The organism is Arthrobacter sp. 2762, assembly GCF_040548745.1.
In the GTDB taxonomy this organism is placed as follows: Bacteria; Actinomycetota; Actinomycetes; order Actinomycetales; family Micrococcaceae; genus Arthrobacter.
In genome coordinates this window covers 1-57,671 of sequence record NZ_JBEPSI010000007.1, presented here as the reverse complement: position 1 = coordinate 57,671, position 57,671 = coordinate 1, and the positions used below count along the sequence as shown (strand labels likewise).

Here is a 57,671-nt window from a genome sequence, read left to right as displayed (position 1 = left end):
CGGCAGCAAGCTTCTTGAAGAAGTCAATGGTGTCCACCTGCCCACCTACCGAGTAGTCAAACCACCCCTGGGCGATCGTCCAGTCGTCCTTCCATGTGGCATAGAACGGCGTCACCCCAGCGGCTTTCAGTGCTTCACACGCCGCGATCATCTCGCTCCAGGTCTTGGGCACGGCGATGTTGTGCGCAGCGAAGATCTCCTTGTTGTAGATCACCGAGGACGCCATGACTGAGTAGGGCAGGGCACTGGTCCGGTCCGGATAGGAACCGTACTGATCCATCAGTGGTTGGAGGTCCTCGCGGACGCGGGAGGCGGCTTGCGTGCCGGACAAGTCGCTCAACGCTCCGCGCTGGACAAAGCGGGACGTCTCCATGTTGTAGTTTGCAAGCGCGATGTCCGGTGGATTGCCTCGTACGAAGCTTGCGGACACGACGTCGACGCCCGAAGTGTCCAGCACCACCTCGGTTTCGTTCTGGGAAGCGTTGTAGTCGGCGACCAGCTTGGTCATGAAGCCGATGGCCTCCCGCTTGCTGAAGGTGAAGCGGATGGTCTCTTTGCCCGGTTCCCCGGCGCAGCCCGAGAGAAGGCCGGCCAGCAGAGCCAGACCCAGGCCCATCGCTGCCATGCGTTTCTTGCGCGTAGCTTTCACAGACTCCATAGTCCTTTCGTCTTGCGGACCCCCAGTGGCCGCTGTGCCTTGGGGGAGGTGGTCGCGTTCAACCTCAAACGGATTTAGATAGGAGGTAAATTTATGACCTATCGCTAGTATTTAGTGAGGAGCGCCACACCGTCAAGCTTTTGGGGAAATGCGTCGTCATCTAAATTTATGTACTAAATTTAGAGAGACCGCTCTATCACTCCGGTAGGCGGCTGAAAAAGTGGGAGCGCCGAATGCTGATCGGGACTGCGCCGTCAACACAGCTGGTTCGCAGGGTCAATGCCGGCGCGATGCTCAAAGCCATGCGTGGCGCCGGTGTGGTAACAGGCACCGAACTCATGGCTTCCACCGGGCTCTCCCGCGCAACGGTCATTTCCATCTGCGACGAACTTGTCCGGCTCGGCTGGCTCCAGGAGCTGGAAAACCAGCGAGGGGCCGGAGACTACATTAAGGGCAGGCCGGCACGCCGCTTTGTTTTCGACGACAGCGCGGCCAGCGTGCTCGGAATCGACATCGGCGCCAATAAGATCACCGCCATAGTGGCTGACATGGCCGGAACACCTTTATCCCAGGTCACGATGCCCTTCCGCACATACAACGTCTCTGCCAATGAGCGCGCAGATGTGCTGGACCGGATCGCAGCAGACGTCCTGAAAAAGGCCGGCGTATCTGCAGACTCTATTCTTGCCGTGTCTGTGGGAGTGGCAGCCCCGGTCAGCCGCGACGGTGAGGTCCTCACCGTCCAGGAATTCTGGAAATCCTTCGATGTCCGCGGGATTGTTTCAGAGCGGCATGGCTGGCAGGTACTCCTGGAAAACGACGCCAACCTCGCAGCCCTCGCGGAACGGTGGCAGGGCACCGCGCAGGGAGTCGACAACCTCGTTGTCATGCTCGCCGGCGACCGCCTGGGTTCCGGAATCCTCGAATCCGGCCGTTTGCTCCACGGGCAGCTTGGTGGCTTTGGGGAGCTGGGATATCTGGACACCGTCGACGGAGTGGGCGACACCTACGGCATCGCCCACTACGCTGCGCTGTGGGGGCGGGAAGCCCTTGACGATACCCCCAGCACGAAGCTGCGGGAGCTTTGCGGTGATGATCCTGCAGCGCTGACAGCAGAGATGGTTTTCAAGGCAGCCGCGGACGGCGACAACGCCGCCCGTCACGCCCTGGACCGCGTGGCGCATCGCATGGCCCGGGCCATCGGCTCGATCAGTACGTTGGTCAACCCTGAACTGGTGGTTATTGCTGGAGCCGTTGCAGCTTCTGCCCATGCCCTGATCCCGGCCATTGAAAAGCAGCTGCCTGACTTCACCTTCACTCCCCCGCGGCTGGCAACCTCCACCCTGGGCGACGGCATTGTGTCCCTCGGCGCGATCCGCCACGCCCTGGACTACGTCGAGGAGCACGCGCTGGATCTCTCCCCCTCGTCATTACCGAAACGCGCGGACGCTTCCTGATCCTGTCCAACGCTGCAACCCGGGCTACGCGCTATTCCGGCATTGACATGGTGCGCAAGTCCAGCTGCCTCAAAACGCGGTCTGCAACTTCAGGATCAGTCCCAGGCTCGTTGCGCGCCGCCACCACTTCTTGTCGGGCGGCATCCAGCGCGATCGTCTGCACGGCAATGGCAAGTTCACGCCCCCGCTTACGTTTCTCCGCCGCCGACTCGTTGCGCAACGTCCCATCCAGCAGCTCTGCATGGAGCCGGCGCATCTTTTCCTTGACCAGTGCCACTTTGTCCGCGGGGAGTTCCTTCATGAGCTCGTGGTCCTTCAGCGCCGACACCGCTGCCGACTGGGCACGTTTGGCCAGAACACGTGCCGCGTCCTTTTCATGGGAACCGTCCTCCTTGGCTTTGAGGACCCGCATCAGCCACGGAAGTGTCAGGCCCGGCAGCACCAACGTGGCCAGAAGCACGGCGCAGGCGATGACCAGGATTTCGTGCCGTGCAGGAAAGTCACTCCCGTCAGGCAAGGTCACCGGCAGCGCCAAAGCGAGAGCCAGTGTAGCCAGCCCACGCATTCCGCACCATGTCAGGATGAGTACTTCCTTGGGCGAGGTTGGCTGCAGCAGATTCCGCCGCTGGTGGGCGGTCAGCGCAAGCAGCCCGAGCCATAGGCAGCGAACAACGAACACCAGGATACAAATCACCACAGCAACGCCGATCATCCCGAAAATCGCCGTCCCCTCGTCACGGATGACGTGACGGATCTCCAAGCCCACCAGGCCGAAGGCCAGTCCTGTCGCCAGCAGTTCCACCACGTCCCAGAAGGCTGTCCGCGTGATGCGCTCAGCAGCGTCCTGAGGCCGCGCGTGGCGTTGCAGTTCCAAGGCGGTCACGACGACGGCCACCACACCTGAAGCGTGCAGTTCTTCCGCCAGGATGTACGCAGCGAACGGAACCACAAGCGTGACCGCACTGCGTGCCACCATGGACGTCACAAGCTTGGTGATGAACTTGGTCAGCCAGCCCATGGCGATGCCGATGACCACTGCCAAGGCCGCACCCACCACGAACTGCAGGATGACATTGGGCCCCACCTCGCTACCGGAGACCGTGGCGGCAACCGCTGCCTGGAAGATCACAATGGCGGCCGCGTCATTGAAAAGGCCCTCGCTCTGCAGAACAGTAATGAGCCGCCGCGGCATGTGAACACGGCCAGCCACGGACTCGACTGCGACCGGATCCGGCGGCGCAACCATTGCCCCCAAAGCAATCGCTGCCGGAATCCCGATGCCAGGAATCATGAGCCACGCAGCACCAGCCACCACCGCGGTGGAAACCACCACCAAGGCGACAGCCATGAGGAGCAGCGTCCGCCACCGGACGCGGAATACGGCCCAGGAACTCTTCTGCGCAGTGGCAAAGAGCAACGGCGGGAGGAAGATCGGCAGGATCAGCTCCGGCGAAATCTCAAACTCAGGAAAGCCGGGAATGAACGTCAGCGCAACAGCCAGGAGCAGCATCAGGACCGGATAAGGAAGCCGAAGCCTGTCCCCCAAGCCGACGGCCAGCACCGTGGCAAGCAGCAATCCGATAATGAGTGCCAGCTGATCCATGTTCCCGCTTCCCCAGAAGTTGTACGGGCTTCCCGCAGGCCTGGCCCAGGAAGCTACCTACCAACCTATCCCGGGGTCCACGGATCCCGTGCCACGTCAATCCGCGGTCAGAGCATCCACCACGTCAACTGTTCCATCCTTGAAAGTGATGGTCCGGTGGATAGTGTCGGGAAGTTCCAGGACGGCAGCGGCCACCAGGGCAACGTTCGCACGGGAGGTCGCGGTGCCGTTGCCAGAGTTTGCCGGGTTGACCTCGATCAACCCGGACGCCGGCTCCTCCGTCAAGGTTCCTGGTGCCAGCACCGTCCACTCCAGGCCGCTACTGCGCAGGTAGTCATCAGCCGCTGCTTTGGACTCGGCATAGGGGAAGAAAGGGTGGTCCTGGGGAATGCCGTGATCCTTTGCACTGCCTATATAGGACACCATCACGTACCGCTTTACGCCGGCTTCCTTTGCTGCGTCCATGGATCGGATGGCGGCGTCCCGGTCCACGGCATACGTCCTGGCCGGGTTGCCCCCACCGGCCCCTGCCGACCAGACCACGGCGTCGTGGCCCTTCAGCGCCTGGGCGAGTTCCGCCGCCGTCGAGTTTTCGACGTCCAGCACCTGCGCAACGGCTCCCGTCCCCGTGACATCTGCCACATGATCGGGATTTCGAATGAACGACGTGACATCGTGACCTTCGCCACTAAGAATCCGGGATAAATGAAGGGCCACCTTGCCGTGGCCGCCAATGATTGCGATTCGGCTCATGCACCCATTCTGTCCCACATGCGGAGTGGTGCGGGCGGGCAAATGAAAAGACCCCGCAGATGATACCTGCGGGGTCTTGCTCTGTAGCGGTGGGGAGGCTCGATCTCCCGACCTCACGATTATGAGTCGTGCGCTCTAACCAACTGAGCTACACCGCCACGAATGAGAAAAACCTGTGTCAAGCCGGTCAAAACCGCCTTGACACAGGCCCTCATTCAGAGCCCCCCACCGGAATCGATCCGGTGACCTCGTTCTTACCAAGAACGCGCTCTACCACTGAGCTAGGGGGGCAACGAGTAAATACTCTACCGGACGTTTTCAGAAGCTACAAATCGGCGAAAATCCGGGGGAAAACGGCGTCGACACAATTTGCGCAGACGCCATTTTCCTGATCCAGATACCGCCCAGATCAGGGCAGTCGGAGCACCTGTCCGGGGTAGATGAGATCCGGGTTGGGCACGGTGTCAGCATTGGTTGCGATCAGGGCTCCGAGGTCCACCCCGAACTGCGCAGCGATGCCGCTCATGGTATCGCCCGGCTCCACCACAACCTCCGTGACGCGTGGGGCGACTGGACCACGCTGCCCTGCCTCCGCAGCGGCCTCCGCGGCCGCCTGCTGGGCCATCGGCTGGACCTCCGGGGCTTCGGGCTCCAAGCCCGCCTGCTCGGCGATCTGAGCGCCTGCAGCGTTTGCTGCCGCCTGCTGCTCGGCCGCCTGGGCTGCAGCAGCTTCTGCGGCGGCCTTGCTCGAAGCAGAAGCATCGACGGCGGCAGCATCCTCCGCGGCCTGCGTTACGGCCGTCTGGTCTTCCTGGCCATCGCCCTTTCCGCCCATTCCCAGGTTCTTCTTCAAGTTCTCGAGCAATCCCATGGGGAAACCCTCCTGCATTCAGCGTGCGACCATCAGGCTCTTCGCAACTACGCGGCTCGTAGCACTTTGATCGTACGGCGGCCCGTAGGTGGCATGGAACCCGCAGGTGGCACGGAACCCGGTCTTGTTCGAAATCCCCGCCGTACAAGGGTTCGGATATCCAACAACCCCGGGAGTTGCCCCACCCGCACCACTTACGGCCCTTAAACACGTCAGGGGGCCGGCCCGAAAGCTGACCCCCTGACGGGAACTACTTAGTGTTTACCACTTGCCCTTGCGGTTGAAGTCGCGGTGTCCGCCTTCGCCACCGCTGCGGGGCTTGCGGGCGCCGTCGCCGTGTCCGCCAAAGCGGGAACCGCTGGACTGGCCACGGTCACGATCGCCGAAGCTGCCTGCAGTGCGCTCGGAGCGGTCGCTGTACGTGCGGCCGCCACGATCGGCAGAGGAGCGCTCGCCACCTTCAGACTTGCGGAAGTCCTTCTTGAACCCACCACTGCCCTTGAAGTTGCCGCCACCACGGTTGTCGCGGTCGCCATAGCCACCACGGCCACCACCGGAGTAGCTGCCACGGTCGCCGCTGGGCTTGCGTCCGTTATCCAGCTCGAGGTTGATCAGCTCGCCACCAATGCGGGTGCGGGACAGTGCGCGCAGCTGCTCGGGGCTCAGGTCAGCCGGAAGCTCCACCAGGGAGTGGTCCGAGCGGATGTCGATGCCACCGATTTGTGCGGAGGAGATGCCACCTTCGTTGGCAATGGCGCCCACGATAGAGCCCGGCATGACGCGCTGACGGCGTCCTACGGCGATCCGGTAGGTGGCGTTGCCTTCGGTAAGTGCACGGGTCGGGCCACGGGAGCCGAAGCCGTCCTTGGAGCGTTCGCGCTTCTGGTACTCAGGAGCTGCAGGCAGTTCCTTGACCAGCAGCGGCTGTCCGCCCTGTGCCATGACGGCGAGTGCAGCGGCGATCTCCGAGGCCGGTACGTTGTGCTCTTCCTCGTAGGAGGAGATGAGGTCGCGGAATGCTGCAACATCCTCGGACTCAAGGGTCTCGGTGATGCGCTCAGCGAACTTGCCCAGGCGCAGCGTGTTCACGGTCTCGGCCGTGGGCAGGTGCATCTGCTCCACCGGCTGGCGCGTAGCCTTCTCGATGGAACGCAGCAGGTACTTCTCCCGCGGCGTCATGAACAGGATCGCGTCACCGGAACGGCCTGCACGGCCGGTGCGGCCGATGCGGTGGACGTAGGACTCGGTGTCGTGGGGGATGTCGTAGTTGATGACGTGGCTGATGCGCTCAACGTCAAGACCACGGGCTGCGACGTCGGTAGCAACCAGGATGTCGATGCGGCCTTCCTTCAGCGCGTCAACAGTGCGTTCGCGCTGCTGCTGCGGGATGTCGCCATTGATGGCGGCAGCCTGGAAACCGCGGGCCTTCAGCTTGTCAGCGAGGTCCTCGGTTGCCATCTTGGTGCGCACGAAGGCGATAACGCCGTCGAACTCTTCAACTTCGAGGATGCGGGTCAGGGCGTCCAGCTTGTGCGGGCCCATAACCTGAAGGTAACGCTGCTTGGTGTTGGCACCGGTGGTGGTCTTGGACTTCACCGAGATTTCAGCAGGGTTGTTCAAGTACTGCTTGGACATGCGGCGGATCTGGCCCGGCATTGTGGCAGAGAACAGCGCAACCTGGCGGGTTTCGGGAGTCTGCTGGAAGATCTGCTCTACGTCATCGGCAAAGCCCATGCGCAGCATCTCGTCAGCTTCATCCAGCACCAGGTACTGGAGTTCGGAGAGGTCCAGGGAGCCCTTGGCAATGTGGTCGATCACACGGCCGGGGGTACCGACAACAACCTGTGCACCGCGGCGAAGGCCGGCCAGCTGGGGACCGTAAGCGGAGCCACCGTAAACGGGGAGCACGGTGAAGTCGTCAATGTGCTTGGCGTAGGAAGTGAACGCTTCAGCAACCTGCAGGGCGAGTTCACGCGTCGGCGCCAGGACCAGCGCCTGGGTCTTGCGGGACGGGCCGTTGAGGTCGTGCAGCTCAGCCAGGCGGGACAGGGCAGGGACAGCGAAGGCTGCAGTCTTGCCGGTACCGGTCTGGGCCAGGCCGACGACGTCGCGGCCTTCGAGGAGCAGCGGGATGGTGGCTGCCTGGATGGGTGACGGCTTTTCGTACCCGACATCCTGCAGTGCGGCCAGAACGCGGCCATCGATGCCAAGATCGACGAAGCGGACGCCTTCTTCTTCCTCGTCTTCTGCCTTGGGGGCAGGAGCTTCGGTGAAGGCGGGGGCTGCAGACTCGGGTGCAGCGTTCTCGACGGGGGCCGGTGCTTCTACTACGGTGCCTTCAGCGGCGGTCTCTGCTACATCAGCAGACTCAGCGGTGGTGGCGTCGAAGTTTTCGTTGAGATTTTCGGTCATAGGGGGAAATTCCTCATCCATAGGGCAGTCGGCGCGGCCCGGTTGGGCTTGGCCGCATTACTCGTCGCGAAGAGCCAGGCAAAGGTGCCCTGCTTTCGCAAGAAGTCCGGCGCTATCGCAATCCCATGGCAGGACTTCCCGCTGCATCTCTTGGCTGCTATCCCAGCAGTCTGTACAGCGTTTTCTTTAGCCGGCTCTCCCTATGAAAATGCCCGCACACATTTGCGGGCCCCAACACTTACCAGTCCTGCCTCAAGAATTGGGCAGGATAAAGGGATTTCCGGAGTGGGGGATATTTCAAGTGTAGGGCACAGGGCGCCCTCAACGCGAGTTGAGTCCTGATGAAGACCGGGTGAGCTTGAGCACACCCGGACTCTTCGGCACCATCCGGCAGCCCTCAAGGCAGCCCTGCAGCTCGTTCAAGCAGGCTTACAACCCGTTACGCCGCAGGACTTTCTCGAACTTCTCATGGTATTCGTCCTGAAGCCGGATCTCCCCGTCCGCCTCGGCATCGAGCAGGGTCTGCACCATGTCCGGCGTGGGTTCGCTGAACCACTGGCCAACAGTTATGCCGTGCTTCGGTACGAACAGCCGGTGAATATGGTCTCCCGCGGAGACCGTCCCCGTCCTGATCACACGAAGGTAGGTTCCTACCCGCCCGGCCTGGGTGAAGCGCTTCACCCATTGCGGCTCGTCCAGCAAGCGCTGGAAGGTGGCGCACGGGACGCGCGGTGACGTTACTTCCACTTCCACATCCAGCCCGATCTTCCAACGTTCACCAATCACTGCTCCCGTGGTCTCGATTCCGTCCACCCGCAGGTTCTCCCCGAAGACGCCGGCTGGAAGCTCACGATCCAGTGCGGCTGACCAGTAATCGGCGTCTGCCTGGGAATAGGCATACAGAGCCTGGTCTTCACCGCCGTGATCGAACCTGTTGGCTTGGACGTCGCCGTGGACGCCGAGCTTGTGGATCTTGACGGGGCCTTCCACAGCACGCTTATCTATCGCGGTGACGCCAACGCTTCCTTCCGGGTCCGGCAACAACTGGTGGACACGGCAGACAGCGAGGAGGGATGCGGTGTTCATGGACAACAGTTTACGGACGGGAAGCCGGATTTAAGGATCGAACCGGTAACCCATTCCCGCTTCAGTGTGCAGGTGCCGCGGCGCGGCCGGGTCCCGCTCCAGCTTTCGCCGCAACTGGGCAATATAGACCCGCAGGTATTGCGTCTCCTTCGCATAGGCCTGTCCCCAGACCTGAGTCAGGATCTGCTGCTGGCTCACCAGCTTTCCCTTGTTCCGGACCAGCAACTCCAGGATGCTCCACTCAGTAGGGGTCAGCCGCACCTCTGAACCATCCTTCACGATCTTCTTGCCCGCCAGGTCCACCATGAAGTCCGACGTCGCCAACGTAGGTTCCTCCCGATCGGTGAGGACCCGGCGCGAGGCAACCCGAAGCCGCGCAAGCAGCTCATCCAGTCCGAAGGGCTTCGTCACGTAGTCGTCCGCACCGGCGTCGAGCGCTTCCACTTTGTCCTCCGAGGCATGCCGGGCGGACAGCACGATGATGGGCATGCTGCTCCACCCGCGGATCCGGCGGATGATCTCCACTCCGTCCATGTCCGGCAATCCAAGATCCAGCACAACAATGTTCACGCTTCGTTTCGCCACGGCGTTCAGGGCATCGGCGCCGTTTCCAACGGTCATTGCCTGGTACCCGTGGGCCTGCAGGGTGACCTGCATTGCCCGCGCGATCTGGGCTTCGTCCTCAACTATCAGCACACGGGTCATGCCCTGCCTCCCCCGTGACCGGTCCACAGCGGCAACGTAACCACCATGGTCAAGCCTCCACCGGGCGTCGGCTCCGCCATGAGCGTGCCGCCCATGGCTTCAGTGAAGCCTTTGGCCACCGCAAGTCCCAACCCGATTCCGCCGCCCGCGCCACCTGCCGGGGCGGGCGAATCGCCAAGCCGCTGGAAGGGCTGGAACATCTCAAGCACTTCGTTGTGTCCCACCCCGCTGCCGTGGTCCACGATCCTCAGTTCGCTGGCAGGCTTGTCCCACACTGTGATCCCGGCACCGGCACGCGCAGTCAGGATGACGTCCGAACCAGGTGCGTACTTCACTGCGTTTTCAACGATGTTTGCCACCACGCTCTCCAACATGCCGGCGTCGGCTGTTACGGGCGGCAGGTTGGGTTGCAGCTCACTGCGTATCCGATCCTTCGGAATACCGCGAAGTGCTTCAGGCAATATTTCGGTCCAGGTGGTGCCCGCGAGCAAAGGGTTCACGGCATCGGCGGTAATCCGGGACATATCCAGCAGGTTGTCCACCAAATGGTCCAGGCGGTCAGCATAATTCTCGATCGTCTCCAACAACTCCTTCTCCACGTCTGGAGGGAACTGGACCTCTTCCTGCCGCAGGCTGCTGACAGCCAGTTTGATTCCGGCCAAAGGCGTCCTCAAATCGTGGGAAACGGCGCGAAGGATGGACGTCCGCATCTTGTTTCCCTCGGCCAGGCGAAGGTTGTCCCGCCGGCTCTTGACCAGCTGCTGCCGCTCACGCACAGCCACCACAAACGCTCCGAAAGCCGCCAGCAGCCGCTGGTGTTGGGAGGATAGGGCACCACCGCGCAACAACAGCGTGTAATGGGGATCGACGACGGCGGCATGGTCCGCGGCAGCATGGGTCACCGGCGGATTGGGGCCGGCGCTCGCAAGAATCCGCCACTGCGGCGGTGCTCCCGGCACTGTGACGCTGTCCGGTCCCGGGGAGCCCAAGAGTGTCACAGCCTCCATGCCGAGATTTCCGCGGACCTTCTCAAGGAAGGATTCAAGGCTGCCGTCCGAGCTGAGGATGCGCAGGGCCAACTCGCTCAGGGCCGTGGCTTCGGCCTCGGACCTCGCAGCCTCCTGGGCCCTGCGGCTGGCCAGTCCCACCGCGAGCGCCACGCCGCAGGCCACCGCCAGAAAAACCACCAGGGTAAACAGGGTGGTTGGGTCAGCGATGGACAGGGAACCTACGGGTTCGGCGGAGAAGTAGTTCAGCAGGAAACTACCCAGCACCGCCGCGACCACGGCGGGCCACAGGCCTCCGATGGCGGCAACGGCCACGGCCGCTGCCAGCTGAAGGAGCATGATCATGGCGAAGTTGCGGAAGCCCAGCACAGTGACCATGACTTCGACGCCGGGCGGCAACAGCAGGGCAAGGACAAGACCAGTCACGACGCGTCCACGGCCGATGCCCCGAACAGCGGGAAGGCGCAGCAGAACGGCGTCTGAATCGCTGCTTTGTGCTTCAGGACCTGGCATGGCTACATCCTTCCACGGTTGGCAGGGTGGGCAGTTCTACCCACCCTGCTGTTCCACGAGTGCCCGCGGTCCAGTCAAGGACTAGGCTTGCTTTCAGCATCTGGTCCGGCATGGCGCCGGACACTCCAACGGTCTATCCAGGGGGATATACATGGACCCGAACGAAGGCGCCGCAGGCAGCGGTGCTTCAGGAAACGGCGCTTCAGGCAACGGCCCGTCAGGCAGCGGCGCTGCCGGGGGCGGCCAGGGCCCGGACGCGGGCAAGAATCCGCCCAAGCCACCACCGTGGCAGGTGCCCAAACCCGAGCTCCATCCTGAGCTGATCCCCCCTGCCAATGACAGGGACGAAGCTCCTAACGGACAGAAGCCAGGCGCTTCCAAGCCCGGCGCCTCCCAGCCCGAGCCCGGCAAGCCGCTCCCCATCATTGACCCGTTCGCCAAAGAACGTGAACGCGAATCGGCCCAGGCAGAGGCCCGGAAGAAGCGCTCCCGGCGCCGCACCGTCGTCGTGGGTTTGGGTGTTACCGCCCTTCTCGCCGGAACCATCACCGCAGTAGTTGCCAGCAGCGAGCAAGAGGCGGACTACGCACAGGTCTGTTTCAACGATGAAACCGGCGAGCGCGTGGACGATACCCAGTGCAACAACAGCAGCTCGGATGGCCGCGGTTCAGCCATCTACGCCTGGTACTTCTACTCGCGGGGAGCCAGCGTGCCCGCAGTGGGACAGAATCGCAACTCCTACCCGGGCTCCGTCAAGACAGTTCCACAGGGCGCCAAGACCTCCACGGGCTACAGCACCAAGGGCGGCACAGTCAGCCGTGGCGGCTTTGGCAGCAGCTCCAAAAGCGGCGGAAGCTCGGGAGGCTAGGCGTGCGGCGTTTGCCCTCCGAGCCCAGGCCGGACTGGAAAAAGAAGATCGAAGAACAGGGCTTGGTTTTTTCCACCACCACCATGCCCGATGGCCGCAAGATCGAATACTGGAACGAGTCGGCGTACTACGAATTCACCATGGACGAGGTGGAGACACTCGAGAAGACTGCCGAGGACATGCACCTCATGTGCCTGGAAGCAGCAAAGTTCCTCGCCACCGGGGCCATGGGCGATATTGGGATCGGGCAACAGGCGCTGGAACTCGCCGGCGAATCGTTGCAGGCCGGGGACATGGATATCTACGGTCGCTTCGACTTCATCTATGACGGCAAGGGCGGGCCAGCGAAGATGCTGGAGTACAACGCCGATACGCCCACAGGCCTCATTGAAGCCTCCGTTGCGCAGTGGTTCTGGTTGCAGGATGTGTTCCCGGAAAAGGACCAATGGAACGGAATCCATGAGGCGCTGATCCGGCAATGGAAAAAGCTGCAGTTCCGCACCGGGATGAGCACACTGCATGTGGCTCATTCGGAGGCCGAAGAGTCCGGTGAGGACTGGATGACTGCCGCCTACATGCGGGATGTGGCGAGCCAGGGTGGGTGGACGACTATCGGCATCAATATGTCGGACATCGGTTGGGACCCGAACCTGAACCGCTTTGTGGACCTGGACAATTTCATGATCAGCACCATGTTCAAGCTGTACCCATGGGAACTGATGATGAAGGAACCTTTCGGGCATCGGCTGCTGACGCGGGCCCACAACCCCCGGTGGGTGGAGCCCGCGTGGAAGATGCTGCTCTCCAACAAAGCCCTGCTTGCTGCGCTGTGGCACCTGTACCCCGGCCACGAGAACCTCCTGCCGGCCTACCTTGGCGATCCTGGCCCGCTCAAGGAATGGGTGGCCAAGCCCCTTCATGGCCGGGAGGGCGATAACATCCGCATCCACGCCCCCGGCATCGAGCTGCAGCAGCCCGGCGGCTATGGCCGTGAAGGGTGGTGCTTCCAGCAGTACCACGCTCTCCCCGACTTCGATGGAAACCATCCGGTGCTTGGCCTCTGGGTGGTGGACGGCGAGTCCGTGGGCTGCGGCATCCGTGAATCGGATGGCCCCATCACGGACTATTTCTGCCGGTTCGTTCCCAACACCATCGACGCCCCGGCGCCTGCCGCGCCCACAACTACTTCTTACGGAGCTGCATTGTGAACACAGAAAGCATGAGCACTGAAAACCATGAGCACTGAAACCTCGACGCCGGATGGCGGTTCAGCGGGCGGCGACCGTACCGCCGTCGTACCTTCCAAAGGCCTCCATGCGGGCATCCTGGACCTTGGTGACTCCGTCATGCTCGGGCTGGCGTCAACGGCGCCTGTGTATTCGCTGGCCGCTACGCTCGGGCTCATTGTCGCCGTCAACGGTAACTACACTCCCCTGATCCTGGTTCTTGCCTTCATTCCAGTGTTGTTCATCGCCTATGCATTCCGCGAGTTGAACAGTGCGCTCCCTGACTGTGGCACCACGTTCTTCTGGGCCCGCAAGGCCTTTGGTCCGTGGGCGGCCTGGCTGGGCGGCTGGGGCGTAGCTTTGGCCGGCATCGTAGTCCTCGCCAACCTGGCCCAAATTGCCGGGAAATATCTGTGGTTGCTGATCGGCGACGGTTCCCTGGCCGGCAACACCTGGCTGGTTACCGCCACCGGGGTCCTGTTCATCGCGTTCATGACCTACGTAAATCACCGCGGCATTCGGCTGGGCGAGCACGTCCAGCGGACCCTGACCTACATCCAGTACATCTCACTGGGCATCTTTGCGGTGGCCATTATTGTTGGGATCGCCGGTGGCGCGCCCGGCGGAGCCAACGGCAGTGACGCCACTATCCAGCCTTTCGACCTTGAGTGGTTCAACCCCTCGGGTGCCTTCGCCGACCCCAGTGCCGTGGTTCACGGAGTCCTGCTGGCCCTGTTCATCTACTGGGGCTGGGACACCTGCCTGGCCCTGAACGAGGAGACCGAAAACCCTGCGAAGACTCCGGGCCGGGGTGCCGTCATCTCTGCGTTCGTCCTGGTGGCCATCTACGTTTCCGTGGCCCTGCTGGTGATGATGTACGCGAGCGTCGGGACCGAAGGCATCGGCCTAGGCAATGAAGCGAACCAGGATGACGTCTTCCTGGCCATGAAGGATGTAGTGCTGGGCCCGTGGGGTTGGCTGATCGTGGTGGCCGTTCTGGCGTCCGTGTTGTCCTCAACGCAGACCACCATCCTCCCCACAGCCCGGGGAACGCTGTCCATGGGCGTGCATGGTGCCCTGCCGGCGCGTTTTGGCAAGGTCCACGAACGGTTCCAGACACCGGGCTTCTCAACCCAGGTCATGGGCGCTGCCGCCGTGGTGTACTACGTGGCCATGAGCTTCCTCAGCGAGGACCTGCTGGCGGACTCCATCAGTGCCATCAGCCTGTTCATCGCGTTCTACTACGCCCTGACCGGTTTCTCGTGCGTGTGGTTCTTCCGCTCTACCCTCCGGGATTCTGCCCGCAACCTGTGGTTCCGCGGCATCCTGCCCTTCCTGGGAGCCGTGTCCCTGACGGTGGCGTTCTTCATTTCGGCGGTGCAGATGTGGGATCCGGAGTATGGGGACACCCAGATCTTTGGAATCGGCGGAGCCTTTGTCAGCGGAGTCCTGCTTCTGCTCCTGGGCGTGGTGCTGGCCATCGTGTGCCGTTTCGCACCTGCTACGCGTGGCTTCTTCACAGGGGAACGGGCTGACGCCGGTCTGGTGCGCGGCGAGTAAGCGGCGAGCGGACTAGCGTCGCGCTGCGGTCCACTGACGCACCCGGGTGGGAATGTCCGGGACCTCGATCTGGACGGCATCCCGCCGCAGCGCGACCAACCAGCAGACCAGGATCGCCACGGCGCAGAACACCCCCGCGCTGGACGCCATGATCCAGAGCCCCGGCGTCTGGACGTTCAGGTCCGCGGCACCCAGCGCCGTGCCGATGGTCTTTGGCGAATAAAAGAAGACCAGCGTGGAAACGGCCAGCACAGCGGTCATCACAATTCTCTGCGCCCTGTACCGGCCAGGAGTTTCCTTGATGGTCCAGGCGAATGCCGGCAGGACCACAGCCATCCAGACCCAATGGTGGGACCACGAGACCGGGCTGATGAGCAGCATGGTGAGTGCCGTCGTCGACATTGCAATGACGCGGGCTCCTTGCGAGCTGGCCGCGCGGATCAGGAAGGCCGCCAGCACAACCGTGGCGAGGCTGAGCGCGAGCCAGGGAACGGTTACTGAATCCTGCGGCACGCCGAAGTGCAGCAATGCGCCCTTGATCGAGAGGTTGTCCACGTAGCCGGCGCCGCCGATCCGGGACGTGTCAGGGAGGATTTCCAGCCAGAACTGCAGCGACTCAGCTGGCCGAACCACCCACGCCAGGAGGACTGTCCCGGCGAAACCGATGGACATGTTGGCCAGTCCACGCCAATCCTTACGCATCAGGAAGTACAGGCCAAACACAAGGGGTGTCAGCTTGATACCCGCCGCAACGCCCACCAGGAAGCCGCTGCCACGGAACCCCCGACGCCGCGAGGCGCCCAGCAAGTCAACAGCCATCAGGCCCATGAGCAGGATGTTGACCTGGCCGAACGCCAACGTCTCACGCCATGGACCGAGAAACAGGACGGCCAGGAACAGCGCACCGGCAATCCAGCGGCTGCGGCGGGAGGACAATGCGGTACGCCAATCGTGCTTGGACGCCCAGTACTTCACAACAGTGGCGGCGACCCAAGCGGCAACCGCGACGCCGGCCACGTTGAACAGCATGAGGGCGGCGGGTTGCGGCCACAGTGCCAGCAGCCCGAAGATGAGCGCTGCGAATGGCGGATAGGTAAAGGGAAGTTCCGGTCCCCCGGCTGCGGCAACGTTTGGACCGTACAGGTCCGAGGGCGAGCCACCGGCGTCGTTCAGGATGCTTCCGCCGAACCAGTAGACGCTGAAGTCCAGGCCCTGCTTGCTCCACTCAGCAAGCATCAGCCACACGGGCCACATCAAAAGGGCCCACGGGAGCCAATGCAGTGCGCGCGAAGCGGTGGACGTAGCCTTCCCGGCATCCGCCTTAGCCTGTAAATCGACGCCGGGCAGTGCCATGTCTTTATCCCCCAATATTTTCTTTGCGCAGTGGGATCCCAGTGGCTCCCGGAATACATCCTACTTAAACGCCCGGCGACGGCCCGACCCGGCTGACGGCGCGAGGCGTCCCCGGTGAATGTCCGGAGCGTCCGCCTCATGCGGGCATCCAGCCGCTTAGGATGCTGGAATGAGCGATTCAACGACGAACACCTCGGATATGCTGGCCCTCGATTCCCTGTTGACCAGCGAAGAACTGGCTCTCCGCGAGAAGGTCCGGGATTACACCACCCAGCGGATTCGGCCGAACATCGCGCGCTGGTATGAGGACGCAGTCTTCCCGCAGGAGATCGCGCCCGAGTTGGGCGAGCTCGGTGTCCTGGGAATGCATCTGGAAGGTTACGGCTGTCCCGGCCGGACCGCCGTCGAATATGGCCTGGCAGCCATGGAACTGGAAGCCGGCGATTCCGGCATCCGCACCTTTGTCTCGGTACAGGGCTCGCTGGCCATGACGGCCATTCACAGGTGGGGCTCAGAGGAGCAGAAAGAACAGTGGCTGCCACGGATGGCTGCTGGCGAACTCATCGGCTGCTTTGCGTTGACGGAGCCGACGGCGGGTTCGGACCCGTCGTCGATGGCCACTTTCGCTCGTGAGACCTCCGACGGCTGGGTCCTCAACGGCGCCAAGCGCTGGATAGGGCTCGCCTCAATTGCCGACGTCATGGTGGTGTGGGCTCAGACTGAGGACAACGCGGCAGGCATCCGCGGCTTCCTGGTACCTGCAGGCACGCCGGGCGTCACGGCCACGCCGATCGAGCCGAAGCTCTCAATGCGCGCATCAATCCAATGCGACATCAAGTTCGACGACGTAAGGCTGGGTCCGGAGGCAATCCTCCCGGGTGCCATAGGACTTCGTGGACCGTTCTCCTGCCTGAACGAAGCTCGCTACGGTATTGCGTGGGGAGCCATGGGCGCAGCCCGCGACTCGTATGAGGCCGCGCTGGAATATGCCGGCAGCCGGCTTCAGTTCGGGCGACCACTCGCTGGATACCAACTGACGCAGGAAAAGCTGGTGAACATGCTCCTCGAGATCCAAAAGGGCACCATGCTCGCCCTGCACCTTGGCCGCCTGAAGGACGCCGGGCACCTCCAGCCCCAGCAGATCTCCGTGGGCAAGCTCAACAACGTCCGGGAGGCCATCAAAATCGCCCGGGAGGCCCGCACCATCCTGGGCGGCAACGGCGTCACGCTGGACTATTCTCCGCTGCGGCACGCCAACAACCTCGAATCAGTGCGCACCTATGAGGGCACGGACGAGGTTCACACCCTGATCCTGGGGCAGCACATCACGGGGGTTGCCGCGTTCCGGGGCTGAGCACCCAAGTAAGTCGCAGATGATGCCGTTTTCAGCGCTCAAAACGGCATCAACTGCTACTTAGTTGGGCAGGGGCGGGTCGGGGGCAGGGCCGGGTCAGGCGGAAACCGTGGCGGGTTGCTTCTTGGCCGCATCCTTGCGGATGGTTGCGCTGATCACCGCAGCTACCGTGCACATCGCAGCTGCGCCCAGCCAGGCGTAGTTGTAGTGCCCGGTGGCGTCGCGGATAAAACCGGCAGCCAGCGCGGCGGCAGCCGCTCCGAGTTGATGGGCCGCAAACACCCAGCCGAACACCACGGAGCCATCGGCGCCGAACACCGAACGGCAGATGGCCGCCGTCGGAGGCACCGTAGCTACCCAGTCCAAGCCGTAGACCACGACGAAGATGATCATGCTGGGTTCCACGGATGAGCCCAACAACAGAGGCAGCACCAGCAGACCGATTCCCCGGAACTGGTAGTACACCGCCAACAGGACCTTGGGGTTGAAGCGGTCAGTCAGCCACCCGGACGCTATGGTCCCCACGATGTCGAAGATCCCGACGACGGCCAGCAAGCCCGCCGCCGTGGTTTCCGGCATGCCATGATCATGAGCGGAGGGAATGAAATGCGTGCCGATGAGCCCATTGGTCGTGGCGCCGCAGATGGCGAAGCCCGCCGCCAGGGCCCAGAAGGTGCGGACTTTGCTTGCACGTTTGAGGACCTGCAACGCCCGGACGGCCGCGTTCGCCGAATCCGGCTTGGCTGTCACGGAACCCGGCGGTGTCGACGCAACTGCGGCACCCGGCGTCGAGGTCTTTGAACCGGCGGTACTGGCGTCAGGTGCTTCCGCGCCATAAGGCAAGACCCCGACGTCGGCGGGTGAGTTCCGCAGCCACCGCAGGACCAGCGGTACCACCGCGAGCGCCCCGGCGGCGATGAGCAAGGACGCTCCCCGCCAGCCCGGGTTCTGCGCAAGGGCTGCGATGAAGGGTAGGAAGACGAGTTGGCCAGCGGCGCTGCCTGCGGTCAGGATGCCGATCACCAGGCCCCGGCTCTTGGCGAACCAGGTGTTGGCGATGGTCGCTGCGAAGACGAGGGCCATTGATCCCGTTCCCAGGCCAATCAGCACGCCCCATGTGAGCAGGATCTGCCATGACTGGTTCACGAACACCGTAAGCGCTGAGCCCAGGCCAATCAGGCAGAGAGCGAGCGAGGTGACTTTGCGTATGCCGAAGCGTTCCATCAAGGCCGCGGCGAAGGGTGCCGTCAGACCGAACAGGACGAGGTTGATGCTTACCGCAAGGGACAACACTGTAGTCGACCAGCCGAATTCCTCTTGGAGCGGGACCATCAGCACTCCGGGCGCGGCCCTGAATCCGGCCGCCCCAACCAAGGCAAGGAAAGCTACGGCGGCCACCATCCAGGCCGGGTGCAGCCTGCGGCTGGGTCGCTTGCCGCCGGGTTGCTTGCCGGATTGCTTGCCGGTTGGGACGGCTGCATTGCTTGTCGGAGTTCCTGTGACATCGGGAGCGGTCATGCGGAGATCTCCGTTTCAGGGGAAGTTGTTGGTACGGGTGCTATGGCCAGGGGCAGGGGATGGTCGCTGCGTGTGAAGCTATGCCAGCTTGTATTGGCGGCTGTCAGGTGGACCCCACAGTGCGTGCAGGTGTCCGCCGAGGCTGTGACTTGTCCGCAGTCAGTGTGGACGACCCGCATATGGGACACCTCATCGGGGGCGTCCAGGTGTTTCTCTGCCCAGATGATGATGGCATTGAGGACGGGGAGAGCATCCTCGCCCTTGGGTGTGAGCACGTACTCCTGGCGGGTCCGGGCACCATCCTGGTAGGGGCGTTGCGCCAGAAGCCCCGCCTCGAGCAGCCATGCAAGACGTTTGCTGAGCACGTTGTCCGCGACTTCCAGGCGCTGCTTGATGGCGTCGAAGCGGCCGTTTCCGAAGAAGATCTCGCGCAGGACCAGGCTCCCCCATGGATCGCCGAGGACGTCGAGGCCACGGGCAAGGCTGCACGTGCGGGCGGACCAGTCGGATCGCAAAGGCATGTGGACAAAGTACATGACTTTTCTAAAGAAAGCTATGCTGCGCGTGGCGCCGCAGCGAACACCCGCTGCTTCCTGACCATCTTTGGAGCTTGGACTGCCCGAGCGCACCCAATTTTGATTGATCTGCCCCCACGTTCGTGGCAAAGAAGGTCAGGAAGCCCCGCTCTTCCTCGTTGGCCGCCCTTCATGGTCGCCCCCCGAAGACCACCGCATGTGATCTTCGGGACACGCCCCACTGGTTTGCCGTAGTTTCATCACTGGTTTACCGGGACTGCCTAGGCTGGCTGCGTCAACTCTGACCACGAAAGGCACCCTGAATGTCCTCGAATACCCCTGAGCAGGTTAATCGTTTCATCAGCGCTTCCGGGCTTTCCCGTCGCGGCTTCCTGGGCACCGCGGCCGCAGCGACGGCGCTTGCGGCCACGGGCTCCCTGCTGCCTCCATCCGTGCAGGCGGCAATGGCCAAGCCTGTCCCACCGGGAAACCTTCAATCCATCAAGCACGTGATTGTGCTGATGCAGGAAAACCGCTCCTTCGACCACTACTTTGGCTCCCTGCGGGGCGTCCGGGGCTACGGGGATAAGTCCGTGACGCGCCTGCCCAACGGGAAGTCGATGTTCGAGCAACCCAGGGCTACAGGGGAAACCGTCCTGCCGTTCTCCCTCCGCAAAGCAGCGGAGCTCGCCGGCCGCCCTGGCTCCGACATCCAGTACCTGGGCGATCTTGATCACTCCTTCACCGGCACTACGACGGCGTGGAACAACGGCTGGTGCGATAAGTGGATTCCTGCCAAGAGCGCCTCAACCATGACGTTCTACGAACGTGCAGACATTCCACTGCAGTACGAACTCGCGGACACGTTCACCATCTGCGATGCCTACCACTGCTCCGTGAACGGATCCACCAATCCCAACCGCAACTACCTCTGGAGCGGCACCACGGGCAACGAGCCAGGAAGCACCAAGCGGGCCGTGACCAACGCGGCCTACGGCTATACCCACGGCGGCTACGACTGGACCACCTACCCCGAGCGTCTGGAGCAGTCCGGGGTTTCCTGGAAGATCTATCAAGACTGGGACAATTTCACGGACAACGCCGTGGAGTACTTCCAAACCTTCAAGGCAATCGGCAGGAAGATGCTGGCCTCAGTAGAGGGCAACCTGAACACCACAGAGGAGTTCTACGACAAGCTGGCTGGCAAGGCCCCTGCTGAGCAAGACCGGCTTCTTGCCCAGCTGGAGCAGGGCCGGGCTTCGCTCAGCGAGTCCGAGAAAGCCCTCTTCGACAAAGCAATGTGGCGTGGGCGACCCAACACCCTGCTGGAGCGCCTGGGCACGGACATCAAAGATGGCACCTTGCCTCAAGTCAGCTGGCTGGTTCCCTCGGCGACGGACTCCGAGCACCCGGGAGCATCCACGCCAGTGGGCAGCGCAAACTTCGTGTACAGGCTGCTGGACACCGTGGCCAGCAACCCGGATACGTGGGACACCACCGCGATCTTCCTCAACTTCGACGAGAACGATGGCTACTTCGATCATGTACCACCGCCGGTCCAACCACGACCGGAGTCGGGAGAGTCCACCGACTGGACCACGGCACGCCCCATCGGTTTGGGCCCGCGCGTCCCCATGACCATCGTTTCCCCGTGGACCGTGGGCGGCTATGTCAGCTCCGAAGTCTTCGACCACACCTCCGTGCTCCGCTTCCTGGAACGCTGGACCGGGGTTGAAGAGCCCAACATCTCGCCCTGGCGCCGTGAAGTCTGTGGGGACCTGACAGGCGTCTTCAACTTCGATTCCCCGGGGACTCCCCCGGTTTTGGACCATCCCGGCGCTGTGCCTGCCAGGATCAGCAGGTGGCGACCGAACCCGCCGGCGGTCCAGGTGGCCCCCATCCAGGAGCCCGGAAGCCGCCCGGCCCGACCGCTGCCATACCGGCCCCAGGTGTCAGCCGCGGTTCAGCCAGGAAAAATCACCCTGGCCTTGGCAAACAGCGGCACCCGGTCCACCCACTTCACCATTTATGGCTACACCGGCGAAGTCACCGAACCCCGGCATCTGGACGTGCGGGGCAACCAGAAGGTGGAGCTTCCCGTCCCGTCCGGCGAATTCGACGTCGTCGTCACCGGCCCAAACCGCTACCACTACGAGCTGAAAGGCTCGACGGCGGGTGTTGCAGCCGGCGTCGATGTCACCGTGAACGGTCAGCGCGGTAACAAAGCGGTGGAACTGGAAGTACGCAACAACGGCGCGGCAACCGTCACGCTTCGGCTTGAGTCCCTGCAGTATGCGGACGGCAATGACACGGTGAAGCTCAAGCCAGGGCAGAACAGGAAGATCGGTTGGGAGACCCTGCAGGGTTGGTACGACCTTCGGGTCACCTCACCCGAGGATGCTTCCTTCCGCAGGCGCCTAACCGGCCGTGAGGAAGACGGCCGGGAAGGTGTCTCGGGCTAGCAGGACCCCGCCGCTTTGAAGAATCCCGCTCTTGTTCGTCCCACTTAACGCAGAACGGTGAAGAGAGCGAACAAGGGCGGGACTCCGCGGCTCCAGGGCGGCCGCCCCGAATGCGTGGGTGCGCAATCCCTAAGAGCGGGGATGGCCTCCCCTGATGCCGTGGGACCCTGCGACTCCGGCTCGAATCCCGGTAGCAACGAGGCCCGTGCGCGACGGCCGGTAAGCCAGGGCCCAGTAGACCAACAGCGCGATTCCGCACACCACACCGAGGCTTGAAACCATCAGCTGCCATTGCGTCTGGGGGTCCTTGCCCCACTCGGCGGCACCGGCCCACACGGCAAGGTTCTTTGGCGTCATATAGAAGGCAACCGTGGAACAGGCCACGATGGTCCATCCTGCCGTGCGCATCCGCCCGCTGCGGGACGGCACCCGATGCATCGCGAAGGCCATGCTGGGCAGGGCTACTGCCACCCAGACCCAGTGGTGGGACCAGGAGACGGGGCTGATCAGGAGCATCAGGATGGCGGTGGCCGAGACGGCGATGAAGTTTTCGTCCACGTCCACGGCCCACTTAATGATCTTTGCTGCAAGGACCGCGAGTCCCAGGGAAAGAACCATCCACACCACGCTGGTGAGAGAAGAATCCGGCATGCCGAAGTGCAGGAGCAGCCCCTTGACGGACAGGTTGTCCACGTAGGCCGGACCACCGATGCGCCCTGTATCGGGGAGGATCTGCGTCCAGAATGCCAAGGATGCTTGCGGCAGGAGGACCCATGCGAGGGCGATGGATCCGAAGAATCCAGCGGCCATCCGTGCCAGGGCCTTGAAGTCACGGCGGACCAGGAAATACAGTCCGAACGCCAGCGGCGTGAGCTTCACGCCCGCAGCCAGGCCAATCAAGAGTCCTGCGGGCCACCTGATGAGGCCTGCCCGTGCTTTGCCGTAGAGCGCGAAGTCCGCCAGGATCACGCCCATCAGGATGATGTTGATCTGGCCGAAAACGAACGTATCCCGCCACGGGCCGAGGAGCAGGATGGCTCCCGTTCCCACTAAAGCCGTGGTCCTGAAGCGATAGTCGGCGAATGCTGAACGCCACGCCTTCAGACCGAAATAGTGGCGTGCCAACCAGGCAGCCACCACTGCGGCACCTGCCAAGGCGGCGATGATGAAGACCATGCTGCTGGCGAAGAAACCCATTGCTGCCAGGCCGGCAAAGAGCAGGGCCGCGAACGGCGGGTAAGTAAAAGGAAGGCCGTCGCGCACGGCATACAGGTCCCCGCCTTGGAGAACCTTACCGCCGCCGTAGAAATAGACTTCGAAGTCGTTCAGGAACGGCTGGTAGTCCGTGTAGAGGAACCAAACGGCGACGGCGAGGGTCAGCACGCCTGCGACGGTCAGGATCCAGCCGCGCTGGGCAGCCGAAACAACCGTGGGTGAAGAAGAAGCCACTGTGTCAGCCGTTGCTGATCTTGGCGAAGGCCTGCTCAAGGTCCGCAATCAGATCCTCGGACTCCTCGATACCGCAGGAGAGACGCAAGAGGTTCACGGGAACGGCCAGTTCGGTTCCCTTGACGGAGGCGTGTGTCATCTCCGAGGGGTAGTTCATGAGGGATTCGATTCCGCCCAATGATTCTGCCAGCGTGAAGATCGAGGTGGACTCGGCAACTGTACGGGCCGCGGCCTCACCGCCCTTGAACTGGACAGAGACCATGCCGCCGAACTTCTTCATCTGCTTGGCAGCGAGTTCGTGGCCGGGGTGGTCCGGGAGGCCCGGGTACAACACGGCTTCAACTTCGGGGCGCTGCAGCAACCATTCGGCCACGGCCTGGCCGTTCTCGCTGTGCCGGTCCATGCGCACGCCCAGGGTCTTGAGGCCCCGCGTGGTGAGGAAAGCATCCATCGGTCCGGATACGGCACCAACGGCGAACTGGATGAAGCCGATCTTCTCGGCGAGTTCGGCATCGTTGACCACGATCGCGCCGCCCACCACGTCCGAGTGGCCACCGATGTACTTGGTGGTGGAGTGGATCACGACGTCGGCACCCAGGTCCAGCGGGGTCTGCAAGTAGGGAGAGGCGAAGGTGTTGTCGACCACCAGGAGGGCACCGGCGTCGTGCGCTATTGCGGCGAGCGCCGCAATATCGGTGATCTTCATCAGGGGGTTGGACGGGGTTTCCACCCACACCATGCGCGTCTTGTTCGCTGCAACGGCACGTGCCACAGCATCGAGATCGGACATGTCAACAGGAGTGTTGCCGATGCCCCAGTCGCCGAGCACGCGGTCGATGAGGCGGTAAGTGCCGCCGTAGGCGTCGTTGCCCAGGACGATGTGGTCCCCGGGGCGAGCCACAGCGCGGATCAGCGAGTCTTCGGCAGCAAGGCCAGAGCCGAACGAAAACGCGGCGGAGCCACCCTCGAGGGCCGCCAGCTGTTCCTGCAGGGAGTCACGCGTGGGGTTGCCGCCGCGGCCGTATTCGTAGCCTGAACGCAGGCCGCCAATTCCGTCCTGGGCGTAGGTTGAGCTGAAGTGCAGAGGCGGCACCACAGCGCCTGTCCGGGGTTCGAAGGCCTGGCCCGCGTGGACGGCCCTCGTGTTGAACCCGGCGTTGTTGTTGACGGACATGGAAGCTCCTCTTTCAGTGTTCAACGGTTGGAAGTGGGCGCGTGGCGCTCAGTTGCTCAGGTAGGCCAGGAGGTCGTGGCGGGTCAAGATGCCCACGGGCGCCCCCACGAACGTGACCATGACAGTATCGACGTCGGACAAAAGCTCGCGCGCCGCGGAGATGCTCTCCAGCGATCCGATAACGGGCAGGCGCTCCCCCATGTGTTCGGCGATCTTGTCCGTGAGTTTGGCTTCGCCGCGGAACAGCTTGGTGGTGAGGCTGCGCTCATCAACTGCGCCCAGGACCTCACCCATGACCACAGGCGGTTCCTGCGAGAGGACCGGGATGTGTGAGACGCCGAACTCGTTCATGATGTTGATGACGTCTCGAACAGTCTCGTTCGGGTGGATGTGGACCAGGTCCGGCATCTCGCCAGTCTTGGACTTCAGCACCTCGCCCACGGACGACTCTTCGCCGCCGGAAAGGAAGCCGTAGGAGCGCATCCATTGATCATTGAAGATCTTGGCAAGATAGCCGCGGCCCGAATCCGGGAGGATCACCACAACCACCGCGGACTCGTCCAGGTCCTTGGCGGCCTGAAGTGCGGCGACCACGGCCATGCCGGAGGAGCCGCCCACCAGGAGGCCCTCCTCGCGTGCCAGGCGGCGGGTCATGGCGAACGAATCGGCATCCGAGACGGCAATGACCTGGTCCGGCACCGTTTTGTCGTAGTTTGCGGGCCACATGTCCTCGCCAACGCCCTCAACGAAGTACGGGCGTCCGGTGCCGCCTGAGTACACAGAACCTTCCGGATCCGCGCCGATGACCTTGACCCGGCCGCCGTCGGACGCAGGCCTGTCTGCCGAGACTTCCTTCAGGAAGCGGCCCGTGCCGGTGATGGTGCCGCCGGTTCCAGCGCCGATGACCACGTGCGTCACCCTGCCGTCAGTATCGCGCCAGATCTCCGGTCCTGTTGACTCGAAGTGGCTGTCCGGGGCTGCGGGGTTGGAGAACTGGTCCGGCTTGAAGGCGCCGGGAATTTCCTTGACCAGGCGATCTGAGACGCCGTAGTAGCTTTGCGGGCTGTCGGGGGCAACAGCTGTGGGTGTCACTACAACTTCGGCACCATACGCGGCCAAGACCGCCCGTTTGTCTTCGCCCACCTTGTCAGGCACCACGAAGACGCATTTGTAGCCCTTTTGCTGGGCTACGAGCGCCAAGCCGACTCCGGTGTTCCCCGACGTCGGTTCAACGATGGTCCCGCCTGGCTGCAGCCGCCCGTCCTTTTCCGCTTCTTCGATCATCTTCACGGCGATGCGGTCCTTGATGGATCCGCCGGGATTGACGTACTCGAGCTTGACCAGGACGGTGGCTTTGATTCCGTCCGTTACGTGGTTGAGCTTGATGAGCGGCGTATTGCCGATGAGGTCCAACACGGACTGGGCGTACTTCATAGGTACAAAGTTACCGCCTGCCCGTACTCCGCCCTGCCGTGCCTCACTTGCGGAGCATCACTTCCCGGCGGAGGAGTCGGTTTGCCAGAGGCCCAGGATGTTGCCCTCGGTGTCTTTGAAGTAGGCGTACCAGCCCATGCCGGGGACGGCGTCCTTACCTTGAACGATGGAGCCACCGGCGGATTCCACCTGGCCGAGGGCGGCATCCACATCGTCCACATCGATGGTGAGGATGGGATTTTTCAGGTTGTCTGTGCGTGGAAACAGCGCACCATTGATGGCTCCGGGTTCGCTGGGCCTGCCGGTCTCTTCATCGGATGGAGTAGTGATGGCGATCGTGTAATCCATTTCCTGCATAGGGCTGAGATTCCAGCCGAAAGCACTTTGGTAAAAAGTGTTGGCCCTCTGGTTGTCATCCGTGGGAATCTCGAAATGCACTATTCCGGCCATGGTTTGCGCTCCTGGATTTTGGGCTTCGGACGCGGCCCATCCGCGCCACATCAGGGAGTCTAGACCCGTGAAGCGGCCGCCGTAAGAGGCTTACAAGGAGTGAATTGTCAGCCAGCCGTGGGACCATGAAAATATGACCATCGCAGACGCCCCGCCCCTTGTTGCGGCCGCGGCAGACGCTTCCATACGATGGCACCCCGGCGCCTCCTACAGGCTCGACCAAACCATGTTTCCCCTGATGCGGGGCAATGCCGACCCCTCTTTCGCGGCCCATCCCAACGGTTTCTGGATGGCCTTCACCACACCTTCAGGAGCTGTCACCCTGCGGCTCTCCGAGGGTGGACTGGGCAAGGATACGTTCGTTGATGCCCAGGCCTGGGGGCCCGGTGCGGAAGACGCCGTTGCCGGTGTTCCCCGCCTGCTCGGTGCTGATGACGACTGGTCCGCGTTTGACGAACCTGGCTTCCATGCAACGCTCCCGCGCCTGGTCACTGAAGCACGACGCCGGAACCTGGCACTGCGGCTACCCTCCACCGGGCGGCTGGTTGACTCGCTGGTGCCCACCATCCTGGAGCAAAAGGTCACCACCTTGGAGGCAAGGCGTGGCTACCGGTACTTGATGTACCGCTTCGGAACCAAAGCCCCCGGCAGGGTGGCTCCCTCGGGACTCCTCGTACCTCCCACGGCGCGGCAATGGTTGGCCGTTCCGTCCTGGGAGTGGCATAAGGCGGGAGTCGGGCCACAACGCTCGGCGACAGTGATGCGGGCGCTGCAATCCGCCGTCGCGCTTGAACGTTTGGCTGGCCTTGACCCAGCGCGTGCCGGAGCCAAACTGCAGACCATTCCCGGCGTCGGCGTTTGGACTGCTGCCGAAGTGGTCCAACGTACCCACGGCTGCCCGGATTCGATTTCCGTGGGCGACTACCACCTGGCCTCTTACGTGGGCTATGCGTTGCTGGGACGGAAGATTGACGACGCCGGCATGCTGGAACTGCTGGAACCTTGGCGGGGACAGAGACAGCGGCTGGTGCGGATGCTGTATTTGAGCGGCTTCCGGAAGCCTGCTTTCGGCCCACGGATGACCGTCCAGGATCACCGCGCCCACTAGAGGTGCAGGCGGGAAACGGCTTCCTGGCGCATATCCACCTTCCGGACCTTGCCCGAGACGGTCATCGGGAAGCTCTCGCGGACATCCACGTATTTCGGAATCTTGTAGTGGGCAAGCTTGCCCTTGCAGTACTCGGCGATGTCCTCCGCGGTCAGGGTTTCCGCCCCCGGTTTGAGGATGATGCAGGCCATGAGCTCCTCCCCATATTTGGCGTCCGGAACACCAATTATCTGCACGTCCTGGATGGAGGGATGCAGATACAGGAACTCCTCGATCTCGCGGGGATAAATGTTCTCGCCACCGCGGATCACCATGTCCTTGATCCGGCCTTCGATCACCAGATACCCATCCTCGTCCATTCGAGCGAGGTCGCCCGTGTGCATCCAGCCGTCAGCGTCAATGGCCTCGGCGGTCTTGTCCGGCTGTCCCCAGTAGCCCTGCATCACCGCGTAGCCGCGCGTGCACAGCTCGCCAATGACGCCGCGCTCCACCACTTCGCCCGTACCCGGATCCACGATCCGGCTTTCAAGGTGCGGCATGGTCCTGCCCACTGTGCTGGTCCGGTGCTCCAAAGTGTCCCCCGCCCGGGTCATGGTGGACACCGGCGACGTCTCAGTCATGCCATAGCAAATGGCCACGTCCACCATATGCATCTCATCGATGACCCGGCGCATCACCTCAATGGGGCACAACGACCCCGCCATGACGCCAGTCCTGAGCGTGGAGAGATCGAACGTGGCGAAGTCGGGCAGCGCGAGTTCGGCAATGAACATGGTGGGCACGCCATAAAGCGATGTGCCGCCAAAGTCCTGCACGGCTTCCAACGCCGCAGAAGGGTTGAATCCCCTGCTTGGGATGATGGTTGCCGCGCCGAAACTCAGGGCATTCAGGTTGCCGATCACCATTCCGAAGCAGTGGTAGAACGGCACCGGAATCACCACGCGGTCCTGTTCCGTGTAGCCCAGGAGGCGGCCGATCGAGTGACCGTTGTTGAGGATGTTGTGGTGCGTGAGGGTCGCACCCTTCGGGAAGCCCGTGGTGCCTGATGTGTATTGAAGGTTGATGGCATCGTGCGGATCCACTTCGGCCATGCGGTCCCGTAGTGCAGAAGGCCCGACGCCGTCCGCCCGGGTCAGGAGCTCGGCGTACGTCAGTTCGTGGCCGGCCTCGGGGACACCGGCTGAGAGGCCCGCAACCGGGTCTCCGGGGAGGAAGACGATCTCCCTGAGTTCGGGGCACGTACCCGCCGTCTCCCTGGCCATACCCACGTAATCGCTGTTCTTATCGGAGGGCGCAGCCACGAGCATCCGCATGCCGTTCTGCTTGACCACGAACTCCAGTTCGTGTCTGCGATAAGCCGGGTTGACGTTGACCAGCACGGCCCCGATCTTGGCCGTGGCGTACTGCAGGATGGTCCATTCGGCACAGTTGGGGCTCCAGATGCCGATGCGCTCGCCTTTCTCCACACCCAGGGCGAGGAGCGCGCGGGCGAGGTGATCGACGTCGTCGTTTAGTTTTTCGTAGCTCCACCGACGGGCGTCCCCGCCTGGTGTGGCAGCGGCTTCGATCAGCGCGTCCCTGAGCGGAAACTGCGCTGCGATGCGTTCAAAATTGGCACCGATGGTCTCTTCGAGCAGCGGGACGTCAGTGTCTCCGGCGGTGTAGGACAACATGACCGAACGCTACCAAGACAGTCCGCGCAACAGAACCGTAAAGTGGACAATCGTCTCCGTGTCCTCCCGGTAGGGTTGGATCCATGAGTGCACCCATCGACCTGCAGGCCACGTTCATCCCCAACGACGGCGAATTCTTCCGCGTGAAGCTCGCCTTGGAAATCGCGATCGACGAGGTCGTCAATGAGCCCGGCTGCATCCGTTATGAACTGACCGAAGCCACTGAGGAGAAGCTGGTGCTCACCGAGCGCTGGGAGTCTGAAGAGGCTCTGGAGAAGCACTCCAAGGGTATTGCCGTCCAGGACCTGAACGAGTCCCTCAGCGCCTTGCTGGCTGAGCCGGTCAAGCTCGAACGCCTGTAGCCTCTCCCAGCACCAGCTCAGCGAAATCGCCGCAAGAGTGCGGGAACGCCTTAAACCATCGAGGCCGCCGGAACTTTCCGGCGGCCTCGATGTGCGTCCGGCGATTTCGCCGGATGGGTCTAGCTTTCCTGGGCCTCGGCACGTGCCTTGGCCACATGGGCGTGGACTTCTTCCATGTCCAGGCCCTTCACGGCCTCAATAACCTGCTCCAGCTGCGGGCCGTTGAGGGCACCCGGCTGAGAGAAGACAAGCACTTTCTCGCGGAAGGCCATGAGCGTCGGGATGGACGTAATCCCGGCTTCGGCGGCGAGCTGCTGCTCAGCCTCGGTGTCCACTTTGGCGAAGACCACATCCGGGTGCTTCTCGGAAGCTGCCCCATAAGTGGGCGCAAACTGGCGGCACGGGGCGCACCAGGCAGCCCAGAAATCCACCAGGACAATGTCATTGCCTTCGATGGTCGATGCGAACTGTTCTCCAGTGATGTCAACTGTAGCCATGTTTCCACGGTACGCGACCCCGCTCGCTAAGTCCCGTGGAGAGGGCCGTTGTTCGCTTCCCGCGTCACCGGGAATAAACGGCTACTTGGCCAGGACGTACTTGAGCGCGGACGCGTAGAGCGGAGCCACCTTGTTGTGTCCGGTTTGGTTCAGGTGCACATCATCCAGATAGTTCCAGGTGGCCCCGGCGATAGTTGCTGTGCCGGCCATCGAGATGCGTGGCCAGCCCCGGACAGCAGCTTCGCGGGTCAGGAGCCCGTCCACCCATCGGCGCTGGAAATGGCTGGCGTCATAGCGGGAAAGAACACCAGTGATAAGGATCGTGCTGCGGGGATATTTACGGCGCAGTTCATCCCACAACCGGTTGGCTTGGGACAGGATCGCGGCATCGGTGGCAAAAATCCGGGCGTCGTTCCCGCCAAGCGTCACCACCACCAGCCCAGGGTTGCCTTGGGGCAGGAGGATCCGGTCCAGGAGCACGGCATCGGTCGCTGAATTCCCACCGACCGCGGGGCTGCCCGAAACGTATCCGATCCCACCGATGCTCCGGACCACTTGGTGGGTGTAGCCAGCGGCCCGGGCACCCTGTTCGCCCCATGAGTCAAGATCCAGCTGCGAGTCTCCAAGGAAGACCACCGTGGAGGCGTCCACTGCTTCGGCTGAATACAACTCCTGCGTGGAATCGTTCCAGATGGTTTCCAACTTTTGGAAGGCGACGTGCGAACCTCTGGCATCGGACCAGGTATCGCGCACCGGCCAGCCGAATTCGCCCGGATTGATGGACCACACTTTGTACGTGGAGTGCCCCACAATCCGCGCTCCCGTTGCAGGCCCCCAAACAAGCCAGCCGTTGACGAACTGCTGCACCAGGCCCCCGGCCCGCGGAAGTTTGTCCGTGAGGGGCAAGCCCAATTGTCCGGCAGCTCCACCCAGGGAAACGTAGCGGTTGTGGACGTCACCGTGGGTGGTCGAATGCGCACCCGTTGCCGCCGACCAATAGACCGTGCCGCCCTGGAAGAGTTGGTAGACGAAGTCGTTTTGCCGGTATTCCTCGCTGACCGGATATCCCAGGGCACCGTTCTGGCCTCCAGTCGCGGACCAGTAGCTCCGGATAGCTCCCGTCAGGGCCCTCGCGCCGGTGGCGGCTGACCAGATGATGGTTCCACGCTGGTACTGCTGTGACGAGCCACCGTTTCGCAGGCCCGTCGCTTCATCCGTAGTGGGATACCCAAACTCGCCGTTTTCCAGCCCCGATTGGCGCCACCGTTCACGTATGGCGCCCATGGAGGGATGTGCCCCAGTCGCCGGGGACCATACGATAAAGCCGTGCTCGAAGAGCTGGTAGGCACCGCCGTCGGGCAGTCCTGTGCGTTCACTGCCAGCCGGGTACCCGAGGAAACCAGCCTCAAAACCCGCTCTCCCCCACGCCAAGTGGATGGACCCCGTTGTGCGTTGGGCACCAGTAGCTGCCGAGAAACTGATCGCTCCTCTTTCGAAGAGTTGCTTGGAACCACCATTGCGCAGGCCGCTTAGAGTGTCTGTTGTGGGATAGCCGTGATAGCCCGCGGGGCCATCGGCTTCCCACCAAGCGTTGCGGACCGGCCCATTGACCACCACACGCGCTCCCGTGCGGGCCGACCAAGCGATATCGCCACCGACGAACCGTTGCACGCAGCCGGTGCTGGAGCATTCCTCCGCTGCCGTGGGCCGGATCAGAACGCTTCGGGCCCAAGTGCTGGTGCTGTAAAGCTGTCCGATGGCGCCTGCGACGGGAGGGGTGGAAGTCTCATGCTGGATGCTCCCCGATGGGGCAGCTTGCACCGGTAACCCGGTTCCGAACAGGCCAAGGACCAACAGCAGCACCGCCACTGATCCGGCGATTTTGCTTTTCTTCGACGACGAAGCCGACCCCGCACAACCCACTTATCTACCCCTGCATCTTCGGACCCCAAGGCCCCGTCACTGCTCCCCCACGAAGACAGTCAAGCCAGTATCTTCGACGGCGGTACTTCAGACGGCGACGACTCAGCGTTTGGTGTCACATCGTTATGTTCCCCGGCCGGTGGGCACCGTTTCGCTGAGTCACGGGAAGGCCTGTCATCGCCGGAGCCTTCGTCCTAGACTTGCCTCCCATGGTGACGTGGGGACGGGTTGCGTTGCCTGCCCTGACCAGTTCTTGCCTGGCGGCCACGCATTCAATGAAGGGATGAACGTGGAGCCTGAGGATAACAAAGCGCTGGTTAGGCGCTTCTACGAAGCGATCGATGCCGGCAACATCGAAGCGATGGATGACCTGGTTGCCGAAGACTACCTGGACCATCACCCTCCGTTCCCCGGGCTCTCGGCAGGACGGGAGGGCCTGAAGGAGGCCTTCCGCATTTTCCTCAAAGCTACGCCGGGACATCACGTTATCGAGGATCAGATCTGCGAAGGCGACAAGGTAGTCACCAGACTGACCGCCCATGGTCGACACGAAGGCGAGTTGCCTGGTCCACTGCCTGCTACAGGCGCTCAACTGGACGAAACCGCCGTCGCCATCCACAGAATTCAGGACGGCAGGATCGTGGAGCATTGGTCCGATCGCGACGACCTCGCGCTGATGCAGCAACTGGGCATCATCCACTTGCCGGGCGCCTGAATCGAGCCGTAATTCTCTATGCGAAGATGCCGAAGTCCGCGCAAGCAGGCTCGCATCCCTGGGGTGAATCCCTACCTCTTGCCAGCGATTGAACAAGTGTTTAGTGTATGAAACATGCGTTTAACCGCAGAGGATCTAACCACCCGTGCAAGGATCCGTGATGCCGCCATCGGACTGTTCGGCCGCGATGGTTTCGGCCCTGCTACCGTCCGCGCGGTCGCCTCTGCAGCGGGGGTCAGCCCTGGCCTGGTGATCCACCATTTCGGCAGCAAGGCAGGTCTGCGCGAAGCATGCGACCAGCATGTCCTCGCGCAGACCGCCAGCCAGGGCAGGGAGAAAACAGACCCTGCCACCGCACGTCAATTGATCCAGGACTACCTCAACCACCCGGACCAGTACGCCGATGAGATCGCCTACATTCGCCGCTCCCTGGGCGACGAATCCGAGGCCGGGGACGCATTCTTCGACGCCGTGGTGCGCCAGACGCAGGACATCATCGAGGCCGGGATCGCCGCCGGCACCATCCGCGACTTCGGCGACGTCCGGTCCACCGCCGTCGTCGTCGCATCAAACAGCCTCTCAATGCTCATGCTGGGCAGGCACCTCTCACGGGCGCTGGGAGCGGACGTAACAGAACCGCACGGCATAGGACCCGAATTGCTGCGGCAACTGACCATCCCCGCGCTGGACATCTACACCAACGGCTTCTACGCCGATTCGCGGTTCCTGGACGCGGCCCGCGACGCCCTGCAGCAAGACACCATCAACCAAGGAAGGGAGCATGCCCCGTGACCCAGGCAATCGTCGTCGAAGGGTTGCGCAAGAAGTTCGACCAGCGCGAGGTCCTCCACGGACTCGATTTCGCCGTTGAACCCGGAACGGTCTTCGGCGTTATTGGACCGAACGGAGCGGGCAAAACCACCACCATGCGCTGCCTGCTGGATATTATCCGGCCAAGCGCGGGAACCATTTCAGTGTTGGGGCAGGATCCACGCCGCGCCGGAACCGGACTGCGCCGCAGGATCGGTTACCTCCCTGGCGAACTCCACTTGGAGAACCGAACCACGGGCCGACGCATGCTTGAACACTTTGCGGCCATCAGCGGCCCGGTACAGCCCAAATATGTCAACGAGTTGGCAGAGCGGCTGGATCTGGATCTGGACCGGCAAACCCGCAAGCTCTCCAAAGGGAACAAGCAGAAGCTCGGCCTCCTGCAGGCGTTCATGCACCGCCCTGAGCTCCTGGTGCTCGATGAACCAACCAGTGGCCTGGATCCCTTGGTCCAACAGGAGTTCCATTCACTGGTCCGCGAAGTGGTGGACGATGGCGCAACGGTCTTCCTCAGCTCACACGTACTGAGCGAGGTCCAGCAGGCCGCCGACGCCGTGGCCATCCTCCGCGACGGCGGCATCGTGACGATATCCACCGTTGAGGCCTTGAGGAACGCGGCCGTACGGCAGTTGCGGTTCAACGCGGCCGGCGCAGAAACGCACGACGTCGGCGCGCTGCTGGCGCGGGTGCCGGGCGTCGCCAATGTTGTGCTGCGGGAGCTTCCTGGTGACGGCGCAGCGGAAGCCGCCGTCGAAGCGACGGCGACACTTTCGGGTCAGGTCCAGCCACTGGTGCAGGAGCTGGCGCGGCTGAACCTCACAGACCTCGTCCTGGAGGAACCGGATTTGGAGGAAGCCGTGCTGACTCTCTACACGGGGCGTTATCTGGGCAACGGAAACGGAAACGGGCACAAATCCGTGAGCCACACGGAAGGAGCACACCATGCCTAGGTTCCTCCCCCTCTTCACTAAAGCCTTGACAGACTCGTGGCGGTCCACTCTCGCGTGGGCCTTGGGACTGACGGCTGCGATCATGCTGTACCTGCCCCTTTATCCGTCCATCGGGGGCAGCGCGCAAATGCAGCAAATGATCGACGCACTCCCCCAGGAGATGACCAAGGCCCTGAACTATGACCAGATAGCCACCGGACCTGGCTACACACAGGCCACCCTGTTCGGGTTGATCGGTTTCCTGCTGATGTCCATGGCGTCCGTGGGTTGGGGCGCGGCCGCAGTGGGCGCGGACGAGGAGTCGGGGCTGCTGGAATTGACTTTGGCCCATAGCGTGACCCGAATCCAGGTGGTCCTTGAACGCGCCCTGGCACTCGTGGTGCGCGTCGCGATCCTTTCGGCCTTGGTCTTCCTGCTGGTGCTGGTGCTGAACGGGCCCTCGAAACTGGATATCGACGTCGGGCATCTCTTCGGTGCGGTAGTGCTGTTTGCGGCTTTGGCACTGCTGAGCGGAACAGCGGCGCTGTGCGTAGGTGCGCTGACAGGACGGAAGGTTTATGCGATTGCGGCGGGTGCCGCCGTCGCCGTCCTCGGCTATGTCTTCAACGCTGTTGGGCGGCAAAGCCCCGACGTCGACTGGCTGCTGAACCTTTCGCCGTACCACTGGGCTTACGGTAATTCACCGGTAACGAACGGTGCTGATTGGGGAGCCGCCGCGGGCTTGCTGGGTATCTCCGCGGCGCTTATCGCCCTGGGCGCGGTTGCACTCCAGCGGCGGGACGTAGGTGTTTGAGTTCCCCTAAGCCCACACGTGCGGAGCTGGCCGGCGGGCTCCTGGGAGCGCATTGTTTTCGCGCCACTCATGGATCCACTCCGGCAATTCCAAGTCAGCCGGGGGCGCACCGAACTCAGCAATGATCTCTTCCTGCGTCACCGGCTTCCCTTTGTTCACCAGGCGGGTTGCGATGTGGGCGCGAGCGTAGATCTCACCGTCCACCACCATGCGCTGCTCAAAGTAGATGGCTTTGGTGTCCAGCCCGATGATGCGCGTTTCGATGGTGTAGCGCTGCCAGAGTTGCAATGACTTGCGGAAAGCGATGGTCTCCCCGGCAGCCACAGGACTCCAGGCGCGCCTGCGCATCTTTCTCCAGATACCGCTGCGAACCATGAGGTCGAAACGGCCAAGGTCCATCAAGGAGAAATACATGCCGTTGTTCACGTGCATCGCGATGTCGATGTCGGTCGGCAGAACCCGCAGGGGCAGCGAGGACGTTTCCCAAGCACCCAAGGGTGAACGCTTGGAGGAGGTGAACAGCAGCATGAGGGTACGGAGAAGCAAATGCATGCGAGCAATGTTACCCGCGAGTAACTTCGGTGGGAATAGACAGACCGCATAGTGGACACGGTGTTGGCGCAGCTTTAATACATCCAGCGCTTTATGTCCAACGATTGCACAAACGTTTACCGCCAGTTCATCCATCCCGTGCACAATGTCTGAAACCCGGAAACACCGACTCACACCCAGGGGGATCCCTTTGAGCACTCTGCAAACCACCAAGCCGTACGCAGACGTCTGGCCTGACCTCGCCCGGCACCAGGACGTCGTGCTCCGGGACGCCCGGGGCAACCGCATCGAAGGAACCATCGACGGCATGACCGATGACCACAGCACACTCTGGGTACAGCTCAAGGGCGGTTTGGGCCGGCAACTGGTTCACCACATGGACGGATACTGGCTGGAGACTCCCACCGTCTGATCATTTTCCAGTGGCGTGCATTGTGGCTGTGGCTAGGATTCCCGTATGACTCAAGCGCGATACCGGGACCTCGTCGAATGGCCCCTCATGGGGACAGCACTTGCTTTCCTCACGGCCTATGCCTGGCAGGTTGTAGGACGCGTGGACGGCGCGGCTGGCCTGCCCTTCGAAATAATCCTCTGGATCACCTGGGGGATTTTCGCGCTGGACTACTTCGCCAACCTATGGCTGGCCGAGGACCGGGGGCGATGGTTCATTTGGAACCTGCATGAACTCCTCATCGTCCTGCTCCCCTTCTTCCGGCCACTCCGGCTTCTTCGGCTTGTCACGCTCCTGTCCGTTTTGCAACGCACTGTCGGAGAAACCCTGCGCGGACGCGTTGCCACGTATGTTGCTGGCTCGGCTGCCATGTTGGTGCTCATCGGCGCCCTGGCAGTGCTTGACGTAGAGCAGAATGCGCCCGACGCCAAGATCCTGACGTTCGGAGACGCCGCTTGGTGGGCTATTACGACCATCACCACTGTTGGCTATGGAGACCTCTACCCTGTCACCCCTATCGGCAGGGTTGTGGCGGCAGCGCTCATGATGAGCGGGATTGCCGTCCTGGGTATTGTGACGGCCTCTATTGCCTCGTGGCTGGTGCAACGAATCGAGGAAAACGCGGAGGATGTCGCGGCGGCCGCCGAAACCAAAGCAGCAGCCGCCGAAGAACCGGTCCGCGCTGAATTGGCAGACCTAGTCACTGAAATTGCAGCGCTGAGGCGTGAGATCGCAGAGCTTCGGGAGAGCGCAGAGCTGGAACGCGAAAAATCCCCGGAACCTGATGGTTCCGGGGATTTCCCTTTGGGTGGCAGATGAGGGATTCGAACCCCCGTAGGCGTTGCCAGCTGATTTACAGTCAGCCCCCTTTGGCCGCTCGGGTAATCTGCCGAACTTCAAAAGAAGATCACTTCCGGAGACCGTTTCTTTCGATCCGGTAACCGAAGGCAGAGACAACCTTACAGAACTTCTCGCCAAGAATCTAATCGAGGGCGGACACGCCGGAATGGCCGGTATTTCAGGCTTCTCCGAGGATCCGGCCAGCCAGTTTCGCTTCAAACTTTTCTGCTTGCTCTGCCGTGATTTGGTTGAGCTCCACTGCACGCAGCAAATCGGCGTGCACGCCGTCCATACGCGAAGCCGCATCCGGCACCGGGCTCAGGACGATCGACGCCGCCACGGTCACCGCTGCCACCGCACTCGCCGCGGCCGCCGCTGCCGTACCGATCGAACCAGCTGCCGCGGATGCGGATTTTGTGACGTAGTGGACGGCCTTGTGGCTCATGCTTACCTCCGTGGGTGGGCTCTTCCAACTGGTACAACTCTCAAACATCCACCTCGGTTCCAACCAAGCATGTGCTGTGAGCGAACTGTGAAAGTTATCCACGGCCCCATCCCGCGCCTTCCGTACTAGGCTGGATGGCAGACAAACCGCCCTTACCGGGCCCCCAACCTAAGGAGAGTCATGGCAGGCGAATCAACATTCGACGTCGTCAGCAAGGTAGACAAGCAAGAGGTCGCCAACGCGCTCAACCAGTCCCAGAAGGAAATCGCCCAGCGCTACGACTTCAAGGGAGTCGGCGCGGAGATTGACTTCAGCGGTGAAAAGATCCTGATGAAAGCCAACTCGGAGGATCGCGTCCTCGCCGTCCTGGACGTCTTCCAGTCCAAGCTCATCAAGCGTGGCATCTCCCTGAAGTCCCTGGACCAGGGCGAGCCTTACCCCTCCGGCAAGGAATTCCGGCTGGAGTGCACCATCAAGGAGGGCATCGCGCAGGACATCGCCAAGAAGATCAACAAGATCATCCGCGACGAAGCCCCCAAGTCCGTCAAGTCCCAGATCCAGGGCGACGAACTTCGCGTCACCTCCAAGTCCCGCGATGACCTGCAGGAAACCATGAACATCCTCAAGAAGTTCGAAGAGGCAGACCTGCAGTTCGTGAACTTCCGCAGCTAGGCTGCCGACGCTGCACCGCCAGCGTCATAAAAGCCGGGGTCCGGCGCCGGTCAGGGCGCTGGACCCCGGTTTTTTACGGGCTGGCTACATCGATTGTCGTAATGGCCGCAGACATTAGGGCACAAAGTTTTTGCGTAATCACCCCATGGCAGTATTCTTCTTCATTAGGCAAGCCTAAGTATGGCTCCCCTGAGTGAAAGAAACGCACATGACCGCCAACTTCCTGATAGGCCTGCGTGAAGGCCTCGAGGCCTCGCTCATCGTGGTCCTCCTGATGGCCTACCTCATCAAGACCGGCCGGCAGTCCCTGCTCCCCCGGCTCTGGACCGGCGTCGGGCTGGCCATTGTCATCTCCCTCGCCTTCGGCGCCCTTCTTACTTTCGGCCCGCGGGGCCTCACCTTCGAGGCCCAGGAAGCGATCGGCGGAGGGCTGTCCATTGTTGCCGTAGGACTCGTGACCTGGATGGTCTTCTGGATGGCGCGCACCGCCCGCAGCCTCGGAAGCGACCTCAGGTCCCACGTGGACAAAGCAGCCGACGGCGCCGCATGGGGCCTTGTGCTGGTTGCGGCACTGGCCGTGGGCCGCGAAGGACTCGAAACGGCACTGTTCATTTGGGCGGCAGCGCAAGCCACCGGCGAAACCACGTTCCCCCTCCTCGGTGCCCTGCTTGGCCTCCTTACAGCTGCCGGACTCGGATACCTGCTCCACCGGGGCGTCCTCAAGGTCAACCTGGGCCGCTTCTTCACTTGGACGGGAGTGGGACTCATCGTCATTGCCGGCGGCGTCCTTGCTTATGGCATCCACGATCTCCAGGAAGCCGGCATCCTTCCGGGCCTGCACAGCCTGGCCTTCGACCTCTCAGCCGCCGTTCCGCCGTCGTCCTGGTACGGAACCTTGCTGAAGGGCACACTCAACTTCTCCCCGGCCACCACGTGGCTGGAAGCAGCAGCCTGGCTGCTGTATGTCATCCCTGTCCTGTTCCTGTACATCCGGTCCAACCGTTCCCAACCTGCAGCGGCAGCAGCGAAGACATCAGCCCCGAAGCCCGCAGTCGCCGTTCAGCAGTAAGACTCCTGCAGCAGTAAGAACCCTCAGCCTCTCCAACACCCACCCCGACTCGCGCGCAGCCCTCGCACCCCGCGCCTTCCCCCAACACAAAGGACCCCCATGCTTGGCACGTTCCTGTCCACGTCCACTTCCCCGAAGCTTCGCAGGACCCTCACCGTCATCGGCGTGGCTGCGGCCGTCCCCATGGTTCTGGTGGGCTGCACTGACAATGCGAAAACCGCGGCGGCCACCGACGGGCCGATCCAGGTCAGCAGCACAGCGAATGAATGCAAGGTCTCTGCAGTTACTGCGCCCAGCGGCAACCTGACGTTTGCCGTGAAGAACGAAGGCACCGAGGTCACGGAGTTCTACCTGCTGGCCGAGGACGGTTTGCGGATCATCGGCGAAGTGGAGAACATCGGGCCTGGAATTACCCGGAACCTGGTGGTCACCGCTCCTGCAGGCAAGTACAACACCGCTTGCAAGCCCGGTATGCAGGGCGACGGCATCCGGGCTTCGTTCGAGGTCACGGAATCCGGAAACAAGCCGAGCGCGGACGCTGATTTCCAAAAACTCCTTGAGACCGGTTCCCAGCAGTACGCCGCCTATGTGAAGGATCAAACGGAGCAACTCGTCACGGGCACCAAGGCCTTTGCAGACGCCTTTGCAGCCGGTGACGCCGCCAAGGCCCGTGAGCTCTATGCCGCGACCCGTATGCACTGGGAACGGATCGAGCCCGTTGCGGAATCGTTTGGCGATCTCGATCCCAAGCTGGATGCACGCGAGGCTGATCTGGAGCCCGGCCAGGAATGGACCGGATGGCACCGCGCGGAGAAGGACTTGTTCCCGCCTGCGGACTACACCGCCATGACGTCGGCCGAACGTACCGCGATTGCCACTCAGCTCGTTGCAGATACTGCAGACCTCGCAACGCGTACCCGCACAGTGGAGTTGACGGCTGACAAGCTGGGCAACGGCGCCAAGGAGCTCCTCGATGAGGTTGCTACCGGTAAGGTGACGGGCGAGGAAGAGATCTGGTCCCACACCGACCTTTGGGATTTCCAGGCCAACGTGGACGGCGCCCGCATCGCCTTCGAGAGCCTGAAGCCGGCATTGGAGCAAAAAGACGCCGAGCTTGCCAAGTCCTTGGACGAGAAGTTCACGGCCCTCCAGGCCGAACTCAAGAAGCACGCCAAGGGCGATGGCTTCTCCTACTACAACGAGCTGAGCCAGGATCAGATCCAGCAGCTCGCCGCGCTGGTCGATTCCTTGGGCGAACCACTGTCCAAGCTCACCTCGGCCGTAGTGCTGTGAGCGGCTGCCCCTACGGGCACACCGGCGAAGCCCCGGAGGCTCCAGCTGCCGGACAGCCTGTGAATGTGAACGATTCCGCCCGCCCAGGCGAGGCGACCGGCGTCGTACGTTCCACGGCGACTTCCGACGGCGGTGCTTCGGCTACCGCTGGCACCTCCCGTCTGTCCCGCCGCGGCCTTCTTTCCCTGGCCGGAGTGGGCGGCGCTGGCGCAGTAGCTGGCATCGCCGCAGGCTTCCTGGGACACGACGCAGTCACAGCCAGTGCTGCATCGGCCGCGGAATCCGACGCAGGGGATGCTGTTGTTCCCTTTTTCGGCGATCACCAGGCTGGCATCACCACCCCGGCCCAGGACCGCCTTCACATGGCTGCCTTCGATGTCACCACGGAGGACCGGAAAGAGCTGATCAAGCTCTTGAAGGATTGGACTGCTGCGGCTGAGGCCATGACGGCGGGCCGCACCACGGGTGCGACTGGCGCCGTCGATGGCCCTTACGATGCCCCGCCGGAAGACACCGGTGAGGCGTTGGACCTGGCCGCCGCGCAGTTGACGTTGACCTTCGGTTTCGGCGCAGGGCTGTTTGAGAAAAATGGCAAGGTGCGCTTTGGTTTGGACGGACGCAGGCCCGAAGCCTTGATCGACCTCCCGCACTTCCCGGGTGACGACCTTCAACCTGGCCGCACCGGAGGCGACATCGTGGTCCAGGCATGCGCCGACGACCCCCAAGTAGCCGTACACGCCATCCGTAACCTTGCGCGCATCGGCTTCGGAAAGGTGCGTGTCCGCTGGTCCCAATTGGGCTTTGGGCGCACGTCCTCCACGTCCCGTGCCCAGGTGACGCCCCGCAACCTCTTTGGCTTCAAGGACGGCACCAACAACCTCAAGGTTGAGGACAACGCCCTCCTCGATGAGCATGTCTGGGTACGTTCCCCGGCTTCGTCGAATGAAGAGTGGATGAGGGGCGGCAGCTACCTTGTGGCGCGCAGGATCCAGATGCACATCGAGATTTGGGACCGGACGTCACTGCGCGAACAGGAAGGCCTGATCGGCCGGACAAAGGGCGTGGGAGCGCCGTTGTCCGGTGGCGAAGAGTTCACGGCACCCGATTTCAAGCTCGCTGGCCGCAACGGTGATCCACTCATTCCCTTGGACTCGCACGTCCGGCTGGCCCACCCCGACCAGAATGGGGGCGTGCGGATGCTTCGCCGCGGCTACAACTTCACTGACGGCTCAGATGGACTCGGGCACTTGGACGCCGGGCTGTTCTTCATCGCGTTCGTCAAGGATCCGCGGACCCACTACGTTCCCATGCAGATGGCCCTGGCCAAGGGCGATACCCTTTCCGTGGAATACCTGAAACACACGGGCTCCGGCCTTTTTGCCGTGCCTCCGGGGATCCAGCAGGGCGGCTTCATCGGCGAAGGACTTTTCGCCTAGGCTGATTCCTCTATTACGTCGTGAACCCGCTATTCCGTTGTTGGCCAACCACGGAATAGCGGGTTCACGACGTTCCAGGCCTTAAGAAAGCGGCGTCCTTAGGAGAGCGGCCGGCCAGCCATCCGCTCAAGCCTGGTGATGCGTTCCTTCATGGGCGGGTGCGTGGAGAACAAACGCCGCATGCCACCGCCGCGGAACGGGTTCGCGATCATGAGGTGGGAGGCATTCACCAGTCGTTGATCCTGTGGGAGCGGCAGCTGGGAGACTCCCGATTCGATCTTGCGCAGCGCCGAGGCGAGGGCCAGCGGATCGCCGGTCAGCTCGGCACCGTCCTCGTCGGCGTCGTACTCGCGGGTGCGGGAGATCGCCATCTGGATCAGCGAGGCCGCGAAAGGTGCCAGCAGTGCCATGGCGATCATCGCGATCGGGTTGGCGTTGCGCCGATCCCCGCCGCCGAAGAACAACAACATCTGCCCCACGGACGTGATCACGCCCGCAACAGCGGCCGCCACAGACGACGTCAGGATGTCCCGGTTGTACACGTGCATGAGCTCATGCCCCAGGACGCCCCGTAGTTCGCGGGCATCGAGGACATGCAGGATTCCCTCGGTGCAGCAGACCGCGGCGTTCTTGGGACTGCGCCCAGTAGCGAAGGCGTTGGGCGTCATGGTGGGCGAGAGGTAAATCCGCGGCATGGGCTTGTTGGCTCGCACCGAAAGCTCCCGGACAATCTGATACAGCTGCGGGGCTTGCGCTTCGGTGACCGGATAGGCGGCCATGGAGCGGATGGCGATTTTGTCGCTGTTCCAGTATCCGTAGGCGGTGGTGGCTATACCGATCAGGGCAAAGATCCAGATGGGCGTGGTGCTGCGCGTACCGGCCCCAATAATGGCGCCCAAACCCAACAGCACCGCCCACAGCACACCGAAAAGTGCTGCGGTCTTCAGTCCATTGTTGTGTTTGTGCACGGTTGTTCTTTCACTTTCGTTGGCTCGTGGAAGGTTCTGCAGGGATTAACGCCGACGGCGGTCGCCGTGTTCCGTAACTGGCACACCTACAGGCTGGCCTCGGCTTTTGGGCTGGCATCCGCCCTGCCTGCAACAATCCTGCTGGCTACCGGCCCGCTGGCTACGGCACCGGATGCTTCGCATCGTACGCGACGAAGCCCGGCTGCAGGCGCGAAGCCAGCCAGGCCAACACCATGCAGACGATCCCGCCAATCAGCAGCACTCCGCCTTCGCTGAGGAATTGCGTGACACCGCCAGCCAGCATGTCCCCTATTCGAGGGCCTCCTGCCACCACCACAATGAACACGCCCTGCAGCCGTCCGCGCAGGTGATCTGGCGTAGCGGACTGGAGGATGGTGGTGCGGAAGACCGCGCTGACAGAATCGGAGATCCCAGCCAGTGCACAACACAGGGCGCCAGGAAGGAGCCAGGGCGTTACGCCCTCGCGGCCCGAATCTCCAGCCAGCAACACCACCAAGCCAAACCCAGCAATCGAGGCACCCCACCCGACCACCGACCACACCACTGCGCTTCCCTGGCGCCTCACCCTGCCGAGGGGACCGGAAAATAATCCGGCAAGGAAGGCACCCACGGCGGTAGATGCCAACAGCACGCCCACCGTTGTTTCACCGCCTCCAATCATGACTGCACCGATTGCAGGCATCAGGGCACGGGGTTGGGCGCAGATCATGGCGATGAGGTCAATGATGAATGTCATCCGGACATTAGGCCGCGTGCCTAGGAACCGGAAGCCCTCCACGACGGAGCGAAGCCCGGGCCGGACGGCGTCCTTGGGCGGCGGCAGCGGCGGGAGTTTGGCGAGGCCCCACAGGGCAAAAGTGAAGCTGATGACATCGATCGTGTAAGTCCATCCGAAACCGATCGTGGCCACCAGCACGCCCGCCAGGAGTGGTCCGGCGGTCATGGACAGGCCGAACGTCAGCATGCTCAAGGCGTTCGCCGCCGGGAGCAGATCCTTGCGGACCAGGAGCGGGATGATGGCGCTTCGGGCGGGACCGTTAATGCCCTGCGCACCACTTTGGATGGCAACCAACGCGTAAAGTATCCAGATGTTGCCGATCTCCAGCCAGGCCTGCAGTGCCAAGCCGGCCGTGGTGGCCCAAAGCACCAATGATGCGATCAGCGCTACTTTTCGGCGATCGTAGGCATCTGAGATGGATCCGCCGTAAAGCCCGGCGATGACCAGCGGAACCAGAGCGAAGATACCCAGGAGGCCTACGTAGAAACTCTCCTGTGTCAGGCGGTAAGCCTCCAGGCTGACGGCCACCAACGTGAGCTGGGTACCAATGGCAGCCACTGAGGCCCCGAGCCAAAGCCGCCGGAAGGCCGGGCTCTCCTTGATCGGAGTGATGTCTGCCAGTAGTTTCGCCACCTAGCCACCCTAACGACCCTTGGGACGTCGTTGCCCGCTTGGCTTCCAGGGTGCGTCTCCCGCCGTAACGCGCTGGTTGGTAGGCTCACCCCGGGGAAGGAGTCCACATGGTCTTGTCGCGACGATTGCTGTTCCGCTCGGGCATCTGGGAAATTGCCAGGCCGCGCCACCCCCTGACGGCCGGCCACATTCTGATTCGCCTCTCGGACCCCTCCACGGAATTTACGGAATCCTCGGCCGCCGACTGGTTGTCCTGCCACAACCTCGCCCGGGCAGCTTTGGACGACGTCCTGGGCGCGAAGCGCTGTGCCGTGATGTTCGCCCACCGATGGCACCCCTTGGGTTCGGCTATCGGCGAGCCGGTGGCTGAGTCTTCGACGCCCACATTCCACCTCTTCGCCCGCTGGGCGGCAGAAACCACGACGCCGGGACGCCAACTCGCGTTGCCGGCGCACCATCGCGTTCCCGAGCCCGAGGACAGCCTGGACATCGTCGATGCGCAGATCCGGGATTCGCTGCGGCTTGGCGTCGCCAGCATCCCGAAAGCACCCACTGGGCAGGCGGGGTCCGCGCCTGCGGCCACGTCCGGCGTCGTACCTGTCCAGGTGCCGGTCCCACTGGTGGCGACAGTTGATGCAGCCCGCCATCACAGCGTAATTGAGCCCGCCAGCGGAGCGGCTTCGATTTCCAGTGTCCTTCCCGGGGAGCTCGTTGCCGTGGGCACCGCGTTAGGTGCGCTGCCGCTGACCAGCGGACTCACTGGTTTCAGCTGCGTGGCTGTCGAAGGCGGGAATCCCGGTTCAGCCCTCCGCATCCACGCGGTGGGTCGATCTGCTGCGGAACAAGCCAATCCGATGGTGGAAATGTTTAATTTGCCGGAAGTTAGCTTTGCCTTATTGTGAACTGCTCAAAATAAGTGGTTCAATGAGTGCATGACCGATCACACAGCCGACCAGGAAGCATGGGCCGGTGCCCTGCATGCCCACGGCAGGCGTGTGACCAAACAGCGGCTGGCGGTGCTGGCCGCGGTCCAGCACCATCCGCACTCCCCGGCAGAAGGCATCCTTGCCGCTGCCCGCAAAGAGCTCCCGGAACTGACGGCGCAGTCCGTTTACGTTGTGCTCAGCGACCTCACGGATTTGCAGATGCTGCGCCGCTTTGAACCCCCGCACTCCCCGGCGCTCTACGAAACCCGGGTGGGCGATAACCACCACCACGCCGTCTGCATCAGTTGCGGCCGCGTGGAAGACGTGGACTGCGCCGTGGGACACGCACCGTGCCTCACACCGCACTGGGATGAAAATTCCAAGCCAATGACCATCCAGATCGCAGACGTCCTGTATCAGGGCATCTGCCAGGATTGCCAGGCGAAACAACAGCTCCCCAAACAAACGTCCGTAACTCAAAAATAAGAACAAGGAGAACAATGACTGCTATTTCAACAACCCAGTCAGGTGCCCCCGTTACTTCCGACGCGCACTCCAAGTCCGTCGGCGCCGACGGTGCCATCATCCTGACCGACCACTACCTGGTGGAAAAGCTTGCGCAGTTCAACCGCGAGCGGGTCCCGGAGCGTGTAGTGCACGCCAAGGGTGGCGGCGCTTTCGGTACGTTCAAGACCACCTCCGACGTTTCGGCCTACACCAAGGCCGCGTTCCTGCAGCCGGGCGTCGAGACGGACATGCTGATCCGTTTCTCCTCCGTTGCCGGCGAGAATGGTTCTCCCGACACCTGGCGCGACCCCCGCGGTTTCGCCGTGAAGTTCTACACCTCCGAGGGCAACTACGACCTCGTGGGAAACAACACCCCGGTGTTCTTCATCCGCGACGGCATCAAGTTCCCGGACTTCATCCACTCCCAGAAGCGCCTCCCCGGTACCCACCTGCGTGACGCTGACATGCAGTGGGACTTCTGGACCCTCTCCCCCGAGTCCGCACACCAGGTCACCTGGCTCATGGGCGACCGTGGCCTCCCGGCTTCCTGGCGTGAAATGCAGGGCTACGGCTCGCACACCTACCAGTGGATCAACGCCGCTGGTGAGCGCTTCTGGGTCAAGTACCACTTCAAGTCCAACCAGGGCGTCAAGACCATCACTGGTGACCAGGCTGAGGAGCTGGCAGGCTCGGATGCAGACTTCTACATCCGCGACCTCTCCGAGAACATCGAAGCCGGCAACTTCCCTTCCTGGGAACTGCACGTCCAGGTCATGCCCTACGAGGATGCCAAGACGTACCGCTTCAACCCGTTCGACCTCACCAAGGTCTGGCCGCACGCGGACTACCCGCTGATCCACGTGGGCACCATGGAGCTGAACAAGAACCCGGAGAACTACTTCGCGCAGATCGAGCAGGCCACCTTCGCGCCGTCGAACTTCGTACCGGGCATCGCTGCCTCGCCGGACAAGATGCTGCAGGCCCGCATCTTCTCCTACGCTGATGCACACCGCTACCGCGTGGGTACCAACCACGCCCAGATCCCGGTGAACCAGCCCAAGAACCAGGTCAACAACTACAGTCAGGACGGCGCCGGACGTTACTTGTTCAACGCCCCCACCACCCCGGTCTACGCACCGAACTCCGTTGGTGGCCCGGCTGCTGTTGAGCCCGCTTCACCGGCAGGTGGCTGGGAGAACGACGGCGAGCTCACCCTCTCCGCGCACACCCTGCACTCCGAGGACAGCGACTTCGGCCAGGCCGGTACCCTGTACCGCGAGGTCTACGACGACGCCGCCAAGGCCCGCCTTCTGGACACCATCACCGGTGCCGTGGGCGGCGTGAAGAGCGTCGACATCAAGGAACGCGCCATCCAGTACTGGACCAACGTTGACGCCGAACTCGGCGCCAAGCTGCGCGCCAACCTCGGTGCAGGCCAGGCCTCCTCTGACGCCGAAGCAGCCAACAAGCTCTAAGCGTCTGAATCGGTAGGAATTACCGCCGAACACCCCGTTGCGGATCTCTGCAGCGGGGTGTTCTTCTTTGTTTTCCACATAGACGGGCTGGGCTCTGGCTGCTCTGGTGCCGTGGTCCATAGGATCCTTCCATGAGCACATTCGAGGGAATTCCGTCCGCAGCCTTCCGCTTCTATGAAGAACTGGAAGAGAACAACAACCGCGAGTGGTGGTTGGAGCACAAAGACATCTACGACGCCGCCGTCAAGGAGCCGCTGGCGGCCCTCCTTTCGGAGCTGGAGCCTGAGTTCGGGCCGGCGAAGATCTTCCGGCCAAACAGGGACATCAGGTTCTCCCAGGACAAGTCGCCCTACAAAACGGCCCAGGGCGCCTTCGCAGCGTCACACGAAGGCCTCGGGTTCTACCTCCAGGTCAGTGCCGATGGCCTGTTGATCGGTGGCGGCTGCCATTCATATACTCCCGCACAATTGGCACGCTTCCGCGCGGCTGTGGACGCTCCTGACAGTGGAGGGGAATTGCAGCAGATTGTGGACTCAGTTGCCGCAGCGGGTTTCGCCATCCAAGGCGAGATGCTCAAGACCGTTCCGCGGGGCTTCGACAAAGATCATCCACGCGCCGAGCTCCTGAAGCACAAGTCCTTGTCTGCCGGGGTTGAGGTTGGTGAGCCGGAATGGCTCTCCACGCCGTCAGCAAAACAGGAGATCGCTGACCGCTGGGAAGTGCTGAGGCCCCTGGTGGATTGGGTGGGGAAGCACGCTGCGCCTTAGGCCCCTGTCCCTTTCGCGGGGTCCGGTCGCAGTGCCGTAGGGTGACGGCCCAGGAACACCAAAAGCGCCCGGGAATTGATTCTCCCGAGCGCTTTCGATGGTGATTCAAGCCAGCTGTCTGACAAGCAGCTGAGATTGGTTTAGACCTTGGTGAAGGAGTCTTCGTCCTCGTCGCCCTTGACCGCGGTGGTTGCAGAACCGCCATTGACGGCAGCCTTGGCTGAGGCGAACTTCTCGTTGAGCCGCGAATGGCGCTGCCCGTAGGAGAAGTAGATGACCATTCCGATGACCAGCCAGATCGCGAAGAAGATCCAGGTTTCGACTGCCAGGTTGGTCATGAGGTAGACGCACAGGATCGCGGACACCCAGGGCAGAACTTTTCCGAACGGGACCCGGAACGCAGGCTTGAGGTCCGGACGCTTCTTGCGCAGCACCAGGATGCCCAGGCTGACCATCACGAAGGCAGACAGCGTTCCGATGTTGATCATTTCCTCGAGGAGGTCCACGTTGGTCAACCCGGCCACCAGGGCCACTGCTGCACCACAGATGATCTGCAGGCGTGCAGGGGTGGAGCGCTTCTCGCTGGTCTTGGACAGGGACCGCGGCAGCAGGCCGTCGCGGCTCATGGCCAACACCACCCGGGAAAGGCCCATGAGCAGCACCATGATCACAGTGGTCAGGCCAACCAGAGACCCGAAGGCAATGACTTTGGCGGCGTCGTTGTTGCCCACGGCTTCGAAAGCTGTGGTCAGCGTGGGGTTCTTTTCCTCAGCCAGCTGGGTGTAGGAGACCATACCGGTCAATGCAAGGGAGACCAGGATGTAGAGCAACGTCACTACGGCCAGGCCACCGAAGATACCGCGTGGCAGTGTCTTCTGTGGGTTCTTGACCTCTTCCGCGGAAGTTGCAACGACGTCAAAGCCAATGAAGGCGAAGAACACCAGGGCAGCACCAGCGAAAATGCCCAAGGTGCCGTACTGGGCAGGAGCAGCACCGGTCAGGAAGCCGAAGAAGGACTGCTTCATGACATCGGCGGCACCTGTGCCCGTAGTCGGCTCCGAGGCGGGAATGAACGGCGTGTAGTTGGAGAACTTGACGTAGCTGAAGCCCACAACGATCACGAACAGCACGACCGCGATCTTGATCAAGGTGAAGATGTTGCCAACGCGGGCGGACAGCTTCGTCCCCAGCACCAGCAGCACGGTGAAGATCGCGACAATGAGGAAGGCGCCCCAATAGAGGTCAACGCCGCCCACGCTGAGCGCCGGCGGGATGTCCAGGCCCATCAGGGCGAAGACTTTGCTGAGGTAGATGCCCCAATACTTGGCGATCACCGCGGCAGCAGTAAAGAGTTCGAGGATGAGGTTCCATCCAATGATCCACGCGAGAACCTCGCCCATGGTGGCGTAAGTGAACACGTAGGCCGAGCCTGCCACGGGGATTGCCGTGGCGAATTCGGCATAGCACATGATGGCCAAGGCACACGTGACGGCTGCGATGGCAAAGGAGATGGTGACGGCCGGGCCGGCAAAGTTTGCAGCAGCCTTGGCGCCAACGGAGAAGATACCGGCACCGACAGCGACGGCGACACCCATGATCATCAGGTCCCAGGTACTGAGGCTTCGCTTCAGCTTGCGCCCGGGCTCGTCGGCGTCGGCGATCGACTGCTCGATCGACTTGGTCCTGAAAATGTTCATAAAAATGCCACATTCTGGATGGGGGTGGTATAGGACTCATCAAGAATAGTGTCCGGTCAGTGGACGACCATATTTATCCCAGATAGTGAGACGGTCCCCGAGTCCACGTTACTGATGTGACTGGTGTGACGGAGGCGAGTAGCCCCCGTCACACCACTAAACACCCGGTACGTCCCAGTCCATGATGGTGGAGCGGATCAGGAACCGCTTCCCCTCGGGGGACTCTACAGAGAAGCCGCTTCCTCGGCCGGGAACCACGTCAACAGTGAGATGGGTGTGGGACCAGTAGGCGAACTGTTCCCTGGACATCCAGAACTCGAGAGGCTTTGGATCCTGGCCCGCTCCGGTTCCGAAGCCTGCACTGATATCGAACCGGCCCAGGAGCACATCTGAATCACCGGTGAGGAACTCCCCCGCCGGGTAGCACATGGGAGCGGAGCCGTCGCAGCACCCACCGGATTGATGGAACATGAGCGGGCCATGCTGCTCCCAGAGCTTCCGCAACAGTTCGACGGAGGCCGCGGTGAGCGCCACCCGGGAAAAGTTCTCCCCGGAGAGCGTCACCGCAGCTTCCAATACGGGGTGGTCCATCAGAACTTCAGAACCACTCGGCCATCGATCTTGGCGTGCTTCATCTCGTCAAAGACCGCGTTGACCTCAGACAACTCACGGGTGGAGACCGTGGGCTTGATCTTGCCTTGTGCGTAGAACTCCAGCGCTTCCTCAAGATCCTGGCGGGTGCCAACAATCGATCCCCGCACCGTGAGGCCCTTAAGGACGATCTCGAAAATGGGTGCCGGGAAGTCACCCGGAGGAAGCCCGTTGAAGACGATGGTCCCACCACGGCGGGCCATTCCGATTGCTTGCCCGAAGGCAGAAGGGTGCACCGCCGTCACCAGGACACCGTGGCAGCCGCCGGTTTCGCGCTGGATGACCTCGGCTGGATCCTCATGCAGAGCATTGACCGTTAGTTCAGCGCCGTGTTCCCTGGCCAACGCCAGCTTGTCGTCGGCAATATCCACGGCGGCCACACGAAGTCCCATGGCTACCGCATACTGGACGGCAATGTGTCCCAATCCGCCGATTCCGGAGATCGTAACCCACTGGCCAGGCCTGGCTTCGGTCATCTTCAAGCCCTTGTAGACGGTAACTCCGGCGCACAATACCGGAGCAACCTCCACGGGATCCGAGCCCTCCGGGATGCGGGCTGCAAAACGTGTGTCCACCAACATGTACTCGCCAAACGAGCCGTCCACACTGTAGCCACCGTTCTGCTGGGACTCGCACAGCGTTTCCCACCCGGTGCGGCAATACTGACAATCTCCGCAGGCAGACCACAGCCACGCATTGCCAACAATGTCCCCCACCGCGACGTCCGTTACTCCTTCGCCGAGGGCCACTACTTCTCCCACTCCCTCGTGGCCGGGCACGAAGGGAGGGGTAGGTTTGACCGGCCAGTCACCTTCGGCCGCATGCAGGTCGGTATGACATACCCCCGACGTGATCAGGCGCACCAGCGCTTGGCCGGGACCCGGCGTCGGCCTTTCCACGTCCATGACCTTAAGGTCGGTTCCGAACTCCGTAACTACTGCAGCTTGCATGGTTGTGGACATTGACGATCTCCTTTGATCTTTACGAATGAAGCGGGATGGTGCACAGCCAACGCCCCTTTCCGAACAATAGAGGGGCATCGGCTGACCACAAACTCCTAGAAGAAGCCGAGTTTGTTCTCGTTGTAGCTGACCAGGAGGTTCTTGGTCTGCTGGTAGTGGTCCAGCATCATGGCGTGGTTTTCACGGCCAATGCCTGAGGACTTGTAGCCACCGAAGGCGGCACCGGCCGGGTAGGCGTGGTAGTTGTTGACCCACACGCGACCGGCCTGGATTTCCCGGCCCGCGCGGTAGGCGACATTTCCGTTGCGCGACCAAACGCCGGCACCCAGGCCATACAGGGTGTCATTGGCGATGCCTATGGCGTCGTTGTAGTCGCTGAACCTGGTCACGGAGACCACAGGGCCGAAGATCTCCTCCTGGAAGATCCGCATCCGGTTGTGGCCTTCGAAAATCGTGGGCTGGACGTAGTAGCCGCCGGCAAGGTCACCGGAAAGCTCTGCCCGTGCGCCGCCCGTGAGGACTTTCGCGCCCTCCTGCTTTCCAATGTCGATGTAGGAGAGGATCTTCTCCAGCTGGTCGTTGGATGCCTGGGCACCGATCTGGGTTTCCGTGTCCAGCGGGTTGCCTTGGATGATCTTGTTGGTACGGGCTACGACATCAGCCATGAAGGAGTCGTAAATCCCCTCCTGGACCAAAGCACGCGACGGGCAGGTGCAGACCTCGCCCTGGTTGAAGGCAAAGAGCGTGAAGCCCTCCTGTGCTTTGTCGTAGAAAGCGTCATTCTGAGCTGCGACGTCGTCGAAGAAAATGTTGGGGCTCTTGCCGCCAAGTTCCAACGTGACAGGGATGAGGTTGTTGGACGCGTACTGGCTGATAAGCCGGCCTGTGGTGGTCTCGCCCGTGAAGGCGATCTTGCGGATCCGAGGGCTGGAAGCCAGTGGCTTTCCGGCTTCGACGCCGAAACCATTGACCACGTTCACTACACCCGCGGGCAGCAGGTCGCCGATCAATTCCATCAGCACCAGGATCGACGTCGGCGTCTGCTCGGCTGGCTTAAGTACGACGACGTTACCCGCGGCAAGCGCGGGGGCCAGCTTCCACACGGCCATAAGGATGGGGAAGTTCCAGGGGATGATCTGGCCCACCACGCCCAGCGGTTCCTTGAAGTGGTAGGCGGTGGTGTCGTCGTCAAGCTGCGAAAGATGCCCCTCCTGCGCACGGACGGCGGAGGCGAAGTAGCGGAAGTGATCGGCGGCCAAGGGAATGTCCGCGTTGAGGGTCTCCCGGACGGGCTTGCCGTTGTCCCACGTCTCGGCAACCGCGAGCAGCTCTACGTTCTCGTCTATGCGGTCTGCGATCTTGTTCAGAATCGCGGCGCGTTCCGTAGCTGACGTCTTGCCCCAGGATGGCGCGACCTTGTGCGCGGCATCCAGTGCCAGTTCAATGTCCTCGGACGTGCCACGGGCAACTTCGCAGAAAGCTTTGCCCGTGACGGGCGTGATGTTTTCGAAGTAGGCGCCCTTGACGGGAGCAACCCACTCCCCGCCGATCCAGTTCTCGTACCGGTCCTTGAAGGTGACCTTCGAACCCTCGGCACCCGGCTGTGCATAAACGGTCATTGCTAGCTCCTTTGCTGCGAATCACGGTGGCTGTCGCCATTGATTCGAGCCTAGGAGCGGGCAGGTTGCAGCTACGTTGCAACCGTGTGAGTCAGCTCACGCTTTCAGTTCCGTTTCGATCCGCTCAAGGTCAGCCACGACGGCGGCACGCTTGGGTGAGCGCGGCGGCAGCAGCTTCAGGACGGCAAGGCGGAGATCGACGTCGTACTTCGCCTCGGGCAGCTCAGCGTACTTTAAGAGCGAATCAACGCTGCCGTCGCTCAGGAGCGCTTCCCGCAACAGATGCGAAACCCGTTCACGCAACTGCACGACGCCGGGCGCCTCCGAGCGCGGCAGGACTGCGCCTTTGTAGATCTCCAAGGCAATCCGGTGGGCACCGCGCTGCAGGCAACTGAGCACCTGGCCCGAATCGGGAAGCAACTCAACAGGCAAGCGGTAGGGCCTCGATTCGGGAACCGCCCCGGGGCTGAGTTCATGGAGAACTTTGCGCAGGCGCACCATTTCCGCCCGCAACGTCACCGCCGAGCCGTCTCCCGGGTATAGCTGGGCGCAGAGGTCATCCGCGCTGAGGCCGGCCGGTTGGCTGCAGAGGATAGCCAGGATTTCGCTGTGCCGGGCCGACACGGAAACGGTCCGGCCATCAATGCTGAGAAGGGCCTGATCGCGGCCCAACAACTGCAGGCTATTCCGATACAGAGTGTGGCTGGAAGCAGAAGTTGAGCTCCGGCGTCGTGGTTTTTCCCGCACGGCAGCGGCGAGCTGGAGACGCTCGATGCGCAACTGCGCTTGTGCAGCCGCAACCGTTGCTTCCACCAGGGATACCGTGTGCGGGGCCACCGCGGTCTCCGTTCCAGTGATGTCCACGACGCCCAGCACGGCACCGGAATCGGGATCATGGATGGGAACGGCGGTACAACTCCATGGGTGAACTGATCTCTTGAAGTGTTCGGCACCGGAGATCTGGATGCTCCGATCCAGGGCCAGCGCCGTCCCGGGAGCGCTTGTACCCACCGAGGCCTCGGACCAATCGGCGCCCGCAACGAACATCATTCCTTCGGCCCTGCGCTGCATGACGGGATCGCCATCCACCCACAAAAGCCGCCCGACGTCGTCCCCAACCGCCACGAGCAACCCACTGTCATGGCTGGGCTGGACCAGCAACTTCCTGATGACGGGCATGATCGCAGCCAGCGGGTGTTGCCTGCGGTAGTCCTCCAGTTCGTCGCGGTCCATCGCGAGCGGCGCTTCCGGAATATCGGGATTGGCCAGCAGGTTGGCCGAACGCTGCCAGGACTCGCGCACCAAGCGCCGGAGGCCCGAGATGTCCTCAGGAGTCCCGGCCCGCAGCATATCCAGTTGTTCGTGGCTGGCCAGGGCGCGCTTCTGCACCAGTTTCCCGGCTTCGTTGGCTGGAACAGGCGAATGGATCGGATTCCTCATCGAACTCCCTGGTAATCCGCAATGACAGTGCGCTGCGCATGTGCTGGCGGCACAGTACCCGAAAGTCTAGTTCTACGAACGGAGTTTGTGTACAGCTGCTGCCTTTGCGAAGCCTGTTGAGGGCGTCAGTTACGCAAACCCAGTGGTCAGCCGCGGGAGATCTGGATCATTTCCTCACGCGGAACTACCTTGATGCGCTCCCGGATCACGCCATTGCCGTTGCCGGACTCGGACCAAGCGGCACCGAGGGCGGCCTCGTGGGCATCCAAGCGGTTCCACCCCTCCCAGGTGGTGTATTCGATGCCGCGTTGCTCAAGGAGATCGATGATGGCCTGCGGATCCGGGTTCTCTGCTGGAGGCAACGTGAGCCGGTCTTCGAGGAGGCAGCCGATGGTCTCCAGGGCATCGCCCTTGGTATGACCGATCAGGCCTACAGGTCCACGCTTGATCCAGCCCGTGGCATAGATTCCCGGCACGGGCTTGCCGTCGGCATCCAGGACGCGACCGCCGTCGTTCGGTATGACACCGCGGCGGGCGTCGTACGGAAGCTCCTCAAGGGGCGAGCCGTGGTAGCCGATCGCGCGGTAGACGGACTGCACGGGGTACTCCACGAATTCACCGGTGCCCTTGACGTTGCCGGTTCCATCCAGCTGCATGCGCTCGAACTTGATGCCGGCAACCTTGCCGGGAGTTTCCGGCGAGTCCAGGATCTCCACCGGGCTGTGCAGGAAGTGCAAGTGCAGACGGCGCGAGGATGGCTGCTCGGATTCCGCGTGTTCCTCCACCAGCCAGTTGGTCATGGTGTTGACCATGGTCTTGATCTGGTTGTTGGTGCGGATTGCTTCATCGGAGGCTTCATCAAACTCGAAGTCCTCCGGGTACAGCACAATGTCTACGTCGTTGCAGTGGGACAGCTCCCGCAATTCCAGCGGGGTGAACTTAACTTGTGCAGGACCGCGTCGCCCAAATACGTGGACGTCGGTAACAGGTGATTTCTTCAACCCCTCGTACACGTTTTCCGGGATCTCGGTAACCAGCAGTTCATCGGGGTGCTTGACCAGCATACGAGCCACATCAAGGGCAACATTGCCATTGCCGATGACCGCAATCTCCTTGGCATCCAGCGGCCAATCGCGGGGAACGTCCGGGTGTCCGTCATACCAGGAAACAAAATCGGCTCCGCCGAAGGACCCTTCCAACCCGATGCCCGGGATGTTCAGGTCCGCGTCCTTGATGGCCCCCGTGGAGAAGATCACGGCGTCATAGAATGCACGGAAATCGTGAAGCGTCAGATCCCGGCCGTAGGTCACGTTGCCAAGGAAACGGATGTCCCCCCTGTCCAGAACCTTGTGCAGGGCGTTGACGATGCCCTTAATGCGGGGGTGGTCCGGCGCCACGCCGTAGCGGATCAGCCCATAGGGCGCAGGGTACGCCTCAAAGAGATCGATGCTGACCTCCACGTCCCCGTCCTTGACCTCGTTGGACTTGGTCAGGATGTCGGCGGCGTAGACGCCGGCGGGACCGGCGCCCACGATGGCGACGCGAAGCGGACGTTTGGGGGTGGTTGCGGCTGAGTTGGACACCGTAAGCCCTTCCGAAGCAGTAAGCCACGCCATTGTTGGGGCGCGCAGATTCCAATTCTAGATGTCCGCCCTGCACCCAGCCTCCTATATGGCAGGTGTCACACAAAAACACACCATCACTGCCAACATTGCGGAATATTGCGCCCACGTTTGGTGTTGGCGACATTGTGTCGACACCCGAGCAGATCACCGCAAACTCGTCCACTTCCAGCCAAGCCGCGACTGCGAGTGCGTCCAGCAGTGAACTGAACGGCGATACCTCTGGCGGCAGGACCCGCGGACGAAAGCCGGTCTGGAGCGAGTCGACGGCGGGAATCCTCTTTGGCATTGGCGCTTACTCTTTGTGGGGACTGCTTCCCCTGTACTTCCTCGCGCTTCAACCGGCCGGGGCCATCGAAATCGTTGCCAACCGCGTCGTTTGGTCGCTGATCTTCTGTGCGTTGCTGATCACGGTCACGCGGGCCTGGCGGGTCTTTGGCGCAGCCGTGAAGGACCGCTCCGTCTTTGCCCCGTTGGCCTTGGCAGCTGGATTGATAGCCATCAACTGGCTCACCTATACCTTCGGCGTCACCACAGGCCATGCCGTTGAAACATCCCTTGGATACTTCATCAACCCGTTGGTGTCGGTCCTGCTTGGCGTATTCGTGCTCAAGGAGAAGTTGCGGCCACTCCAGTGGGCAGCAGTGGGCATCGGCTTCATCGCAGTGGGAGTCCTGACCTTTTCCTACGGCCAGCTTCCCTGGATCGCGTTGATCCTTGCCTGCAGCTTCGGCCTGTACGGGTTCGTCAAGAAACGCGTCGGGCCCAAGGTTGATGCGCTCACCAGCCTCTCCGTTGAAACAGTGGTCCTGGCCCCCTTTGCGGCCGCCACCATGGTTGTCCTGGGCGTTAGCGGTGTCGCAACACTCACCGCCCACGGGCCCGGGCATTTCTGGTTGCTTCTGGCATCCGGCGTCATCACCGCTGTGCCGCTGCTCTTCTTTGGCGCCTCAGCCCGTCGCCTGCCCATGACCACCATCGGCTTGCTCCAGTATTTCGCACCGATTCTCCAGTTCATCGTGGCGCTGGCCGTCTTCAACGAGACCATGACCACGGCCCGCTGGATCGGTTTCTGCGTGGTGTGGCTCGCCCTGCTGGTGCTCACGGTGGACATGCTGCGCACTGCAAAGACGAACTCGTCGCTGAAGAAGAAGGCCCGGATCGCGGCCGCTGCGGGAGCCTAGCCCCCCCCCCCCCCCCCCCGCTGACGCCAGGCACCCAAGTGCGCTCCGCCGTCGAGCGCTTCCTGCAACGAGGTCGCGGGAACGGTGCGAGATCGCCCGGAAACCTCCGGCGAACTCAGCGCTTTCCCGCGTTCTCGGAGCGTGAGCACTTTTGTTCATTTCTGTTGAGGGGTCCATCAACCGGACATAAAGTTGCGGAAACTTTCGTCGCCACGTCCACCCCAACACGCCCTTAACGCCCGCCGCCCAAGTAACTCGCAGTAGTGGGGGGTGGGGGGGGGGGGGGGGGGCCCCCCCCCCCCCCCCCCGGGGGGGGGGGGGGGGGGGGGGGGGCCGGGAGTTAAGTGGGGGGTTGTTTGCGCACCAAACCACCACCCACCCCC

Annotated in this window: 51 protein-coding genes and 3 tRNA genes (1 of these 54 running past the window's edge); 23 read left to right on the top strand and 31 right to left on the bottom strand. The window is 62.5% G+C overall.

All coding sequences use genetic code 11. From position 1 onward, the window contains the following. Positions 1-658, bottom strand: the 5' portion of a protein-coding gene (locus ABIE18_RS14125) for an ABC transporter substrate-binding protein (RefSeq protein ID WP_499723382.1). It extends 617 nt beyond the left edge of the window; the window shows 658 of its 1,275 coding nt (coding positions 1-658); the start codon lies at positions 656-658; its stop codon lies beyond the left edge, outside the window. Between the two features lie 233 nt (positions 659-891). On the opposite strand from ABIE18_RS14125, the gene ABIE18_RS14120 reads away from it, so the two are divergent. Beyond that, on the top strand, positions 892-2,115 hold the full coding sequence (locus tag ABIE18_RS14120) for an ROK family protein (RefSeq protein WP_499723381.1): 1,224 nt from the start codon (positions 892-894) through the stop codon (positions 2,113-2,115). 31 nt (positions 2,116-2,146) lie between these two features. On the opposite strand, the gene ABIE18_RS14115 is transcribed toward ABIE18_RS14120, so the two are convergent. From ABIE18_RS14115 to ABIE18_RS14075, 9 genes are all read right to left on the bottom strand, one after another. Then, positions 2,147-3,718 (bottom strand): Na+/H+ antiporter, encoded by a 1,572-nt coding sequence (locus ABIE18_RS14115; protein WP_499723380.1) that lies wholly within the window; start codon positions 3,716-3,718, stop codon positions 2,147-2,149. A 96-nt stretch (positions 3,719-3,814) separates the two neighbouring features. Further along, positions 3,815-4,471, bottom strand: coding sequence for an SDR family oxidoreductase (locus ABIE18_RS14110; protein ID WP_499723379.1), 657 nt, complete (start codon positions 4,469-4,471; stop codon positions 3,815-3,817). A gap of 84 nt (positions 4,472-4,555) precedes the next feature. Then, positions 4,556-4,629 (bottom strand) — tRNA-Met (locus ABIE18_RS14105). 61 nt (positions 4,630-4,690) lie between these two features. After that, positions 4,691-4,762 (bottom strand) — tRNA-Thr (locus ABIE18_RS14100). Between the two features lie 118 nt (positions 4,763-4,880). Then, entirely contained in the window at positions 4,881-5,342 is a 462-nt protein-coding gene (locus tag ABIE18_RS14095) for a LysM peptidoglycan-binding domain-containing protein (RefSeq protein ID WP_499723378.1), read from the bottom strand. 261 nt (positions 5,343-5,603) lie between these two features. Continuing rightward, positions 5,604-7,754, bottom strand: a complete 2,151-nt coding sequence (locus ABIE18_RS14090; RefSeq protein ID WP_499723377.1) for a DEAD/DEAH box helicase — start codon at positions 7,752-7,754, stop codon at positions 5,604-5,606. A gap of 429 nt (positions 7,755-8,183) precedes the next feature. Further along, the gene (locus ABIE18_RS14085; protein WP_499723376.1) at positions 8,184-8,840 is read right to left on the bottom strand and encodes an MOSC domain-containing protein; all 657 of its coding nucleotides are present in this window, start codon (positions 8,838-8,840) and stop codon (positions 8,184-8,186) included. A gap of 30 nt (positions 8,841-8,870) precedes the next feature. Beyond that, positions 8,871-9,545, bottom strand: a complete 675-nt coding sequence (locus ABIE18_RS14080) for a response regulator (protein ID WP_499723375.1) — start codon at positions 9,543-9,545, stop codon at positions 8,871-8,873. Further along, entirely contained in the window at positions 9,542-11,065 is a 1,524-nt protein-coding gene (locus ABIE18_RS14075) for a sensor histidine kinase (RefSeq protein ID WP_499723374.1), read from the bottom strand. The genes ABIE18_RS14080 and ABIE18_RS14075 overlap by 4 nt, the downstream gene beginning before the upstream one ends. A 151-nt stretch (positions 11,066-11,216) precedes the next feature. On the opposite strand from ABIE18_RS14075, the gene ABIE18_RS14070 reads away from it, so the two are divergent. The 3 genes from ABIE18_RS14070 to ABIE18_RS14060 are packed head-to-tail and all read left to right on the top strand — an operon-like array spanning position 11,217 to position 14,719. Further along, positions 11,217-11,933: a Tat pathway signal protein gene (locus ABIE18_RS14070; RefSeq protein WP_499723373.1), complete on the top strand. Its 717-nt coding sequence runs from the start codon at positions 11,217-11,219 to the stop codon at positions 11,931-11,933. Between the two features lie 2 nt (positions 11,934-11,935). After that, the gene (locus ABIE18_RS14065) at positions 11,936-13,141 is read left to right on the top strand and encodes a glutathionylspermidine synthase family protein (protein ID WP_499723372.1); all 1,206 of its coding nucleotides are present in this window, start codon (positions 11,936-11,938) and stop codon (positions 13,139-13,141) included. 27 nt (positions 13,142-13,168) lie between these two features. Further along, on the top strand, positions 13,169-14,719 hold the full coding sequence (locus ABIE18_RS14060; protein ID WP_499723371.1) for an APC family permease: 1,551 nt from the start codon (positions 13,169-13,171) through the stop codon (positions 14,717-14,719). Between the two features lie 12 nt (positions 14,720-14,731). Here ABIE18_RS14060 and ABIE18_RS14055 read toward each other — a convergent pair whose 3' ends face one another. Then, positions 14,732-16,072: a glycosyltransferase 87 family protein gene (locus tag ABIE18_RS14055; RefSeq protein WP_499723370.1), complete on the bottom strand. Its 1,341-nt coding sequence runs from the start codon at positions 16,070-16,072 to the stop codon at positions 14,732-14,734. Between the two features lie 169 nt (positions 16,073-16,241). On the opposite strand from ABIE18_RS14055, the gene ABIE18_RS14050 reads away from it, so the two are divergent. Then, a complete protein-coding gene (locus ABIE18_RS14050) occupies positions 16,242-17,426 on the top strand; it encodes an acyl-CoA dehydrogenase family protein (protein ID WP_499723369.1) in 1,185 nt (394 codons plus the stop codon). 96 nt (positions 17,427-17,522) lie between these two features. Here the strand turns inward: ABIE18_RS14050 and ABIE18_RS14045 are convergent, their stop codons facing one another. Then, complete coding sequence (locus ABIE18_RS14045; protein ID WP_499723368.1) at positions 17,523-18,944, bottom strand: MFS transporter; 1,422 nt, start codon at positions 18,942-18,944, stop codon at positions 17,523-17,525. After that, entirely contained in the window at positions 18,941-19,465 is a 525-nt protein-coding gene (locus tag ABIE18_RS14040) for a winged helix-turn-helix transcriptional regulator (RefSeq protein WP_477514650.1), read from the bottom strand. Before ABIE18_RS14040 ends, ABIE18_RS14045 begins: the two co-directional genes overlap by 4 nt. Before the next feature lie 317 nt (positions 19,466-19,782). On the opposite strand from ABIE18_RS14040, the gene ABIE18_RS14035 reads away from it, so the two are divergent. Beyond that, positions 19,783-21,921, top strand: coding sequence for a phosphocholine-specific phospholipase C (locus tag ABIE18_RS14035; RefSeq protein ID WP_499723367.1), 2,139 nt, complete (start codon positions 19,783-19,785; stop codon positions 21,919-21,921). A gap of 129 nt (positions 21,922-22,050) precedes the next feature. On the opposite strand, the gene ABIE18_RS14030 is transcribed toward ABIE18_RS14035, so the two are convergent. The 4 genes from ABIE18_RS14030 to ABIE18_RS14015 are packed head-to-tail and all read right to left on the bottom strand — an operon-like array spanning position 22,051 to position 26,428. Continuing rightward, entirely contained in the window at positions 22,051-23,370 is a 1,320-nt protein-coding gene (locus ABIE18_RS14030) for a glycosyltransferase 87 family protein (RefSeq protein ID WP_499723366.1), read from the bottom strand. Positions 23,371-23,374: 4 nt separating this feature from the next. Next, the gene (locus ABIE18_RS14025) at positions 23,375-24,544 is read right to left on the bottom strand and encodes a cystathionine gamma-synthase (RefSeq protein ID WP_499723365.1); all 1,170 of its coding nucleotides are present in this window, start codon (positions 24,542-24,544) and stop codon (positions 23,375-23,377) included. Between the two features lie 48 nt (positions 24,545-24,592). Beyond that, positions 24,593-25,978 (bottom strand): cystathionine beta-synthase, encoded by a 1,386-nt coding sequence (locus ABIE18_RS14020; protein WP_499723364.1) that lies wholly within the window; start codon positions 25,976-25,978, stop codon positions 24,593-24,595. Between the two features lie 57 nt (positions 25,979-26,035). Beyond that, positions 26,036-26,428, bottom strand: a complete 393-nt coding sequence (locus ABIE18_RS14015; RefSeq protein ID WP_499723363.1) for a VOC family protein — start codon at positions 26,426-26,428, stop codon at positions 26,036-26,038. Positions 26,429-26,561: 133 nt separating this feature from the next. On the opposite strand from ABIE18_RS14015, the gene ABIE18_RS14010 reads away from it, so the two are divergent. Next, complete coding sequence (locus ABIE18_RS14010; RefSeq protein ID WP_499723362.1) at positions 26,562-27,536, top strand: DNA-3-methyladenine glycosylase family protein; 975 nt, start codon at positions 26,562-26,564, stop codon at positions 27,534-27,536. Here the strand turns inward: ABIE18_RS14010 and ABIE18_RS14005 are convergent. Further along, positions 27,533-29,209, bottom strand: a complete 1,677-nt coding sequence (locus ABIE18_RS14005; RefSeq protein ID WP_499723361.1) for an AMP-binding protein — start codon at positions 29,207-29,209, stop codon at positions 27,533-27,535. The genes ABIE18_RS14010 and ABIE18_RS14005 overlap by 4 nt on opposite strands. An 83-nt stretch (positions 29,210-29,292) precedes the next feature. Between ABIE18_RS14005 and ABIE18_RS14000 the strand changes: the two genes are divergently transcribed. Then, complete coding sequence (locus ABIE18_RS14000; RefSeq protein ID WP_216925016.1) at positions 29,293-29,571, top strand: putative quinol monooxygenase; 279 nt, start codon at positions 29,293-29,295, stop codon at positions 29,569-29,571. Positions 29,572-29,690: 119 nt separating this feature from the next. Here the strand turns inward: ABIE18_RS14000 and ABIE18_RS13995 are convergent, their stop codons facing one another. Beyond that, positions 29,691-30,068, bottom strand: a complete 378-nt coding sequence (locus ABIE18_RS13995) for a thioredoxin family protein (RefSeq protein ID WP_223946614.1) — start codon at positions 30,066-30,068, stop codon at positions 29,691-29,693. Positions 30,069-30,149: 81 nt separating this feature from the next. Further along, entirely contained in the window at positions 30,150-31,937 is a 1,788-nt protein-coding gene (locus tag ABIE18_RS13990) for an SGNH/GDSL hydrolase family protein (protein ID WP_499723360.1), read from the bottom strand. A 343-nt stretch (positions 31,938-32,280) separates the two neighbouring features. On the opposite strand from ABIE18_RS13990, the gene ABIE18_RS13985 reads away from it, so the two are divergent. The 4 genes from ABIE18_RS13985 (at position 32,281) to ABIE18_RS13970 (ending at position 35,280) form a co-directional block, all read left to right on the top strand. After that, entirely contained in the window at positions 32,281-32,706 is a 426-nt protein-coding gene (locus ABIE18_RS13985; RefSeq protein WP_477514660.1) for an ester cyclase, read from the top strand. 114 nt (positions 32,707-32,820) lie between these two features. Beyond that, positions 32,821-33,498 carry a TetR/AcrR family transcriptional regulator gene (locus ABIE18_RS13980; protein ID WP_499723359.1) on the top strand — a complete coding sequence of 226 codons (678 nt, stop codon included), beginning with the start codon at positions 32,821-32,823 and terminating at the stop codon, positions 33,496-33,498. Then, positions 33,495-34,487, top strand: a complete 993-nt coding sequence (locus ABIE18_RS13975; protein WP_499723358.1) for an ABC transporter ATP-binding protein — start codon at positions 33,495-33,497, stop codon at positions 34,485-34,487. Before ABIE18_RS13980 ends, ABIE18_RS13975 begins: the two co-directional genes overlap by 4 nt. Beyond that, entirely contained in the window at positions 34,480-35,280 is an 801-nt protein-coding gene (locus ABIE18_RS13970; protein WP_499723357.1) for an ABC transporter permease subunit, read from the top strand. Before ABIE18_RS13975 ends, ABIE18_RS13970 begins: the two co-directional genes overlap by 8 nt. Positions 35,281-35,286: 6 nt before the next feature. On the opposite strand, the gene ABIE18_RS13965 is transcribed toward ABIE18_RS13970, so the two are convergent. After that, positions 35,287-35,832, bottom strand: coding sequence for an acyl-CoA thioesterase (locus ABIE18_RS13965; RefSeq protein ID WP_499723356.1), 546 nt, complete (start codon positions 35,830-35,832; stop codon positions 35,287-35,289). Between the two features lie 190 nt (positions 35,833-36,022). Here ABIE18_RS13965 and ABIE18_RS13960 point away from each other — a divergent pair, with 190 nt between their 5' ends. Both ABIE18_RS13960 and ABIE18_RS13955 read left to right on the top strand, forming a co-directional pair. Next, positions 36,023-36,244 (top strand): hypothetical protein, encoded by a 222-nt coding sequence (locus tag ABIE18_RS13960; protein WP_499723355.1) that lies wholly within the window; start codon positions 36,023-36,025, stop codon positions 36,242-36,244. 45 nt (positions 36,245-36,289) lie between these two features. Beyond that, positions 36,290-37,102 carry a potassium channel family protein gene (locus ABIE18_RS13955; protein ID WP_499723354.1) on the top strand — a complete coding sequence of 271 codons (813 nt, stop codon included), beginning with the start codon at positions 36,290-36,292 and terminating at the stop codon, positions 37,100-37,102. Here ABIE18_RS13955 and ABIE18_RS13950 read toward each other — a convergent pair. After that, a tRNA-Tyr gene (locus ABIE18_RS13950) sits at positions 37,093-37,174 on the bottom strand. The two genes, ABIE18_RS13955 and ABIE18_RS13950, sit on opposite strands and share 10 nt — an antisense overlap. A 127-nt stretch (positions 37,175-37,301) precedes the next feature. Next, a complete protein-coding gene (locus ABIE18_RS13945) occupies positions 37,302-37,568 on the bottom strand; it encodes a hypothetical protein (RefSeq protein ID WP_442016455.1) in 267 nt (88 codons plus the stop codon). 180 nt (positions 37,569-37,748) lie between these two features. Here ABIE18_RS13945 and ABIE18_RS13940 point away from each other — a divergent pair, with 180 nt between their 5' ends. The 4 genes from ABIE18_RS13940 (at position 37,749) to efeB (ending at position 42,038) form a co-directional block, all read left to right on the top strand. Continuing rightward, on the top strand, positions 37,749-38,240 hold the full coding sequence (locus ABIE18_RS13940; RefSeq protein ID WP_018776783.1) for a YajQ family cyclic di-GMP-binding protein: 492 nt from the start codon (positions 37,749-37,751) through the stop codon (positions 38,238-38,240). Positions 38,241-38,448: 208 nt separating this feature from the next. Further along, positions 38,449-39,309, top strand: a complete 861-nt coding sequence (gene efeU / locus ABIE18_RS13935; RefSeq protein ID WP_499723353.1) for an iron uptake transporter permease EfeU — start codon at positions 38,449-38,451, stop codon at positions 39,307-39,309. A 99-nt stretch (positions 39,310-39,408) separates the two neighbouring features. Next, positions 39,409-40,602 carry an iron uptake system protein EfeO gene (gene efeO / locus ABIE18_RS13930; protein WP_499723352.1) on the top strand — a complete coding sequence of 398 codons (1,194 nt, stop codon included), beginning with the start codon at positions 39,409-39,411 and terminating at the stop codon, positions 40,600-40,602. Further along, positions 40,599-42,038, top strand: a complete 1,440-nt coding sequence (gene efeB / locus ABIE18_RS13925) for an iron uptake transporter deferrochelatase/peroxidase subunit (RefSeq protein ID WP_499723351.1) — start codon at positions 40,599-40,601, stop codon at positions 42,036-42,038. Before efeO ends, efeB begins: the two co-directional genes overlap by 4 nt. 98 nt (positions 42,039-42,136) lie before the next feature. Here efeB and htpX read toward each other — a convergent pair whose 3' ends face one another. Next, positions 42,137-43,006 (bottom strand): zinc metalloprotease HtpX, encoded by an 870-nt coding sequence (gene htpX / locus ABIE18_RS13920; protein WP_499723350.1) that lies wholly within the window; start codon positions 43,004-43,006, stop codon positions 42,137-42,139. Between the two features lie 160 nt (positions 43,007-43,166). After that, positions 43,167-44,438 (bottom strand): MFS transporter, encoded by a 1,272-nt coding sequence (locus tag ABIE18_RS13915; protein ID WP_499723349.1) that lies wholly within the window; start codon positions 44,436-44,438, stop codon positions 43,167-43,169. Positions 44,439-44,545: 107 nt separating this feature from the next. Between ABIE18_RS13915 and ABIE18_RS13910 the strand changes: the two genes are divergently transcribed. The 4 genes from ABIE18_RS13910 (at position 44,546) to ABIE18_RS13895 (ending at position 48,113) form a co-directional block, all read left to right on the top strand. Further along, positions 44,546-45,340: a hypothetical protein gene (locus ABIE18_RS13910; protein ID WP_499723348.1), complete on the top strand. Its 795-nt coding sequence runs from the start codon at positions 44,546-44,548 to the stop codon at positions 45,338-45,340. Positions 45,341-45,370: 30 nt separating this feature from the next. Beyond that, a complete protein-coding gene (locus tag ABIE18_RS13905) occupies positions 45,371-45,850 on the top strand; it encodes a Fur family transcriptional regulator (protein WP_499723347.1) in 480 nt (159 codons plus the stop codon). A 14-nt stretch (positions 45,851-45,864) separates the two neighbouring features. Further along, positions 45,865-47,346, top strand: a complete 1,482-nt coding sequence (locus ABIE18_RS13900; protein WP_499723346.1) for a catalase — start codon at positions 45,865-45,867, stop codon at positions 47,344-47,346. 131 nt (positions 47,347-47,477) lie between these two features. Then, positions 47,478-48,113 carry a DUF2461 domain-containing protein gene (locus tag ABIE18_RS13895; protein WP_499723345.1) on the top strand — a complete coding sequence of 212 codons (636 nt, stop codon included), beginning with the start codon at positions 47,478-47,480 and terminating at the stop codon, positions 48,111-48,113. 140 nt (positions 48,114-48,253) lie between these two features. Here the strand turns inward: ABIE18_RS13895 and ABIE18_RS13890 are convergent, their stop codons facing one another. The 6 genes from ABIE18_RS13890 to ABIE18_RS13865 form a co-directional block, all read right to left on the bottom strand. Continuing rightward, entirely contained in the window at positions 48,254-49,810 is a 1,557-nt protein-coding gene (locus tag ABIE18_RS13890) for an amino acid permease (protein ID WP_499723344.1), read from the bottom strand. Between the two features lie 156 nt (positions 49,811-49,966). After that, entirely contained in the window at positions 49,967-50,401 is a 435-nt protein-coding gene (locus ABIE18_RS13885; protein WP_499723343.1) for a DUF779 domain-containing protein, read from the bottom strand. Then, positions 50,401-51,423 carry an alcohol dehydrogenase AdhP gene (gene adhP / locus ABIE18_RS13880; RefSeq protein WP_499723342.1) on the bottom strand — a complete coding sequence of 341 codons (1,023 nt, stop codon included), beginning with the start codon at positions 51,421-51,423 and terminating at the stop codon, positions 50,401-50,403. The genes ABIE18_RS13885 and adhP overlap by 1 nt, the downstream gene beginning before the upstream one ends. Positions 51,424-51,518: 95 nt before the next feature. After that, on the bottom strand, positions 51,519-53,042 hold the full coding sequence (gene exaC, locus ABIE18_RS13875; RefSeq protein WP_499723341.1) for an acetaldehyde dehydrogenase ExaC: 1,524 nt from the start codon (positions 53,040-53,042) through the stop codon (positions 51,519-51,521). 96 nt (positions 53,043-53,138) lie between these two features. Beyond that, positions 53,139-54,482: a GAF domain-containing protein gene (locus tag ABIE18_RS13870; protein ID WP_499723340.1), complete on the bottom strand. Its 1,344-nt coding sequence runs from the start codon at positions 54,480-54,482 to the stop codon at positions 53,139-53,141. 146 nt (positions 54,483-54,628) lie between these two features. Further along, positions 54,629-56,065, bottom strand: coding sequence for an FAD-dependent oxidoreductase (locus tag ABIE18_RS13865; protein WP_499723339.1), 1,437 nt, complete (start codon positions 56,063-56,065; stop codon positions 54,629-54,631). 128 nt (positions 56,066-56,193) lie between these two features. Between ABIE18_RS13865 and rarD the strand changes: the two genes are divergently transcribed. Next, positions 56,194-57,288 carry an EamA family transporter RarD gene (gene rarD / locus ABIE18_RS13860; protein ID WP_499723510.1) on the top strand — a complete coding sequence of 365 codons (1,095 nt, stop codon included), beginning with the start codon at positions 56,194-56,196 and terminating at the stop codon, positions 57,286-57,288. Positions 57,289-57,671 lie beyond the last annotated feature (383 nt).

Bases quoted from the DNA above. Each gene is read 5' to 3' on its own strand.
- ABIE18_RS14120 (WP_499723381.1), top strand. From the start codon at position 892: ATGCTGATCGGGACTGCGCCGTCAACACAGCTGGTTCGCAGGGTCAAT.
- ABIE18_RS14115 (WP_499723380.1), bottom strand. From the start codon at position 3,718: ATGGATCAGCTGGCACTCATTATCGGATTGCTGCTTGCCACGGTGCTG.
- ABIE18_RS14110 (WP_499723379.1), bottom strand. From the start codon at position 4,471: ATGAGCCGAATCGCAATCATTGGCGGCCACGGCAAGGTGGCCCTTCAT.
- ABIE18_RS14095 (WP_499723378.1), bottom strand. From the start codon at position 5,342: ATGGGATTGCTCGAGAACTTGAAGAAGAACCTGGGAATGGGCGGAAAG.
- ABIE18_RS14090 (WP_499723377.1), bottom strand. From the start codon at position 7,754: ATGACCGAAAATCTCAACGAAAACTTCGACGCCACCACCGCTGAGTCT.
- ABIE18_RS14085 (WP_499723376.1), bottom strand. From the start codon at position 8,840: ATGAACACCGCATCCCTCCTCGCTGTCTGCCGTGTCCACCAGTTGTTG.
- ABIE18_RS14080 (WP_499723375.1), bottom strand. From the start codon at position 9,545: ATGACCCGTGTGCTGATAGTTGAGGACGAAGCCCAGATCGCGCGGGCA.
- ABIE18_RS14075 (WP_499723374.1), bottom strand. From the start codon at position 11,065: ATGCCAGGTCCTGAAGCACAAAGCAGCGATTCAGACGCCGTTCTGCTG.
- ABIE18_RS14070 (WP_499723373.1), top strand. From the start codon at position 11,217: ATGGACCCGAACGAAGGCGCCGCAGGCAGCGGTGCTTCAGGAAACGGC.
- ABIE18_RS14060 (WP_499723371.1), top strand. From the start codon at position 13,169: ATGAGCACTGAAACCTCGACGCCGGATGGCGGTTCAGCGGGCGGCGAC.
- ABIE18_RS14055 (WP_499723370.1), bottom strand. From the start codon at position 16,072: ATGGCACTGCCCGGCGTCGATTTACAGGCTAAGGCGGATGCCGGGAAG.
- ABIE18_RS14050 (WP_499723369.1), top strand. From the start codon at position 16,242: ATGAGCGATTCAACGACGAACACCTCGGATATGCTGGCCCTCGATTCC.
- ABIE18_RS14045 (WP_499723368.1), bottom strand. From the start codon at position 18,944: ATGACCGCTCCCGATGTCACAGGAACTCCGACAAGCAATGCAGCCGTC.
- ABIE18_RS14040 (WP_477514650.1), bottom strand. From the start codon at position 19,465: ATGCCTTTGCGATCCGACTGGTCCGCCCGCACGTGCAGCCTTGCCCGT.
- ABIE18_RS14035 (WP_499723367.1), top strand. From the start codon at position 19,783: ATGTCCTCGAATACCCCTGAGCAGGTTAATCGTTTCATCAGCGCTTCC.
- ABIE18_RS14025 (WP_499723365.1), bottom strand. From the start codon at position 24,544: ATGTCCGTCAACAACAACGCCGGGTTCAACACGAGGGCCGTCCACGCG.
- ABIE18_RS14020 (WP_499723364.1), bottom strand. From the start codon at position 25,978: ATGAAGTACGCCCAGTCCGTGTTGGACCTCATCGGCAATACGCCGCTC.
- ABIE18_RS14015 (WP_499723363.1), bottom strand. From the start codon at position 26,428: ATGGCCGGAATAGTGCATTTCGAGATTCCCACGGATGACAACCAGAGG.
- ABIE18_RS14010 (WP_499723362.1), top strand. From the start codon at position 26,562: ATGACCATCGCAGACGCCCCGCCCCTTGTTGCGGCCGCGGCAGACGCT.
- ABIE18_RS14005 (WP_499723361.1), bottom strand. From the start codon at position 29,209: ATGTTGTCCTACACCGCCGGAGACACTGACGTCCCGCTGCTCGAAGAG.
- ABIE18_RS14000 (WP_216925016.1), top strand. From the start codon at position 29,293: ATGAGTGCACCCATCGACCTGCAGGCCACGTTCATCCCCAACGACGGC.
- ABIE18_RS13995 (WP_223946614.1), bottom strand. From the start codon at position 30,068: ATGGCTACAGTTGACATCACTGGAGAACAGTTCGCATCGACCATCGAA.
- ABIE18_RS13980 (WP_499723359.1), top strand. From the start codon at position 32,821: ATGCGTTTAACCGCAGAGGATCTAACCACCCGTGCAAGGATCCGTGAT.
- ABIE18_RS13970 (WP_499723357.1), top strand. From the start codon at position 34,480: ATGCCTAGGTTCCTCCCCCTCTTCACTAAAGCCTTGACAGACTCGTGG.
- ABIE18_RS13965 (WP_499723356.1), bottom strand. From the start codon at position 35,832: ATGCATTTGCTTCTCCGTACCCTCATGCTGCTGTTCACCTCCTCCAAG.
- ABIE18_RS13955 (WP_499723354.1), top strand. From the start codon at position 36,290: ATGACTCAAGCGCGATACCGGGACCTCGTCGAATGGCCCCTCATGGGG.
- ABIE18_RS13945 (WP_442016455.1), bottom strand. From the start codon at position 37,568: ATGAGCCACAAGGCCGTCCACTACGTCACAAAATCCGCATCCGCGGCA.
- ABIE18_RS13940 (WP_018776783.1), top strand. From the start codon at position 37,749: ATGGCAGGCGAATCAACATTCGACGTCGTCAGCAAGGTAGACAAGCAA.
- efeU (WP_499723353.1), top strand. From the start codon at position 38,449: ATGACCGCCAACTTCCTGATAGGCCTGCGTGAAGGCCTCGAGGCCTCG.
- efeO (WP_499723352.1), top strand. From the start codon at position 39,409: ATGCTTGGCACGTTCCTGTCCACGTCCACTTCCCCGAAGCTTCGCAGG.
- ABIE18_RS13910 (WP_499723348.1), top strand. From the start codon at position 44,546: ATGGTCTTGTCGCGACGATTGCTGTTCCGCTCGGGCATCTGGGAAATT.
- ABIE18_RS13905 (WP_499723347.1), top strand. From the start codon at position 45,371: ATGACCGATCACACAGCCGACCAGGAAGCATGGGCCGGTGCCCTGCAT.
- ABIE18_RS13900 (WP_499723346.1), top strand. From the start codon at position 45,865: ATGACTGCTATTTCAACAACCCAGTCAGGTGCCCCCGTTACTTCCGAC.
- ABIE18_RS13895 (WP_499723345.1), top strand. From the start codon at position 47,478: ATGAGCACATTCGAGGGAATTCCGTCCGCAGCCTTCCGCTTCTATGAA.
- ABIE18_RS13890 (WP_499723344.1), bottom strand. From the start codon at position 49,810: ATGAACATTTTCAGGACCAAGTCGATCGAGCAGTCGATCGCCGACGCC.
- ABIE18_RS13885 (WP_499723343.1), bottom strand. From the start codon at position 50,401: ATGGACCACCCCGTATTGGAAGCTGCGGTGACGCTCTCCGGGGAGAAC.
- adhP (WP_499723342.1), bottom strand. From the start codon at position 51,423: ATGTCCACAACCATGCAAGCTGCAGTAGTTACGGAGTTCGGAACCGAC.
- exaC (WP_499723341.1), bottom strand. From the start codon at position 53,042: ATGACCGTTTATGCACAGCCGGGTGCCGAGGGTTCGAAGGTCACCTTC.
- ABIE18_RS13870 (WP_499723340.1), bottom strand. From the start codon at position 54,482: ATGAGGAATCCGATCCATTCGCCTGTTCCAGCCAACGAAGCCGGGAAA.